The sequence below is a fragment of the Mesorhizobium sp. LNHC252B00 genome (genome assembly GCF_000502955.1).
Classification (GTDB): Bacteria; Pseudomonadota; Alphaproteobacteria; order Rhizobiales; family Rhizobiaceae; genus Mesorhizobium.
Window position 1 is genome coordinate 57,493 of the sequence record NZ_AYWO01000009.1, and the last position, 52,814, is coordinate 110,306.

70 protein-coding genes, 1 tRNA gene and 1 pseudogene (1 of these 72 running past the window's edge) are annotated in these 52,814 nt (G+C 60.8%); 34 read left to right on the plus strand and 38 right to left on the minus strand.

Translation table 11 applies throughout. The features are described from left to right. Positions 1-121: 121 nt before the first annotated feature. The 4 genes from X744_RS156230 to X744_RS156215 all read left to right on the plus strand — a co-directional run bounded on the left by X744_RS156230 (position 122) and on the right by X744_RS156215 (position 5,185). On the plus strand, positions 122-1,159 hold the full coding sequence (locus X744_RS156230; protein ID WP_023759405.1) for a substrate-binding domain-containing protein: 1,038 nt from the start codon (positions 122-124) through the stop codon (positions 1,157-1,159). Positions 1,160-1,314: 155 nt separating this feature from the next. After that, positions 1,315-2,571 (plus strand): hypothetical protein, encoded by a 1,257-nt coding sequence (locus X744_RS156225; RefSeq protein ID WP_023759406.1) that lies wholly within the window; start codon positions 1,315-1,317, stop codon positions 2,569-2,571. Positions 2,572-2,642: 71 nt separating this feature from the next. Further along, positions 2,643-4,172, plus strand: coding sequence for a sugar ABC transporter ATP-binding protein (locus X744_RS156220; protein ID WP_023759407.1), 1,530 nt, complete (start codon positions 2,643-2,645; stop codon positions 4,170-4,172). Further along, complete coding sequence (locus tag X744_RS156215) at positions 4,169-5,185, plus strand: ABC transporter permease (RefSeq protein WP_023759408.1); 1,017 nt, start codon at positions 4,169-4,171, stop codon at positions 5,183-5,185. Before X744_RS156220 ends, X744_RS156215 begins: the two co-directional genes overlap by 4 nt. A gap of 62 nt (positions 5,186-5,247) precedes the next feature. Here X744_RS156215 and X744_RS156210 read toward each other — a convergent pair whose 3' ends face one another. Continuing rightward, positions 5,248-6,291, minus strand: a complete 1,044-nt coding sequence (locus tag X744_RS156210) for a substrate-binding domain-containing protein (protein ID WP_023759409.1) — start codon at positions 6,289-6,291, stop codon at positions 5,248-5,250. Between the two features lie 149 nt (positions 6,292-6,440). Here X744_RS156210 and X744_RS1000000173690 point away from each other — a divergent pair, with 149 nt between their 5' ends. The 5 genes from X744_RS1000000173690 to X744_RS156190 all read left to right on the plus strand — a co-directional run bounded on the left by X744_RS1000000173690 (position 6,441) and on the right by X744_RS156190 (position 10,067). Continuing rightward, positions 6,441-6,593, plus strand: a complete 153-nt coding sequence (locus X744_RS1000000173690; RefSeq protein WP_156938546.1) for a hypothetical protein — start codon at positions 6,441-6,443, stop codon at positions 6,591-6,593. A gap of 269 nt (positions 6,594-6,862) precedes the next feature. After that, complete coding sequence (locus X744_RS156205; protein WP_023759410.1) at positions 6,863-7,495, plus strand: PAS domain-containing protein; 633 nt, start codon at positions 6,863-6,865, stop codon at positions 7,493-7,495. A 182-nt stretch (positions 7,496-7,677) separates the two neighbouring features. Next, complete coding sequence (locus tag X744_RS156200) at positions 7,678-8,295, plus strand: PilZ domain-containing protein (RefSeq protein WP_023759411.1); 618 nt, start codon at positions 7,678-7,680, stop codon at positions 8,293-8,295. Positions 8,296-8,576: 281 nt separating this feature from the next. Next, complete coding sequence (locus X744_RS156195; protein ID WP_023759412.1) at positions 8,577-9,185, plus strand: transglutaminase-like cysteine peptidase; 609 nt, start codon at positions 8,577-8,579, stop codon at positions 9,183-9,185. 321 nt (positions 9,186-9,506) lie between these two features. Next, positions 9,507-10,067: an ankyrin repeat domain-containing protein gene (locus tag X744_RS156190; protein ID WP_023759413.1), complete on the plus strand. Its 561-nt coding sequence runs from the start codon at positions 9,507-9,509 to the stop codon at positions 10,065-10,067. 36 nt (positions 10,068-10,103) lie between these two features. Here X744_RS156190 and X744_RS156185 read toward each other — a convergent pair whose 3' ends face one another. After that, complete coding sequence (locus X744_RS156185; protein ID WP_023759414.1) at positions 10,104-10,631, minus strand: gamma carbonic anhydrase family protein; 528 nt, start codon at positions 10,629-10,631, stop codon at positions 10,104-10,106. A gap of 20 nt (positions 10,632-10,651) precedes the next feature. Beyond that, positions 10,652-10,993 carry a hypothetical protein gene (locus X744_RS156180; protein ID WP_023759415.1) on the minus strand — a complete coding sequence of 114 codons (342 nt, stop codon included), beginning with the start codon at positions 10,991-10,993 and terminating at the stop codon, positions 10,652-10,654. Positions 10,994-11,108: 115 nt separating this feature from the next. Here X744_RS156180 and X744_RS156175 point away from each other — a divergent pair, with 115 nt between their 5' ends. After that, positions 11,109-11,834: a hypothetical protein gene (locus tag X744_RS156175; RefSeq protein ID WP_023759416.1), complete on the plus strand. Its 726-nt coding sequence runs from the start codon at positions 11,109-11,111 to the stop codon at positions 11,832-11,834. Positions 11,835-11,906: 72 nt separating this feature from the next. Here the strand turns inward: X744_RS156175 and X744_RS156170 are convergent, their stop codons facing one another. Beyond that, complete coding sequence (locus tag X744_RS156170; protein ID WP_006200852.1) at positions 11,907-12,110, minus strand: DUF3126 family protein; 204 nt, start codon at positions 12,108-12,110, stop codon at positions 11,907-11,909. A gap of 150 nt (positions 12,111-12,260) precedes the next feature. Beyond that, positions 12,261-13,109, minus strand: a complete 849-nt coding sequence (gene cysE / locus X744_RS156165) for a serine O-acetyltransferase (RefSeq protein WP_023759417.1) — start codon at positions 13,107-13,109, stop codon at positions 12,261-12,263. A gap of 134 nt (positions 13,110-13,243) precedes the next feature. On the opposite strand from cysE, the gene X744_RS156160 reads away from it, so the two are divergent. Continuing rightward, positions 13,244-13,846, plus strand: coding sequence for a hypothetical protein (locus tag X744_RS156160; RefSeq protein WP_023759418.1), 603 nt, complete (start codon positions 13,244-13,246; stop codon positions 13,844-13,846). A 33-nt stretch (positions 13,847-13,879) separates the two neighbouring features. Here X744_RS156160 and X744_RS156155 read toward each other — a convergent pair whose 3' ends face one another. From X744_RS156155 to X744_RS0136860, 3 genes are read right to left on the minus strand one after another with little or no spacing between them, the layout of a single operon-like run. Continuing rightward, a complete protein-coding gene (locus X744_RS156155) occupies positions 13,880-14,647 on the minus strand; it encodes an alpha/beta hydrolase (protein ID WP_023759419.1) in 768 nt (255 codons plus the stop codon). A gap of 20 nt (positions 14,648-14,667) precedes the next feature. Continuing rightward, positions 14,668-15,231: a DUF192 domain-containing protein gene (locus X744_RS156150; RefSeq protein ID WP_023759420.1), complete on the minus strand. Its 564-nt coding sequence runs from the start codon at positions 15,229-15,231 to the stop codon at positions 14,668-14,670. A 25-nt stretch (positions 15,232-15,256) separates the two neighbouring features. Beyond that, positions 15,257-15,832 (minus strand): cold-shock protein, encoded by a 576-nt coding sequence (locus X744_RS0136860; protein WP_198032227.1) that lies wholly within the window; start codon positions 15,830-15,832, stop codon positions 15,257-15,259. A gap of 241 nt (positions 15,833-16,073) precedes the next feature. On the opposite strand from X744_RS0136860, the gene gloA reads away from it, so the two are divergent. Together gloA and X744_RS156140 are read left to right on the plus strand one after the other, a co-directional pair. Further along, positions 16,074-16,514, plus strand: coding sequence for a lactoylglutathione lyase (gene gloA, locus X744_RS156145; RefSeq protein ID WP_023759421.1), 441 nt, complete (start codon positions 16,074-16,076; stop codon positions 16,512-16,514). Positions 16,515-16,645: 131 nt separating this feature from the next. After that, positions 16,646-16,939 carry a DUF2218 domain-containing protein gene (locus X744_RS156140; protein ID WP_023759422.1) on the plus strand — a complete coding sequence of 98 codons (294 nt, stop codon included), beginning with the start codon at positions 16,646-16,648 and terminating at the stop codon, positions 16,937-16,939. Between the two features lie 58 nt (positions 16,940-16,997). Here the strand turns inward: X744_RS156140 and X744_RS156135 are convergent, their stop codons facing one another. Further along, complete coding sequence (locus tag X744_RS156135; RefSeq protein WP_023759423.1) at positions 16,998-17,558, minus strand: DUF1697 domain-containing protein; 561 nt, start codon at positions 17,556-17,558, stop codon at positions 16,998-17,000. After that, positions 17,555-18,811: a threonine ammonia-lyase IlvA gene (gene ilvA / locus X744_RS156130; protein ID WP_023759424.1), complete on the minus strand. Its 1,257-nt coding sequence runs from the start codon at positions 18,809-18,811 to the stop codon at positions 17,555-17,557. The genes X744_RS156135 and ilvA overlap by 4 nt, the downstream gene beginning before the upstream one ends. 450 nt (positions 18,812-19,261) lie before the next feature. On the opposite strand from ilvA, the gene X744_RS156125 reads away from it, so the two are divergent. Both X744_RS156125 and X744_RS156120 read left to right on the plus strand, forming a co-directional pair. After that, positions 19,262-20,335 (plus strand): alpha/beta hydrolase, encoded by a 1,074-nt coding sequence (locus X744_RS156125; protein WP_023759425.1) that lies wholly within the window; start codon positions 19,262-19,264, stop codon positions 20,333-20,335. 143 nt (positions 20,336-20,478) lie between these two features. Next, entirely contained in the window at positions 20,479-21,642 is a 1,164-nt protein-coding gene (locus tag X744_RS156120) for an alpha/beta hydrolase (RefSeq protein ID WP_023759426.1), read from the plus strand. A 155-nt stretch (positions 21,643-21,797) separates the two neighbouring features. Here the strand turns inward: X744_RS156120 and X744_RS0136865 are convergent. Then, positions 21,798-23,066, minus strand: a pseudogene (locus X744_RS0136865) (adenine deaminase C-terminal domain-containing protein); the annotation flags it as partial. Further along, positions 23,042-23,737: an amidohydrolase family protein gene (locus X744_RS1000000176000; protein WP_031260235.1), complete on the minus strand. Its 696-nt coding sequence runs from the start codon at positions 23,735-23,737 to the stop codon at positions 23,042-23,044. The gene X744_RS1000000176000 and the pseudogene X744_RS0136865, both read right to left, overlap by 25 nt. Before the next feature lie 196 nt (positions 23,738-23,933). On the opposite strand from X744_RS1000000176000, the gene X744_RS156115 reads away from it, so the two are divergent. Then, positions 23,934-24,599, plus strand: a complete 666-nt coding sequence (locus X744_RS156115) for an outer membrane protein (protein ID WP_023759427.1) — start codon at positions 23,934-23,936, stop codon at positions 24,597-24,599. 101 nt (positions 24,600-24,700) lie between these two features. Next, positions 24,701-24,786: transfer RNA gene (locus X744_RS156110), tRNA-Leu, on the plus strand. A 108-nt stretch (positions 24,787-24,894) separates the two neighbouring features. Here X744_RS156110 and X744_RS156105 read toward each other — a convergent pair. The 4 genes from X744_RS156105 to X744_RS156090 all read right to left on the minus strand — a co-directional run bounded on the left by X744_RS156105 (position 24,895) and on the right by X744_RS156090 (position 27,134). Next, on the minus strand, positions 24,895-26,022 hold the full coding sequence (locus X744_RS156105) for a HEPN domain-containing protein (protein ID WP_023759428.1): 1,128 nt from the start codon (positions 26,020-26,022) through the stop codon (positions 24,895-24,897). A gap of 130 nt (positions 26,023-26,152) precedes the next feature. Next, positions 26,153-26,446 carry a hypothetical protein gene (locus X744_RS156100; protein ID WP_023759429.1) on the minus strand — a complete coding sequence of 98 codons (294 nt, stop codon included), beginning with the start codon at positions 26,444-26,446 and terminating at the stop codon, positions 26,153-26,155. After that, positions 26,443-26,709, minus strand: a complete 267-nt coding sequence (locus X744_RS156095; RefSeq protein WP_023759430.1) for a hypothetical protein — start codon at positions 26,707-26,709, stop codon at positions 26,443-26,445. Before X744_RS156095 ends, X744_RS156100 begins: the two co-directional genes overlap by 4 nt. Then, a complete protein-coding gene (locus X744_RS156090; RefSeq protein WP_023759431.1) occupies positions 26,706-27,134 on the minus strand; it encodes a hypothetical protein in 429 nt (142 codons plus the stop codon). Before X744_RS156090 ends, X744_RS156095 begins: the two co-directional genes overlap by 4 nt. Before the next feature lie 140 nt (positions 27,135-27,274). On the opposite strand from X744_RS156090, the gene X744_RS156085 reads away from it, so the two are divergent. From X744_RS156085 to X744_RS1000000173695, 3 genes are all read left to right on the plus strand, one after another. Beyond that, positions 27,275-27,511 (plus strand): helix-turn-helix transcriptional regulator, encoded by a 237-nt coding sequence (locus X744_RS156085; RefSeq protein ID WP_023759432.1) that lies wholly within the window; start codon positions 27,275-27,277, stop codon positions 27,509-27,511. Beyond that, positions 27,508-28,125, plus strand: coding sequence for a hypothetical protein (locus X744_RS156080; RefSeq protein WP_023759433.1), 618 nt, complete (start codon positions 27,508-27,510; stop codon positions 28,123-28,125). The genes X744_RS156085 and X744_RS156080 overlap by 4 nt, the downstream gene beginning before the upstream one ends. 87 nt (positions 28,126-28,212) lie before the next feature. After that, positions 28,213-28,386 carry a hypothetical protein gene (locus X744_RS1000000173695; protein ID WP_023759434.1) on the plus strand — a complete coding sequence of 58 codons (174 nt, stop codon included), beginning with the start codon at positions 28,213-28,215 and terminating at the stop codon, positions 28,384-28,386. 143 nt (positions 28,387-28,529) lie between these two features. Here X744_RS1000000173695 and X744_RS156075 read toward each other — a convergent pair whose 3' ends face one another. Both X744_RS156075 and X744_RS01000000169670 read right to left on the minus strand, forming a co-directional pair. Further along, complete coding sequence (locus X744_RS156075) at positions 28,530-28,823, minus strand: hypothetical protein (RefSeq protein WP_023759435.1); 294 nt, start codon at positions 28,821-28,823, stop codon at positions 28,530-28,532. A gap of 182 nt (positions 28,824-29,005) precedes the next feature. After that, positions 29,006-29,794 carry an RNA ligase family protein gene (locus tag X744_RS01000000169670; RefSeq protein ID WP_050589528.1) on the minus strand — a complete coding sequence of 263 codons (789 nt, stop codon included), beginning with the start codon at positions 29,792-29,794 and terminating at the stop codon, positions 29,006-29,008. An 82-nt stretch (positions 29,795-29,876) separates the two neighbouring features. Between X744_RS01000000169670 and X744_RS156070 the strand changes: the two genes are divergently transcribed. Beyond that, positions 29,877-30,104: a hypothetical protein gene (locus tag X744_RS156070; protein ID WP_032907475.1), complete on the plus strand. Its 228-nt coding sequence runs from the start codon at positions 29,877-29,879 to the stop codon at positions 30,102-30,104. 1,040 nt (positions 30,105-31,144) lie between these two features. Beyond that, complete coding sequence (locus X744_RS1000000170990; protein WP_023759439.1) at positions 31,145-31,474, plus strand: hypothetical protein; 330 nt, start codon at positions 31,145-31,147, stop codon at positions 31,472-31,474. Positions 31,475-31,771: 297 nt separating this feature from the next. On the opposite strand, the gene X744_RS156060 is transcribed toward X744_RS1000000170990, so the two are convergent. The 16 genes from X744_RS156060 to X744_RS156005 form a co-directional block, all read right to left on the minus strand. After that, on the minus strand, positions 31,772-32,509 hold the full coding sequence (locus tag X744_RS156060) for a LamG domain-containing protein (RefSeq protein WP_023759441.1): 738 nt from the start codon (positions 32,507-32,509) through the stop codon (positions 31,772-31,774). After that, positions 32,509-33,465, minus strand: a complete 957-nt coding sequence (locus X744_RS156055; RefSeq protein WP_023759442.1) for a hypothetical protein — start codon at positions 33,463-33,465, stop codon at positions 32,509-32,511. Before X744_RS156055 ends, X744_RS156060 begins: the two co-directional genes overlap by 1 nt. Next, positions 33,455-33,655, minus strand: coding sequence for a hypothetical protein (locus tag X744_RS156050; RefSeq protein ID WP_023759443.1), 201 nt, complete (start codon positions 33,653-33,655; stop codon positions 33,455-33,457). The genes X744_RS156055 and X744_RS156050 overlap by 11 nt, the downstream gene beginning before the upstream one ends. Before the next feature lie 3 nt (positions 33,656-33,658). Next, the gene (locus tag X744_RS156045) at positions 33,659-33,919 is read right to left on the minus strand and encodes a hypothetical protein (RefSeq protein WP_023759444.1); all 261 of its coding nucleotides are present in this window, start codon (positions 33,917-33,919) and stop codon (positions 33,659-33,661) included. A 253-nt stretch (positions 33,920-34,172) separates the two neighbouring features. Then, positions 34,173-34,517 carry a P27 family phage terminase small subunit gene (locus X744_RS1000000172030; RefSeq protein WP_023759446.1) on the minus strand — a complete coding sequence of 115 codons (345 nt, stop codon included), beginning with the start codon at positions 34,515-34,517 and terminating at the stop codon, positions 34,173-34,175. Positions 34,518-34,717: 200 nt separating this feature from the next. Continuing rightward, entirely contained in the window at positions 34,718-34,969 is a 252-nt protein-coding gene (locus X744_RS156035; RefSeq protein ID WP_023759447.1) for a hypothetical protein, read from the minus strand. Beyond that, on the minus strand, positions 34,966-35,901 hold the full coding sequence (locus tag X744_RS1000000170995; RefSeq protein ID WP_023759448.1) for a hypothetical protein: 936 nt from the start codon (positions 35,899-35,901) through the stop codon (positions 34,966-34,968). The genes X744_RS156035 and X744_RS1000000170995 overlap by 4 nt, the downstream gene beginning before the upstream one ends. A 5-nt stretch (positions 35,902-35,906) precedes the next feature. Beyond that, the gene (locus tag X744_RS156030; protein WP_023759449.1) at positions 35,907-36,152 is read right to left on the minus strand and encodes a hypothetical protein; all 246 of its coding nucleotides are present in this window, start codon (positions 36,150-36,152) and stop codon (positions 35,907-35,909) included. A 25-nt stretch (positions 36,153-36,177) separates the two neighbouring features. Continuing rightward, positions 36,178-36,696 (minus strand): hypothetical protein, encoded by a 519-nt coding sequence (locus tag X744_RS156025; RefSeq protein WP_023759450.1) that lies wholly within the window; start codon positions 36,694-36,696, stop codon positions 36,178-36,180. Positions 36,697-36,755: 59 nt separating this feature from the next. After that, a complete protein-coding gene (locus X744_RS156020) occupies positions 36,756-37,100 on the minus strand; it encodes a hypothetical protein (protein WP_023759451.1) in 345 nt (114 codons plus the stop codon). Next, positions 37,090-37,872 (minus strand): helix-turn-helix domain-containing protein, encoded by a 783-nt coding sequence (locus X744_RS156015; RefSeq protein ID WP_023759452.1) that lies wholly within the window; start codon positions 37,870-37,872, stop codon positions 37,090-37,092. Before X744_RS156015 ends, X744_RS156020 begins: the two co-directional genes overlap by 11 nt. Next, complete coding sequence (locus X744_RS1000000174475; protein WP_032907480.1) at positions 37,872-38,228, minus strand: hypothetical protein; 357 nt, start codon at positions 38,226-38,228, stop codon at positions 37,872-37,874. The genes X744_RS156015 and X744_RS1000000174475 overlap by 1 nt, the downstream gene beginning before the upstream one ends. Continuing rightward, positions 38,228-38,416 (minus strand): hypothetical protein, encoded by a 189-nt coding sequence (locus X744_RS16735; protein WP_023759454.1) that lies wholly within the window; start codon positions 38,414-38,416, stop codon positions 38,228-38,230. Before X744_RS16735 ends, X744_RS1000000174475 begins: the two co-directional genes overlap by 1 nt. 1 nt (position 38,417) lies before the next feature. Next, positions 38,418-38,714 carry a hypothetical protein gene (locus X744_RS0136900; protein WP_031260242.1) on the minus strand — a complete coding sequence of 99 codons (297 nt, stop codon included), beginning with the start codon at positions 38,712-38,714 and terminating at the stop codon, positions 38,418-38,420. A gap of 110 nt (positions 38,715-38,824) precedes the next feature. Next, entirely contained in the window at positions 38,825-39,286 is a 462-nt protein-coding gene (locus X744_RS156010) for a hypothetical protein (RefSeq protein ID WP_023759456.1), read from the minus strand. Continuing rightward, positions 39,286-40,473 (minus strand): site-specific integrase, encoded by a 1,188-nt coding sequence (locus tag X744_RS156005; protein WP_031260244.1) that lies wholly within the window; start codon positions 40,471-40,473, stop codon positions 39,286-39,288. Before X744_RS156005 ends, X744_RS156010 begins: the two co-directional genes overlap by 1 nt. Before the next feature lie 444 nt (positions 40,474-40,917). Here X744_RS156005 and X744_RS156000 point away from each other — a divergent pair, with 444 nt between their 5' ends. Continuing rightward, entirely contained in the window at positions 40,918-41,112 is a 195-nt protein-coding gene (locus X744_RS156000; protein WP_050589529.1) for a hypothetical protein, read from the plus strand. Between the two features lie 421 nt (positions 41,113-41,533). Continuing rightward, positions 41,534-41,836, plus strand: a complete 303-nt coding sequence (locus X744_RS1000000172035) for a helix-turn-helix transcriptional regulator (RefSeq protein WP_084025427.1) — start codon at positions 41,534-41,536, stop codon at positions 41,834-41,836. Positions 41,837-42,376: 540 nt separating this feature from the next. On the opposite strand, the gene X744_RS1000000175130 is transcribed toward X744_RS1000000172035, so the two are convergent. Next, positions 42,377-42,634: a PilZ domain-containing protein gene (locus X744_RS1000000175130; RefSeq protein ID WP_031260248.1), complete on the minus strand. Its 258-nt coding sequence runs from the start codon at positions 42,632-42,634 to the stop codon at positions 42,377-42,379. A gap of 228 nt (positions 42,635-42,862) precedes the next feature. Beyond that, entirely contained in the window at positions 42,863-43,441 is a 579-nt protein-coding gene (locus X744_RS155995) for an NUDIX domain-containing protein (protein ID WP_023759461.1), read from the minus strand. Between the two features lie 158 nt (positions 43,442-43,599). Here X744_RS155995 and X744_RS155990 point away from each other — a divergent pair, with 158 nt between their 5' ends. The 4 genes from X744_RS155990 to X744_RS155975 all read left to right on the plus strand — a co-directional run bounded on the left by X744_RS155990 (position 43,600) and on the right by X744_RS155975 (position 45,846). Then, positions 43,600-44,703, plus strand: a complete 1,104-nt coding sequence (locus X744_RS155990; RefSeq protein WP_023759462.1) for an NADH:flavin oxidoreductase/NADH oxidase — start codon at positions 43,600-43,602, stop codon at positions 44,701-44,703. 124 nt (positions 44,704-44,827) lie between these two features. Beyond that, on the plus strand, positions 44,828-45,145 hold the full coding sequence (locus X744_RS155985; protein ID WP_023759463.1) for an SH3 domain-containing protein: 318 nt from the start codon (positions 44,828-44,830) through the stop codon (positions 45,143-45,145). Positions 45,146-45,298: 153 nt separating this feature from the next. Next, positions 45,299-45,577 carry a DUF982 domain-containing protein gene (locus tag X744_RS155980; RefSeq protein ID WP_032907483.1) on the plus strand — a complete coding sequence of 93 codons (279 nt, stop codon included), beginning with the start codon at positions 45,299-45,301 and terminating at the stop codon, positions 45,575-45,577. 29 nt (positions 45,578-45,606) lie between these two features. Next, on the plus strand, positions 45,607-45,846 hold the full coding sequence (locus X744_RS155975) for a DUF2188 domain-containing protein (protein ID WP_023759465.1): 240 nt from the start codon (positions 45,607-45,609) through the stop codon (positions 45,844-45,846). Between the two features lie 92 nt (positions 45,847-45,938). Here X744_RS155975 and X744_RS155970 read toward each other — a convergent pair whose 3' ends face one another. Beyond that, on the minus strand, positions 45,939-46,220 hold the full coding sequence (locus tag X744_RS155970) for a hypothetical protein (protein WP_023759466.1): 282 nt from the start codon (positions 46,218-46,220) through the stop codon (positions 45,939-45,941). A 52-nt stretch (positions 46,221-46,272) separates the two neighbouring features. Next, a complete protein-coding gene (locus X744_RS155965; RefSeq protein WP_023759467.1) occupies positions 46,273-47,286 on the minus strand; it encodes an alpha/beta fold hydrolase in 1,014 nt (337 codons plus the stop codon). Positions 47,287-47,527: 241 nt separating this feature from the next. Between X744_RS155965 and X744_RS155960 the strand changes: the two genes are divergently transcribed. The 6 genes from X744_RS155960 to X744_RS155935 form a co-directional block, all read left to right on the plus strand. Beyond that, positions 47,528-48,268: a competence/damage-inducible protein A gene (locus tag X744_RS155960; protein ID WP_023759468.1), complete on the plus strand. Its 741-nt coding sequence runs from the start codon at positions 47,528-47,530 to the stop codon at positions 48,266-48,268. 80 nt (positions 48,269-48,348) lie between these two features. Then, positions 48,349-49,182 carry a universal stress protein gene (locus tag X744_RS155955; protein WP_023759469.1) on the plus strand — a complete coding sequence of 278 codons (834 nt, stop codon included), beginning with the start codon at positions 48,349-48,351 and terminating at the stop codon, positions 49,180-49,182. A gap of 243 nt (positions 49,183-49,425) precedes the next feature. Next, positions 49,426-49,926: a xanthine phosphoribosyltransferase gene (gpt, locus tag X744_RS155950; RefSeq protein ID WP_023759470.1), complete on the plus strand. Its 501-nt coding sequence runs from the start codon at positions 49,426-49,428 to the stop codon at positions 49,924-49,926. Positions 49,927-50,137: 211 nt separating this feature from the next. Continuing rightward, complete coding sequence (locus X744_RS155945; RefSeq protein ID WP_023759471.1) at positions 50,138-50,626, plus strand: NUDIX hydrolase; 489 nt, start codon at positions 50,138-50,140, stop codon at positions 50,624-50,626. Positions 50,627-50,719: 93 nt separating this feature from the next. Then, positions 50,720-51,031, plus strand: coding sequence for a PilZ domain-containing protein (locus X744_RS155940; protein ID WP_023759472.1), 312 nt, complete (start codon positions 50,720-50,722; stop codon positions 51,029-51,031). A gap of 665 nt (positions 51,032-51,696) precedes the next feature. Further along, a protein-coding gene (locus X744_RS155935; RefSeq protein WP_023759473.1) for a vitamin B12-dependent ribonucleotide reductase crosses the window boundary here: on the plus strand, positions 51,697-52,814 show its start. Its footprint extends 2,659 nt past the window's final position; 1,118 of the gene's 3,777 nt are visible here — the first part of the coding sequence; it begins with the start codon at positions 51,697-51,699; the stop codon falls past the right edge of the window.

The window sequence follows — 52,814 nt, forward strand, 5'->3', positions numbered from 1 at the left end:
GCTAAAAGACCGAAAGGAAGCGAAGCGGAAATGCTCCGGGATGCGAAAAACTCGCAACGAGCGTTCTCGGAAGCGATGATCCCCCTCCCTAGAATGCCGCCAATTCCAAAGGGGTCCCCACATGATCAAGCATCTTCTTTCCCTGGCCGTCGCTGGCATCGCCAGTCTCGTCACCGCCGCTTCGGCGCAGGGCATATCCGGCGCACCAGCTCCCTTCGACAAGGGCGGCGTCAAGATTGCCGTCGTCAGCTTCCTCGGCTCCGGCGACTGGCTCCAGGCATTCGAGGCCGGCGTGAAGCGCCAGGCCGACGCGCTTGGCATCGAGGCCAACATCTCGCAGGCGCGCAACGACATCAACACCGAGCGGCAGTTGATCCAGCAGGCGATCAACCTCGGCGTGCAAGGCATCATCATCAACAACGGCCAGCCCGAAGCCATCAAGGACGTCGCACAGGCGGCGCTTGACGCCGGCATTCCGGTGGTGGCCTACGACACCAATCTCGACAATCCAAAGATCCCGCAGGTCGAACAGTCCGACGCCGATATGGCGCGCCTCGTGCTCGACCAGGCGGTCAAGGACCAGGGCCAGAAATTCGATGGCGGCGTCCTCTATGTCGCCGGCTTCGCGCCGCTCGATCGCCGCTATGCGGTCTGGAAGGATTTCGGCAAAAAGTACCTAGGCATCAAGGAAGTCGCCACCTGGGGCGTGGTCAACGACACCGTCGCCGCTTCGGTCGCGGACCAGACCAAGGCTGTGCTCACCGCCAACCCGACGCTTTCGGTTGTCTTCGCTCCATGGGACGAATTCGCTCGTGGCGTGAAGCTCGCCATCGACGAGCTTGGCGTCGCCGATAAGGTGAAGATCTATGGCGTCGACATCTCGACCTCGGACATCCAGGCCATTCTCGAACCGAACAGCCCTTGGGTGGCGACGGCCGCAACCAATCCGGCCGTGGTCGGCGAGGCTTCGGTGCGTGCGCTTGCCCAGCTGATCGCCGGACAGAATCCCGGCCATTCCGTGCTGATCCAGCCGACGCTCGTCACCAGGAAGGATCTCGTCGACAACAACATCAAGACGATCGAGGACCTGCAGGCGAAGTTCCCGGCCTTCAAGGACAGCGACGCGGCAAAAGCACCCTGGATACCTGCGTCCAATTGAAATCCGGCATCTTCCTTCAGACAATCAGCAATCGGAACAATCATCCCCGGCCTGACCGGGGATGATCACACTGGAATGCCCGACGACGACCGCATCTGTGCCTCCACCCGCTCCGGCAGGCAGGAGGCACCGGCCCGACCTTGCGAAAGACGATCATGAGTTCTGTCCCTGCCCCCGACTATTTCAGCAACATGCGCCTGATCGGCCATTCCGATCAGGGTGGGCGACCGGACGGATTGCAGGTGATGGTGCATCGGGGCTTCGCCTATGTCGCGCATCCCTGGTCGCAGGGTTTTTCCATCATCGATGTGCGCGATCCCAAGAATCCGGGCGGGACCGTGTTCGTGCCGGCGCCACCGAATACCTGGACGATCCATCTACAGACGCATGAAGACCTATTGCTGGTCGTCCATGCGCGCGATCTGTTCGCCGATGCTGCTTTCGCGTTCGATGAGAAGGTCTACTACACCAAGTCGATCGGCGAGACGATCGGCACCGCGTCCGGTTCGGGCTCGGCGCGGGCCTGGTCGGCCGGCATGGCCATCTACGATATCTCGAAGCCAAAGCAGCCTCGCCAGATTGGCTTCTTCCCGGTCGATGGCATCGGTATTCATCGCATCTGGTATGTCGGTGGGCGCTACGCCTATGTGTCGGCGCTTCTCGACGGCTACAGCGACTACATTCTGCTCACTGTCGACCTTCAAGACCCGACACGGCCCGTCGAGGCCGGTCGCTGGTGGATACCCGGCATGCATCTCGCCGGCGGCGAGACACCGGGCTGGCCCGACGGCCGACGCTACGCGTTGCATCATGCGGTCGTCGAAGGCGACACCGCCTATGCCTGCTGGCGCGACGGCGGGCTGACCGTGCTCGATGTCGCGGACCCTGCCCTGCCGAAGCTGATCACCCACAAAAACTGGTCGCCGCCCTATGGAGGCGGCACGCATTCGGCGCTGCCGCTGGTCAAGCGCGGTCTGCTCGTCGTCGCCGACGAGGCCGTGCTCGACCATGAGGAGGACGGGCGCAAGCATACCTGGATCTTCGACATGCGCGATCCGGCGAACCCTATTTCGATCTCGACGCTGCCGACCCCGGATGAAACCGACTACACCGCCAAGGGCGGACATTTCGGCCCGCACAATCTGCATGAGAACCGGCCGGGCAGCTTCGTGTCCGACACGCTGATCTTTGCAACCTACCAGAATGCAGGGGTGCGCGTTTTCGACATCTCCGACCCCTATCGGCCGAAGGAGACAGGAGCGCTGGTACCGCCAGCGCCCAGCCGCATGGTCGACAAGCGTCCGAACCGGCCACGAGTGATCCAGTCGACCGACGTGTTCGTCGACGCCAATGGCATCATCTATTCGCCCGATTACAATGCCGGGCTGGCAATCATGGAATATGGCGGTTGACAGACGCGACCGTGCCCGTTGGCTTGCCTGCCTTTCTCAGTTCTCACCCAATCCATAACCGGCTGAACCACTTGTCCCTCACCGCCGCCCCCATTGCCGTCGCTGTCGCCGGGATCGAGAAATCTTTTGGGCCGACGCGCGCGCTCGCCGGAGCCGATCTTGCCGTCGCGGCCGGGGAGGTGGTGGCGCTGATGGGCGCCAATGGCGCCGGCAAGTCGACGCTGGTGAAAATCCTTTCGGGCTCACATGTGCCCGACGCGGGAACGATCACGCTTGGCGGCAGGTTCGTCGCCTTCGCCTCGCCCAGCGCCGCCAAGGCTGCCGGCATCGCGACCGTCCATCAGGCGACGGACCAGGCCGGCGCCGCTGGATTGACGGTCGCCGAGAATCTTCTGCTCGATGAACTTTGCCAGCCCGGCGGGCGCTTCTTCGTCTCGGCCACGTCTATCCGCAGGCGTGCGCGCGCCATCGCGGCGCTGATCGATCTCGACCTGCCGCTCGACCGCGACTTCGTCGATCTGCGGCCGGCGGAACGGCAATTGGTCGCCATCGCCCGCGCCGTAGCGGCCAAGGCCTCGGTCCTCATTCTCGATGAGCCGACATCCAGCCTTTCGGCCAAGGAAGCGGACCGGCTCTTCGCCATCATCCGGCGGCTGCGGACCGGCGGCATGGCAATCCTCTACATCTCGCACAGGCTTGGCGACCTTGCCGCCATCGCCGATCGCGCCGTCATCATGCGCGGCGGTCGCATCGTCGGCGCTTTTGCCAAGCCGATCGATTTCCCTGCCGCCGTTGCGGCCATGATCGGCCGAACATTGGAAGCCGCCACCCATGACGGCAAGACGTCGACGGCCCCGATCGTCGCCTCCATCAAGGGCGCGCGGCTGATTCCCGGTGCACGGCCTTTCGATCTCGACCTGCGCTCCGGCGAGGTCGTCGCGCTGACCGGCACGCTCGGCTCGGGCAAAAGCCGGCTGCTGCGCGCGCTTTTCGGCCTGGAAACGCTGGCGCAGGGCAGCTTCGTGCTCGATGGAAAACCGTGGCTTTCGAACGGACCGGGGCGATCGATCGAAAACGGCGTTTTCATGGTCGCCGAAGATCGCTGGGCATCGTCGCTTTTGCCAGCCGAGATTCCGGGCGCCTCGATTGCCGGCACGATCGCCCTGCCGCATCTGCGGCGCTGGTTTCCCAGCGGTCTGCTGCGGGCCGCGCGCGAGCGCAGGGTCGCCTCCGAGGCGATCGCCCGGCTCGGCATCAAGGCGCGCGGACCCGACGACACACTCGATGAGCTTTCCGGCGGCAACCAGCAGAAGGTCGTGCTCGCCCGCTGGCAAGCGGCACCTTGCCGGCTGCTGTTGCTCGACGAGCCTTTCCAGGGCGTCGACGTCGGCGCGCGTGCCGACCTGATCGCCGCGATCCGCAACAGCCAGAGCGATTCCGCCACGCTGATCGCGACAAGCGACACCGAAGAGGCGCTGGAGGTTGCCGACCGCATCCTCGTCATGCGCGATCATTCACTTCACGAGGCCGGTGACGGCCATGGCTCGCTGACAGACCAGATCGGCAAGGTCGAGAGCGAAAAGGCCGGAGATCATCGATGACGAACCTGACGACCGAGCAACCAGCCGCCCCGCGCACATCGTTCTTCCGGGAGACGCGCCGCTACGCGCTCTTCGTGCTGCTGGCACTGATGGTGATCGGCTTCTGGTATGCCCAGCCCGCCTTCATCCGCTCGGCCAACCTGTTCTCGATCCTGCAGGCGGTTTCTGTCGTGGCGATCCTCGGCGTCGGGGTTTCTATCACAATGTCGGCCGACGGCTTCGATCTCTCGGTAGGCAGTATCGCCGCCTCGTCAGTGATGGCGGCGAGCTACGCCATGGTCGTCTGGCAGCTGGACGCGGCTGAGACCATGGTGCTGGTCCTGCTGATGGGCGCCTTCATAGGCCTCTTGAACGGGCTGCTGATCGTGCGTGTCGGCGTCCCCGATCTTCTCGCCACGCTGGCGACCATGTTCCTGCTCGCCGGCCTGCAGCTGATCCCGACAGGCGGCCGCTCGATCACCGCCGGGATGGTGCTTCCCGACGGCTCATCGGTCACTGGCGCTTACGATCCAGCCTTCCTGATCCTCGGCCGGTCGCGGCTCTTCGACACGATCCCCTTGTCTGTCGTGGTCATGGCGGTCGTCGCCGTCCTCGCCTGGTTTCTGATGGAGCGTACGCGCTGGGGCCGCGTCTTCTATGCGATCGGCGGCAACGAAACGGCCGCGCATCTATCCGGCGCGCCGACCAAGGCATACCGGCTCTGGGCCTATATCCTGTCCGGCACTCTTGCTTCGCTGGGAGGTCTGATCGTCGCTTCGCGTGTCGGCCGCGGCGATGTCTCAGCCGGCAACTCGCTCCTGCTCGATGCGGTGGCGGCCTCGCTGATCGGATATGCCGTGTTCGACAAGCGTCGCCCGCATGTGATCGGCACTGTGGCCGGCGCAATCTTCGTCGGCGTCCTCCTGAACGGCCTCACCATGCTGAACGCGCCCTATTACACGCAAGATTTCGTCAAGGGCGTCGTGCTGGTTGGCGCTCTGGCGCTGACGTTCGGCCTGGGAAAGAAACGATAGTTCACGCCGGCACAGGCGTTATCTCCCCTCCTTCGCGGCGAAACGAGGGAGGGGAGAAAAGGTCAGTTGGTGGGGATCCAGCTTGCGGTCGCTGCGTCGCTCTGACCAAAAGCGGGCAACTTGGCATCGAGATCCTCGATCGTCTTGATGCCGTTCTTGCGCAGCTCCTCCTGTGTCAGCAGGACCGGCTTGACGACGATGTTGTGGCCGGGATCCTCTCCCGCGATCAGCTTTGCCGCCGCCCGCACCGAAACGGCGCCTACGACGGCCGGGTTGGTGGCCGCGGTGGCGACCCATGGACTGCCTTCCGCGGTGATCTCGGTGATATCGGCGGTCGACACATCGGCCGAATAGATCTTCACCTTGTTCGAGATGCCGAGCTCATCGGTGGCGAGTTTCACGCCGCGCGCGAACTCGTCATAGGGGGCAAAGACGACGCTGATGTCGGTATTGGCCTGGAACGCCGCCTTGGTCTGGTCGGCGGTCGACACCGCGGTCGTATCATTGACCGTTCCCCAGCGGGCTTTCTCGACGATCCCGGGATTGGCCTTCTTGGTCTCCTCCCAGATTTCATTGCGACGGTCGAGCGGCGCGAAACCGGCGACGTAGACATAACCCGCCTGGAATGAGGTGCCGTTGTCCTTGAGGGCCTGGCCGAGGGACGCCTTGGCCAACTCGTGATCGGATTGTTCGACTTGCGGGATTTTCGGATTGCCGAGATCGACGTCGAAAGCCACAACCTTGATGCCGGCGTCGAGGGCCTTCTGCGCGACATCCTTTAAAGCTTCCGGCTGGCCATGGTCGATGATGATCGCCTGGACGCCGAGATTGATCGCCTGTTCGATCTGGTCACGTTGTGCCGCCGCATCCTGCCGGCCGGAAAAGACCGTGAGATCGATGTCGAGCGCTTTCGCCTGTTTCGTCGCACCGGCCTGGTAGGCCTGAAAGAAATCGCCGGCGGAGATGAAGGTGACGAGTGCCACCTTCACGCCGCCCTTGTCGAAGGGCGCCGGCGCTCCGGCCAACCCGGCGGCCTGTGCCGCCCCGGCCGGAATGGCACAGGCGAGCAGGCTGGCGGTGATCAGTCCAAGAACGGAAGTCTTCATGAAGGTCCCCAGAAAATAACGCCGACAAGGCGCGTCTCCGACCGCGGGATCGCCGCCGTCGCGCCTCAAGGAGCGAATGCGCAAGAGTACAGCGGCAATCGAGCCGTTCGGAACGCAGATTTTTCTCTTTCGAAGCGCGTGATTGGCAAATGTTGCCGTTGCTTGTCGCAGGCTTGGGCGATGCCGCGTTGTCGATCATCGGGATTGTTGGCGGTATCGCGGCGAGCGGAAATCCCAGCCCGCTATTAACCGCGAATCGCTGGGCGCGAATCAAAAAAGAAGCCGTTCAAGGTTTCCCTTGAACGGCTGGTCGAGCCCCCTGCTCCCCTAAAACTCTGACTGAAGTGCTGCCGATCGTCGCGAAACGACCGCTTCTGGAGTGGTTTTTGTGTGCCACGGGGCTTGCTTCGACGCAACGTAAACCACTTGTTAACCTTAACGGCCCCGACCCGTGAACAAGTGTTAACGACGCTGGCACGCTTCCTGCTCCGCAACGCATGTAGGTCATCGGAGGGCGCCCTTCTGTTCACCGATGGGACATCAGACGACAGATTGCGCGGAGCAGCATAATATGAACCAGAATGGATCGATCACGCTGTTCCACTATTGGAATCGCCTGCGTGACGGACGCCCTGCCCCGAAGCGTTCGGAGGTCGAGCCGGCCGATATCAAGTCGCTGCTGGCCGACACCTTTATCCTGGAACGGGACACGCGCGGGCAAGCCGTGTTCCGGCTGGCCGGCACCAGGCTTTGCGCCTGCTATGGCCGCGAACTCAAGGGGTTTTCCTTTCCATCGCTGTGGCGCGAGAAGGATCAGCGGCTCGTCTCGCGGCTGATCCATGGCGTCTTCGAGCAGAAGTCGGTCGTGCTCATCACCTATGAGGGCTTCAGCCGCAATGGGCGCTCCAACAAGTTCGAGCTGCTCGCTTTGCCGCTTGACGGCGGCGTCGAAAATCCGCGCTGCCTGGGCGTCGTCAGTGCCGTGGAGAAGCCCTTCTGGCTGGGCGCCGACCCGATCACCGACGCGTTGATCGATTCGATCCGCGTCATCGACCCGGAGAAGGAGCTCCTGAACAACCGTCCGGCGATCGATGTTCCCTCGCTCGTTCCCGACGATCTCGGGGCACCCGAGACGATCTCGGCGCTCGGCCGGGCGCGCCGCATCCGTCATCTTGTCGTCTTCGATGGCGGGCGCGAGGAATAATCCGCAGTTTCGCGTCTCGGTAACGTCGCCCAAAAGTGCGCAGCGGTCTTGGAACAACGACATACATACAAAGGGAAGAGCCTAAAAGCGCCCGCTTTTCCCCTTTGTTAACCTGCTTTGTTGTACTTCTTTGATGAAGTTCTCGCATCGACGCGTGGGACGCAAACAGGGTGAAGGCAGTCATGAGGTCAGCGGCGATCGACTATGCGCCGTCCCAAGCTGAAAGGCGTAACTTCCAGCGCGTCCGCGTCAAGATTTACGGGCGCTTCATGCTGGAAGACCGCACCGAGCACCCCTGCCAGGTCGTCGACATGTCGCCGGGCAATGTAGCATTTCGCACCGACCGCATCGGCATGCCCGGCGAAAAAGTCATCGCCTACATCGATCATATCGGCCGCATCGAAGGTGTCGTCACGCGCACCTTGCAGGACGGTTTCGCAATGACCGTCATCGCGTCGGATCGCAAGAAGGACAAGCTTGCCGCGCAATTGACCTGGCTTGCCAACAAGCATGAACTCGACCTGCCGGAAGACCGTCGCCACGAGCGCGTCGCGCCGCGCAATCCGACCAGCGTTCTGCAGCTCACCGATGGCCGCCAGTACCAGTGCCGTATCATCGACCTGTCGCTTTCCGGCGCTGCGGTCGAGATCGACGTCAAGCCGGCAATCGGCATCCAGGTCATGCTGGGCACCATGCGCGGGCAGGTCGTCCGCCATTTCGAGGATGGCGTCGCCATCGAATTCGCCGTCATCCAGCGTCCCGAAACGCTCGATTCCGAATTCAACGCGCCGCGCGCCTGACAAGGCCAGCAACGCTTCATGAAGCCGGCCCTTTGCGGCCGGTTTTTGCGTTCGCGACATCGCCGATTGAGATGCTTCAGACAAGCTCGAGGCCGTTGCCCTGCAAGGCCCGCGTGACATCGAGCCCGAGGATCAGCTTAGAAAGCCCAAATGATTTAATACTCAAATGATTCAAATTTTATGTTTATTCTACTGGCGTTTTACTCAATATCTACTTCGTGCTTTTGCCTCAAATAAATCCACATGTGGCAATGTCTCCTTCGAACGGGGAGACTACAACAATGAAGAAAACGAGGCGCAAGCTGTTGCTGGTGGCAATAGCGATGCAGCTTTCCGCCTGGGGATCAGCATATGCCGCGGGACCGGCCTATATGCACACCGGCGGACGTACCACGCAGCCTGTCGGCCATTATGAGTTCTGCCAGCGCATAGCTGGCGAATGCAGCGAAAGGACCCCCAAGGGCGCGCCGGTCGAGCTGACCCGCAAACTGTGGGCGACGATCGTCAACATCAACAATTCCGTCAACACCCGCATCAAGCCGCGCACCGATATGGAGAACTACGGTGTCGAGGAATACTGGGCCTATCCGGATAATGGCTATGGCGATTGCGAGGATTACGCGCTCGAAAAGCGTCGTGAATTGATGGATGCGGGCGTGCCCGCCGGCAATCTGCTGATGACCGTCGCGCGCCAGCCGAATGGCGACGGTCACGCGGTACTGACCGTGCGCACCAGCCTGGGGGAATTCATCCTCGACAATCTGGAGACCAAGGTCCTGTCCTGGACGGACACCGACTACACCTATCTCAAGCGCCAGTCCGACCAGAATTCGGGCGTTTGGGTGACGATCAACGACGGCCGCTCCGACGCGGTCGCGAGCGTCCGCTAGATATCACAGATCAGGCGCTCCGCATGAGTGCGAAGCGCTTAAGGAGAAACCCGGTCGAGTCCCCACCCTCCCCGTCCCCAACGACCGGGTGAAAGGAGCCGGCCCCGTCCCCGGGCCGGCTCCGCCATTTCTGGCGATGAAATGGCATCCGCTTGAGTGTCGTCACTTGTCAAAATGATATTATGTCAGACCACCCATCGGAAGGTCGCGGCTGCTACGGACATCGGACAAAGCCAGCCCCTTGCCCCTGCGATCCAGCTTTCAAATGGCTTTTGATCGCTGCAGTATGGGCGATCAAATTGCCACCTCTGGATCACCGCGATGTTGGAAATCCCGGAAGATCGCTGCGAGCGCCATCGCCTGTACAAGGCCATCGACGATGCCTTCAAGGCGGGCGATTTCGATGGTCTCGGCATGGCTATGGGTGGCTCGCCCCGCTGGTTCGACGAGCGCATGCCGTTTGAGCTCGGGCTCGGGCATCCGCTGGAATTTGCAATCTATTGGAGCCCCGTCGGTTTCATCTCGACCTTGCTGGATGCTGGCTCGGATCCAAATTATCAGGATCACGGCGGGTTTCCGTCCCTCATCGCGGCGCTGTCCACCGACCGGGCCGACAGGCTGGACATCGTGCGGGTATTGATCGAGGCCGGTGCCGACCCCAACATGCGGGGTGTGAACGACTGGACGCCGCTTCACTATTCGGTGGCCATCCGCAGCGTCGATGCGATCCGCCTGCTTTTGGCGGCGGGCGCCGACCCGACGCTCGAGACCCGCATCGATCACTACAGGACAGCCATCGAGGAGGCCGACATTGCCTGCTTTGACGCCGGTGCGTCCTTGCTGCGCGATGCGATAGCCGGGCCTGGCTCCAACCGCCGGTGAGTTAGGCCGCGATGAAAGATATAGGCCAAACTGGCCTCAGGCATTCTTCAAGCCCGCCTTGAAGCGCTTGCCATTGGCAACGTAGTGCGCCGCCGAGCCGCGCAACTTCGCCACGGCCGCGTCGTCCAGCACCCTGATTGCCTTGGCAGGCGAGCCGACGATCAGCGAATTGTCCGGGAATTCCTTGCCTTCGGTGACCAGCGCACCCGCACCGACCAACGAATTCCTGCCGATTTTCGCGCCGTTCAGCACGATGGCGCCCATACCGATCAGACTGTTGTCGCCGATCGTGCAGCCATGCAGCAAGGCGCGATGGCCGATCGTGCAGCCCTCCCCGATCGTCAGCGGAAAGCCGGGATCGGTGTGCATGACCGTATGTTCCTGCACATTGGTGTCGGCGCCGATGACGATGCGCTCATTGTCGCCGCGAATGACGGCGCCGAACCAGAAGCCGGCATTGCGGCCGACCCGAACGTCGCCGATCAGCGTCGCATCGGGCGCGATCCAGTTGGTCTGCACATCCGCGAAACTGGGCCCCGTTCCATCGATCGCGTAGAGCGGCATGTCTTGGTCTCCGAATCGTCTCAGCCTGGCAAGTCGGACCCTAGGAGACGGATCGTCCAAGAGGCAATGGCAAGCACGACCACGCCCAGCGCCAAGGACCAGGCTATTGCCGTGCAGCCGCAGGACATCAGCGCCATCATCGAAATGCGGCGCTCGCGCCGGGCATCGATGGCATCGTTGACGAGCATGAAAGGGCCGGCACACGCGGTGGCGAGCAGCGAGCGCAAGATATGGGACGGCGACACATAGGGTTCGGTGAAGGCGACCTTGCGGCCCGAAACCAGTTCCATGGCCGATCCGGCCATCCCGCAGGCGGTCAACCCGACGACAAAAGCGAAGAGCGTGAGTTCCAGCGGTCCCATCTTAACTTCCCATTTACCATGAAATTGCACAGTCGTTCCATGAAGGCTGCAAAAGCCATGCCGTGCGACGTGTACCGCCCAGGGACACAGAGGCGGCTGGGATCCGAGAACCGAGATGAAACAGGCAGCGCTCGCCAACGAACTCACCGTGGTCGATTCCAGGCTGATGAAGCGGGTGCTCTACGCGTTCGCGGCGCTGGCCCTGCTGTCGGCAGCGATCAGCCTCGGCGGCAAATGGTTCGGCCATTCGATCGCCATGGCCGGATACACCGACGACGCAACAATCCACCAGGTGGTGATCGGCAACAATGTCATCGCCGTGCCGGCCAACGCCATCCGTTTCGCCCAGGCCAGGCGCGACGGTATCGCCTCGCGGCTCGATCTCTATCTGCGCTACCCCCAGATGGACGGCTACAGCGAGGCCGCGCGCGACGATTTCAACCACACCGGGGCAGCCAAGAACATCGTCTTCCTGTCTTTCGAACAGCGGATGATGTCGCGTGACATGAGTGGCCGCTTCGCGCCGATCTACAGCGCGTTGATCACCAAACCCGGCATTGCGGGGCCTGGCGGCACGACGGTGTACGGTTTCAACGAGAAATCAGGCTATTTGAACGAGGTGCTGGTTGTCGCCGAGCGCCCCGGCAAGGACCCGTTCGTGGCACGTTGCCTGAGCGGGCCGAGTGCCGACGAATCGCTGGCGCCGTGCGAGCGCGACATCCAGGTCGGCGACGAACTCAGCCTCACCTATCGCTTCCCAAGGGAGTTTCTGGGTGATTGGCAGACGCTTGACGCGGCAATCGCCACAGAAGCCGGGCGTGTCCTGAAAACAGGACATTAGAATAGAAAGCGTCGGGAGATCCGGCTGGCCGGCCGCATTCGAGGCGCAGCCGGCCAAGCGCAAGGTGCTGGCTCAGGCCAGATCGATGTCGAGGATTGCCATCGAAAAATTGTAGTCGCCGTCGTCTTCATCCTTGAAGACGATGCCGAGGAATTCGTCACCGACATAGACCTCGGCTGAATCTTCCTTGCGCGGCCGTGCCTTGACCTCGAGCTTGGGGTTCTGGAAGACGCGCTTGAAATAGGCGTCCAGCTTTCTGATTTCGTCCGGCTTCAACAGTCTTCTCCGATCATCGGGCTTGCTCGTTCGAGCGCGCTTCTGACACGTCGACAATGGCGATGTAAAGGCAAGCGGCCCGATAAGGCGAGACAACCGCCACTCATGCCCACGGCCGGAATCCGGCAGCGGGCGGCGGCCTTGTGAAAATCAGATGTCGAAGCTGACGACCTGATCCATCGTCTGCGACGGCAGAAGCTGGTCCATCTGGCGCGACGGCTGATCGCAGCCGGTCTCGCCAACGACGCGAGCCGGTACGCCGGCAACCGTCTTGTTGTGCGGCACTGGCGACAGCACCACCGAGCCTGCCGCAATCTTCGAGCAATGGCCGATTTCGATGTTGCCGAGGATCTTGGCACCGGCGCCGATCAGCACGCCGTAGCGGATCTTGGGATGACGGTCGCCGCCGGCCTTGCCGGTACCGCCCAGTGTTACGCCATGCAAGATCGACACATCGTCCTCGATGACCGCGGTCTCGCCGACCACAAGGCCGGTGGCGTGGTCGATGAAGATGCCCTTGCCGATGCGCGCGGCCGGGTTGATGTCGGTCTGGAAGACCGAGGACGAGCGGCTCTGCAGATAGAGGGCGAAATCCTTGCGGCCCTGGCTCCACAGCCAATGCGCCAGGCGGTGTGTCTGGATGGCGTGAAAACCCTTGAAATAGAGCACCGGCATGATGAAGCGGTCGCAGGCCGGATCGCGGTCGTAATAGGCCTGGATGTCGACGCGCACGGTCGTCGGCCAGTCCTTGTCGTCGGCCAGCATGGATTTGAAGGTCTGGCGGATGAGATCGGAGCCGATGTCCTGGTGCGCCAGCCGTTCGGCCAGGCGATGGATGACCGCTTCCTCCAGGCTGTCCTGGTTGAGGATGGTCGAATAGAGGAACGCGGCGAGCAGCGGGTCGCGGTTGACAGCCTCCATCGCTTCGTCGCGGATCGAGCGCCAGATCGGATCGACCGGCTTCAATCCGCTGTGTCGGGAAATGCTGATGCTGTTCATCGCCGTCTCGTCCTGCGCCCTGCCGGGCTTGCCTGTTGTCCGGCCGCACATATAAGCCAGATCATAGCACGATTGAACTCAATTTTCCTCAGTGCATTGTCAAATGGATTTGGTTCGCGGGAATTCAAGCAGCCATGGAAAACGAACCCTTGATCGATGACGCTCTGAAGAGCGAGCTTTCAGCGCTCTACCGGGGACCAGGCCGCCATTACCACAACCTTGCCCATATCGAAGCGATGTTGGCGCTTGCAGGTGACTATCGGGCGGCGCTCGGCGACCCCGGAGCCGTCGAAGCGGCGATCTGGTTCCACGATGCCATCTATGACAGCAAGGCCAAGGACAACGAGGCGCAAAGTGCTGCCCTAGCCGAGAAGAAGCTGGCGGGCCGCGCGGACCCTTCCCGCCTCAACCGCATCTCGGCGATGATCGTCGCCACCGCCACACACCAGGTGCCGCCGTTTGACGACGCGACGAGCACACGCGACGCAAGTCTTTTCCTCGATATGGATCTGTCGATCCTGGGTGCCGCGCCGGACGCCTTCGACGCCTATGAGCGCGCCGTACGACGCGAGTACGCCTGGGTGGAGGGGCCGATGTGGCGGGCCGGGCGCAGTGCCGTGCTGAAGAATTTCTTCGCCCGCCCACACATTTTCCACACGGAGGAATTCCGGCAACGCTTTGAACGGCAGGCCCGCGAAAACATGGCGCGGTCGCTGGCGGCTCTCACCACAGGCTGAGGGCAGTCACGTCCCGCTCCCCTCGCCGTCCGCTCAGAGCGGATTTTCGGCATAGAACTCCACCACACGCTGCTTGAAGGTCTTGTCCCCGACTGCCAGCATGTGGTCACGGCCCACAATGTGAAAGGCCCCGGCGTTCGGCATCAACGCCGCGAGTTCATCGGGCGAGCCGCCAATGTCGTCGGTCGTGCCGACAGCGACCAGCGTCGGCTGGGCGATGCGGGCAATATCCTGCTCGCTCAGCAGTTCGCGCGATTTGGCAATGCAGGCGGCCAACGCACGGCGATCGCTGCGGGTCTGGTCGGCGAAGGCGCGAAACGAACGGCCGCGCGGATGGCTTGTCGCGGCCGGATCATCGGCAAGCAGGGCCGCGGCGATCGGATCCCAATCGCCGACGCCATCGATCATGCCGATGCCAAGACCTCCGAAAACCAGCGTCGCCACCTTGTCCGGATCCGACAGCGCCAGGAACGCCGCGATGCGCGCGCCCATCGAATAGCCCATGATATGGGCGCGCTCGATGCCGAGGTGGTCGAGCAAGGCGGCGGCATCCGAAGCCATCTTCGCCGGCGTATAGTCGGCCTCCTCATAGCTCTTCGAAGACGAACCATGGCCGCGGTTGTCGAAGGCGATGGCGCGGTAACCGGCATCGTTCAGCGTCTTGAACCAGCCGGGCGACACCCAATTGACATAGTGGCTCGAAGCGAAGCCGTGGATCATGAGGACCGGATCGCCCTCGCCCGACGCCGGCTGGCGGTCGAGGAAGGCAATGTCGAAGCCGTCATGGGTGAAAAGCTGCATCGGCGATCCCGCCTGTCCACTCAACCGCCGCCGCCATTGGGCGCATCGCCATTGTCGGCGGGCGGCATGCCGGGGCCGGACGCTGTGCCCACGGCCGGATGGCGCACCAGGTCGCCATATTCGATGCCGTTGCTGGCGGCCGTGCCGGCCTTGAGTTCGAGCACGAAACGTACCGGGACACCTGGCGAAATAACGGCGTCGGATTGCGGCTCACCGCGCTTGATCGCCCGGATCTTGCCGTCCTGGCCGACAAAGATCAGATCGAGCGGCATCGGCGTGTTCCGCATCCAGAAATTGACCTGCTGTGGCATCTCGAAGACGAACAGCATGCCGTGATCGTCGGGCATGTCCTGGCGATACATCAAACCGGCTTCGCGCTCTGGATCGGTGTCGGCGATTTCGATGGAAAAGGAGCGATCGCCGCCTTTCGTCACCACGACCAGTGGCGTCGGGTCGACCGCAAGGATCATCGCCCGACTGTCCGCCGCGGTCGGCCGTTCGGAATAGAAGAAGGCGCCTGCGGCGACGATGACGGCAATCACGGCGCACACCACGCCCGCCGCCAGCCAGTTCCTGTGAGCCATTCGAAATCCTCAGCCGGAAATCGTCCTAGTGCGAGACCGGCAAGGTCCCCATATCGGGGTGAATTTCGGCGGCCATAAGGCCTTTGTCGCCGCGTCCGAAACGAACCAGAACGACTTGGCCTGGCCGAAGCTCGGTGATGCCGTAGCGGCGCAAGGTCTCCATGTGGACGAAGATGTCCTCGGTGCCCTCGCCGCGGGTCAGAAAACCAAAACCCTTGGTGCGGTTGAACCACTTCACCAAAGCGCGTTCGAGACCGCTTTCCGGCGTCACCGCGACATGGGTGCGCTGCTCCTGCATCTCGGCCGGGTGAACCGCTGTGGTGAGATCCATGGAGAGAACCCGGAAGGCCTGCAATCCGCGGTCGCCATGCTTGACGAGGCAGACCACGCGCGCGCCCTCCAGGGCCGTCTGAAAGCCGTCCTTTCGAAGACACGTCACATGGAGGAGGATGTCGCCCGAAATGCCGTCATCCGGGAGGATGAAACCATAACCCTTGGCCACATCGAACCACTTGATCACGCCGGCAATTTCGAGCAGGTCGGCGGCGTCACCGCCTTCGTCACGCTGCAAGGCATCGCCTAGAGGTTCGTCCCGCCCCATGAAAGAGGCCTTTTCCCCCATAAGAATGCCCCCTCTTTTAAAGAACACCGCAACTGATTCTTGGGGACCAGATTAACACTGCCGCTTCCGGTGTGTGCAAGACCTGCCGTGCCTTTTTTCACGGTTCAATGGGGTGAATACCGGATTTGTTCTTTGCCGGCATTGCGCGATGCCGCATGATTGCCCTTTGACGGGGTCGACCCTATGTTGCACCGCAATGCAATTCCCACGAGGAATCCTCATGCGCTATCTGCACACCATGGTCCGCGTCGCCGACGTCGATGCCTCGCTTGACTTCTACTGCAACAAGCTCGGCCTCAAGGAGGTGCGCCGCTACGAAAACGAGCAAGGCCGCTTCACGCTGATCTTCCTCGCCGCGTCGGAAGACGAGCAAAGCGGCATCGCCGACAAGGCGCCGCTAATCGAACTGACCTACAATTGGGATCCGGAAGACTACAAGGGCGGGCGAAATTTCGGCCACCTCGCCTATGAGGTCGACGACATCTACGCCACCTGCCAGCATTTGATGGACAACGGCGTCATCATCAATCGGCCGCCGCGCGACGGCAATATGGCCTTCGTCAAGTCGCCGGACGGCATTTCGATCGAACTGCTGCAAAAGGGACCGGCGAAGCCCAAAGCCGAGCCTTGGGCCTCGATGCCGAACACCGGCACCTGGTAGCGATCACGCCATCTTGAGTGGGGCGGCCATGCGGACAAGCCGGCCGCCTTTGCCGTTCTGATCGAAGGCACCTATCTACCTGCTTATCGCGCCTGCCCGCCGAGGCCGGCGCTTACCAGGAGAATTCATTCATGCCGACCAGCCGTGCCGATATTGCCACCGAGCATGCCAGCCGCTACCTGCAGCAATTGTGCAAGCACTGGGCGCACAAATTCCCGGTCGAGTTCGATCCCGCCCATGGCACCATCGATCTCTCAATGGGCCGCACGGTTCTGGACGCAGACGCGACCGCGCTGCATATCACGGTTTCAACTGACGAAGCCGGATCGATCGAAGGGCTGGAAAGCGTCGTCGCCGATCACATCAAGCGCTTTGCTTTCCGCGAAGAGTTGACCTTCGACTGGAAACCCGCGCCGGCGGCATAAGCGCTTATTCGAGCACGACTTCTGGCGAAAACCGGTACCCACTTTTCGGGATCATGCTTCACTTCCCATCGGCCTGAGCGGCCATCGCCAGCAGCGCCTGCACCGAGCGCCAATTGCGCGCCGTGCCTGGCACTTTCAGGGTGCGCGGGATCAGCCCGGCAAACACCGATTTGCCCAGTCCATCCGGCGCATGCAGGTAGAGCACATCGCCCTTGACCTCGAAGCGTTCGGGCCCTGTGCACTTTTCGGCCAGCCGCGCCACCTCATCAGCGGTCGGCTCGCGTTCCAGCACATAGGCATGGAGCCTCGTGTGGTCCGCAGCCACGTCCGGATAGGGATTTTCGTTCACCAGCCGCTCGAACCATGAGAGATCGCGCACCATGATGCGGGAATGGAAACCCCATTTCTTCTCGAAGGCTGCTTCGAGCTGTTTTGCCAGCGTGACCGCGTTGCCCTTCTTCGCCTTGAACACGGCATTGCCGCTCTGCACATAGGTGGCGACATCGGAAAAGCCGAGATCCTCGAAGAATGATCGCAACTCCGCCATGTTGACGATGCGGTTGCCGCCGACATTGATGCCGGAAAACAGCGCGACGAAGGTTTTTCCGACACCGCTCATATGATGAACCCGGCCAAGGTCTCGTTGTCGGTGATGTCCTGGTACTGGACGCCTTCTGCCTCGAAATTCGCCTTGAGCAGGTCGAAATTGCGGCGGTCCTTGGTTTCGATGCCGATCAGCACCGAACCGAAATTGCGCGCCGATTTCTTCAGATATTCGAAACGGGCGATGTCGTCGTCCGGACCGAGCAGTTCGAGGAAGTCGCGCAGCGCGCCTGGCCGCTGGGGGAAGCGGATGATGAAGTATTTCTTCAGGCCCTCGAAGCGCAGTGCCCGCTCCTTGACGTCGGGCAGCCGCTCGAAATCGAAATTGCCGCCCGAGACCACGGCGACAATGGTCTTGCCCCTGATTTCCTTTCTGGAGAAATCCTTCAGCGCATCGATCGCCAGGGCACCGGCCGGCTCCAGCACGACGCCCTCGACGTTGAGCATCTCGATCATGGTGGCGCAGAGCCGGTTTTCCGGGATCAGCCGCACGGTGTCGGCAGGAAAATCCTTGAGATGCCGTAACGGCTCGCGGCCGATCTCGGCCACTGCCGCGCCATCGACGAAATTGTCGACCTTGGCGAGCTTGAGCCGTTTTCCCGCAGCGAGGCTCTCTCGCAGGCTCGGTGCGCCGGCTGGTTCACAGAAGACGAAGCGCGCTTCCCGGCCCTGATCGGCGAAAAAGTGAGTGACGCCGGCGGCGAGCCCGCCACCGCCGACCGGCAGCATGACGATGTCGGGCATGCGGGCGCCGGGCATCTGGTCCGCGATCTCATAGGCGACGGTCGCCTGGCCCTCGATGATGTCCTTGTGGTCGAAGGGCGGCACCATATGGGCGCCGGAACTTTCGGTGAATTCGAAGGCGGCGCGATAGCAATCGTCGAAAAAGTCGCCAACCAGCCTGATCTCGACGAAATCGCCGCCGAACAGCCTGGTCTTGTCGATCTTCTGCTGCGGTGTCGTCACGGGCATGAACACCACGCCCTTCTTGCCGAAATGGCGACAGACGAAAGCAAAGCCCTGCGCATGGTTGCCGGCGGACGCGCACACGAACAGTTCGGCCTCGTTGCCCGCCGCCAGCGTTTTGCGGAAGAAATTAAAGGCGCCGCGGATCTTGTAGGAACGCACGGGCGACAGATCCTCGCGCTTCAACAGCACCCGCGCGCCGGTCTTTTTCGACAAATAGTCGTTTTCCTGCAGCGGCGTTTCCGGGAAGATCTGACGGATCGCGGCAGCAGCGCCAGCAACGCGGGAAGAGAAACTGTTCATTGGAAACCTCTTCGCGGCGCATGTCGTCGGCAGACCTCGTCACCGATTGGGCTGCGCACCGTCAGTTGTTGGCGTTATGCTACGATGCAGCACGAACCCGCCTATTGCATATCCGGCCTTGCGACGCCATCGTCCCGCCATTCATGTCTTCTCGCAACGGGCATTCGCAAAAGCTTTGCAAGCTCTTGAAGGCGTTTTTTGATGCATTGGTGGCGGTCGGCCTGAAATCCTGTCCCTGCCAAAACCGGCGCGTCGACGGTAGATGCGGCTCATTGTGCGCACCAGGGAGGCGTTCCTCGCGTCATTTTGGCTTTCGCGCAACACTGCGGCGGCTGTAGCCGGGCGCTGATCACATTTCGATGGGACACGACTTAGTTCCGCCGCACTCTCCCTGTCCGGGAGGTGTCGCGGGGGTAGACAGGCCTTTCGGCCGGAGTTGGAATTTCAAGCGTGCCTTTGAAGAAGATCTTTACCGTTGTCCTTGCCTTGTTCGTCACCGGCTGCGCCGGCTCGCAAACACAGGAACTGCTGGGTAGCGCCATGGTGTCCGCCCCGGTGACGGAGATCGCCGGCAACCACAGCATCTTTATCGCCACGACGCGCAAGAAATCCGACGATCCCAATAAGGTTTTCGACGGCGAGCGCTCGGCGACGCTTAACTACGCGCGCGTCAACGTCACCGTTCCGGGGATCCACGAGACCGGCCAGATCGAGCGGCGCTCGCGCGGCAAGTCGGACGACCCGGCCAAATATTTCATGGCCTCCGAGGTCGTCGGCTACGACACGCAGCCGAAATTCTCCAGCGCCCTCAACGCCGACATCGCGGCGCGCGGCGGCCGCGTCATGGTCTTCGTGCATGGCTACAACACCGGCTTCGACGCCGCCGTCTATCGCCTCACCCAGATTGTCCACGATTCCGGCTATCCCGGCACGCCCGTGCTGTTTTCCTGGGCATCGGGCGCCAGGACCACCGACTATGTCTACGACAAGGAAAGCGCCAGTGCTGCCCGCGACCAGCTGGAAGTGACGCTCAGGATGCTGCAGCAGTCGGGCGCCCGGCGCATCGACATAGTCGCCCACTCAATGGGAACCTGGGTGACCATGGAAACGCTGCGCCAGATGGCCATCAGCGGCGACCGCGATCTCGGTGGCAAGCTCGGCGACGTGGTGCTGGCCTCACCCGACATCGACGTCGACGTGTTCAAGAGCCAGATGCGGCGCTACGGCAAGCCCGACAAGCCGTTCATCCTGCTATTGTCCGACGACGATCGGGCCCTGAGGCTCTCAGGCCTGATCGCCGGTTCGCGGCCGCGCGTCGGCGACTACAAGGATGCCGCCGATCTTGCCTCCTACGGCGTGACCGTCGTCGACCTCTCCACGGTCAAGGGAAGCGACAGCTTCAACCATACGAAATTCGCCGACAATCCAACGCTGGTGAAGATGATCGGCCAGCGCCTGCGCGAGGATGACGGCTTTGCCAGCGACCGTGACGTGACCGACCGCATCGGCCTGCTCGGCCAATAGATGGGGTCCCGCGGTTTCGCCGTGCCTGTTCAGTATTGCGGACGTATGGACTCACTTTGAACTGGACCGCGCCGGTGTCTGGCTCTATCGGAGTAGCCAGCGACGTCACGCGTTTGACGTCCCCCCCTTACGGGAGCTGGCGCGTGACCGTGCGTTCGAAGAGTTGCCTCGTCGTTGCTATCGCGCTCGCCGTGACCGGCTGCGCCGGCCAGAACACGCATGACCTGCTCAACAGGACCGCTGTCTCGGTGCCCGCTTCCGACATCGCGGCGACGCATGAGATCTTCGTTGCAACGACCCGGCAGAAGGCAATCAAGGATCCGCGACAGGTGTACGACGGCGATCGCTCGCTGACCACCAGCTTTGCCCGTGTCGACGTCACCGTTCCGAAAAGCCATCAGGTCGGCGCCATAGAGCGGGCCAAAGGATCGGCAAATAGCGCTCCGGCCAAGGACTTCACCGCCAGGGACGTAACCTTCTACGAAGGCGCGCCGCAATTCGCCAAGGCGGTCGGCGCAGACATCGCCATGCGCGGAGACCGTGTGCTGGTTTTCGTGCATGGCTTCAACAATGGCTTCGATGACGGCATCTATCGGCTGACGCAGATCGCCCACGACACGAAATATCCAGGTACGCCGGTGCTGTTCTCATGGGCGTCGAGCGGCAAGACCACCGGTTACATCTACGACAAGGAAAGCGCCAACGCGGCGCGCGACGACCTCGAGGCGACGCTCAGGATGCTAGCCAAGACTAAGGTCAAGAGCATCGACATCATCGCGCATTCGATGGGAACCTGGGTGACCATGGAGGCGCTGCGCCAGCTCGCCATCACCGGCGACCGCGATCTCGGCGGCAAGCTCGGCTACGTCATCCTGGCCTCGCCCGACATCGATGTCGATGTGTTCAAGAAGCAGATGATCCGCTACGGCAAACCCGATAAGCCGTTCGCCATTCTGCTCTCCGCGGATGACCGGGCTCTCAAGCTTTCCTCCCTGATCTCGGGCGACAAGCCACGTGTCGGCGACTACGGCAATGCGGCCGACCTTGCCAGCTATGGCGTGTCGGTGGTCGATCTTTCCCAGGCCAAGGGCGGCGACCGGCTCAACCACGCCAAATTCGCCGACAACCCGATGCTGGTGCAACTGCTCGGCGACCGGCTGCGGGCGCCAGCTGGCCTGGCCTCGGACGAACCCGGCCCGACACAGCTCAACAATCTCGGTCAAGGCCTCGGCAAGGCCGTCGGCTCGGTCGCCGAGATCGTCATCACCACGCCGTTCAAGGTGCTGACCATAGCCACCGGCGGGTGAGCGAGCCATCAGCCAGGATTGGTCGAGATTCAGGTCAGGCCGAGCCGAAAATGGTGGTGTCCGAGAACCGGAGCGGAGCGTACTTAAGTACGTGAGCACCGGAAGCGCAGGAAACCGGCGTTTGCAGGCCGGCATCACCTGAATATCGACCAATCCTAGACGAACAGGTCGACCTTCTGGAAAGTCGTCACATCGATCAGGCCGACATCGGAAATCCTGAGCTCGGGAATGACGACCAGCGCCAGCAGCGAGTGCTGCATATAGGCGTTGTTTAGCGAACAGCCCATCTTGCGCATCGCCTCGGTGAGCTTGTCCGCCTTGGCCGCGACGATTTCCGCCCGCTCGTCCGACATCAGCCCGGCGATCGGCATTTCGACCAGCGCCAGTTCCTTGCCCTTGGAGAACAGCACGACGCCGCCGCCGACCTCGCCCAGACGGTTCACGGCCAGCGCCATGTCCTGCTTGTTGGTGCCGACGCAGATAATGTGGTGGGCGTCATGCGCCACGCTGGACGCCATGGCGCAGTCGGCCATGTAACCGAACCCGGAGACGAAGGCGTTGGTAACGCCGCCCGTGCCTCTGTGGCGCTCGACAAGCGCGATCTGGCAGACATCGTTGCGGCGATCCATGGCGACCAGCCCGTCCTCGACCGGCAGATCGGCCTCCAGTGCCCGCGTCGGCGCCTGGTTCTCGATGACGCCGATGACGCGCACCCGCACCTCGTTGGCGCCCTTGGGAGCCACGATGTCGAAGTCGCCGCCCTTCAGCTTCTTGCCGAGCTTGACGGTATTCTTCGCCGTCTTCGGGTAATCATAGGCCGGAATATCGATTTCGAGCTTGCCGCCCTTGGCCAGCCTGACTCCGCGTGAATAGACCTCGTCTATGGTCATTGCGGCGAGATCCGAGACGATCAGCAGATCGGCCAGCCGACCCGGTGCAATCGAGCCGATCTCACGTTCCAGTTTGAAATGCCGGGCGGTGTTGAGCGTCGCCATCTGGATCGCCGTCACCGGCTTCAACCCCTGTTGGATGGCGTGGCGCACCACGCGGTCCATGTGGCCTTCATGAACCAGCGTGCCGGAATGGCTGTCGTCGGTGCACAGGATGAAGTTGCGCGGGTCGATCCCGCTCTCCGTCACCGCCTTGATCTGCGAGGCCACGTCGTACCAGGCCGAACCCAGCCGCAGCATCGCCTTCATGCCCTGGCGAACACGCGCAATGGCATCCTCGGCGCGCGTGCCCTCGTGGTCGTCTTCCGGGCCGCCTGCGACATAGCCATGGAACGGCAGACCGAGATCGCGCGAGGCATAGTGGCCACCGACCGTCTTGCCTGCCTTGACCGTCGCGGCGATCTCGCCCGACATGACCGGATCATTGGCGGCGACGCCGGGAAAATTCATCACCTCGCCAAGTCCGATGATGTTGNATAGTGGCCACCGACCGTCTTGCCTGCCTTGACCGTCGCGGCGATCTCGCCCGACATGACCGGATCATTGGCGGCGACGCCGGGGAAATTCATCACCTCTCCCAGTCCGATGATGTTTTCCCAAGTCATCGCTTCCGCCACATCGGCGACCGTCAGTTCGGCGCCCGCATGTTCCAGCCCCGGCGCCGAAGGCACGCAGGACGGCATCTGCACATGCACGTTGATCGGCATGGCGACGGCCTCGTCATGCATCAGCCGCACGCCTGGCAGCCCCAGTACATTGGCGATCTCGTGCGGATCGATGAACATCGACGTGGTGCCATGCGGAATGACAGCCCGGCAGAACTCGGTCACCGTCACCATGCCACTCTCGACATGCATGTGCGCGTCGCAGAGGCCGGGCACCAGATAACGCCCGCCTGCGTCGACCACCTTGGTGACGCCCTGGCCGATGGCGTGGCTTGCATCAGGCCCGCAAAAGGCGAAGCGCCCGCCGGCAATGGCGATGTCGGTGCCGGCGATGATCTCGCCCGAATGGACGTTCACCCAGCGGCCGTTGCGGATAACGAGATCGGCGGGTTTGCGCCCCATGGCGACATCGACCAGATGCGTCGCCATCTCGGTCCAGGGTTTGGGTTTCGTCGCATGCCCCGACGGCTTCTTTGTCATGAAAGACTCCTGTTTGCCCGACTGTGCCAAGCCGATGTGGTTTTGGCCAGCGCTGAACGGTCTTTGCTCCTGTCGATCAACGGATTACGCCGTCTTCACCACATATTGGTCGCAGTCGGAATGGAATTCCGTTTTGTGGCAAATCAGGTTACCCTTTCCGCAAGGACATTTCTGGATCGCCATTTCGGGGAGTTCGATGCGTCGCCTGATGGTCGCAAGTGCCGTTTTTCTTGTCGCTTCGGCCGTGCCGGCTTTTGCAGCCGACCAGATGGTCGACGTGCCGATGACAGCGCCCGGCTTCGACTGGACGGGCTACTACGCCGGTCTGCAGGGCGGCTATGGCTGGGGCCGATCCGATATATCAACGACGGAAGGCGCGCCGTTTTCCATCACCCCCGATATTGATGGCGGCTTCGTCGGCGGCCATGTCGCCGGCCTGTGGCAGTTCGACCAAGCGGTGCTCGGCGCCGAGGCAGAGCTCAACTATTCGTCGATCGAAGGCACGACGGAATCGGGCCTGGGAAGCCCATTCGGGACCGACATCAAATGGTTCGGGTCGGTCAACGCCAAGGCCGGCTACGCCATGGATCGCCTGCTGGTCTACGGCATTGGCGGCGTCGCCTTTGCCGGCATCGAGACATCGCAAGTCGCGGGTCCGGCGTTCGCCAGCACGCGCACAAATGTCGGTTGGACCGTTGGTGCCGGCGTCGACTACGCACTGACCGACAAGTTCGTCGTCGGCGCGCAGTATCGCTACTATGATTTCGGCTCCGAGCACTACGACGTGGCGGAACCCTTCAACGATCGCGATCAGAACGTGAAGCTCAACACGGTCGGGATCAATTTGAGCTACAAGTTCTGAACCAGCCCACTGTTATCACCAAGCCGCCCGGGCCGTACGTCCGGCCAAGGCCAAAGACACGACTTGACGGCCTGTGTCTGGCGTCTGAAAAGGGCTGGCCTGCGGACGTGGCGGAATTGGTAGACGCAAGGGACTTAAAATCCCTCGATCTCTGATCGTACGGGTTCGATTCCCGTCGTCCGCACCAGATTGAAATATAACAACAATCTGAGTTCTATCGGCTTACTGGATACCCAGATGAAATCCCGCTCGGGTAGCCGTAGGGGTAGCCCCGCTGGAAAAAGTTGGCCTACGCTTACGCTGGCCCGCCCAAATCGATTGCGGCAAAATCGGGTGTCCGACCCATATCAATCTCGATCCGCAGTAGGCGTTCAGCAAGCTTCTGAGTTTGACCTATCGTGTCGAGCTGATGCTGGTGGGGACCAACGACCGCGCCGTGAACTACTTTGCTCCTTATCGAGTAAAAGCTGCTCACGACCTTCGCTAGGTCTTTACGCTCATCATAGGTTGATCCCAATAGCATTGCGGCTCTGGTCTTCAGTCGATGGGAGATTTCGGAGCCGCTTTCCGGCGGAAGCAGGAGTGACTCAAGTGCGACAGAGATATCTATGACCCTTTGGCTGTGATCCCGGCGACTTCGCGCTGATCGCAAACGATGGGCGGCTATTTGACAGCGACGAGCCAAGTCTCCACTCAACGCGAGAAATTTCTCAGCATATGCCACAGCCTCCTTGGTTACCTTGCCCACCGGCGGTTGACCGGCCTGGTCAGCTCCCCAAGCCCGACCGAACACTGCGGCTTCCAATTCGGGATCAGTAAATTCGTGCCAGAAATAGCCGGCGTTCGGGAAGATTTCGCCCGAAGCGGACAATCCAAGGAGCACTTGGTCGATCGATGATCGCATAGGCCTTTCCGCAACCGCGCCAGCGGCCGCGTCCAAGGCTTCCTCGTAGACAGCCACCATCGGGCGATGAAAGTGAAACGTCATGTTTTTGGCTGAAATGTTGTAGTTCTCCGCGAGCGCGCAAACGTTGGGCGAAGGATGTAATTCGGTAAGACGCGTTACGATCACTCCGTTTGAGAACTTGATGGGTTCAGGGCTGTCGGCCCCGACGATCTCGACAACCAGCCGAACGTTCGCCTTGCCGGCGGCGGCTATCGAATGCACCCTCTCCAACCATTCTGCGGTTTGCGCCGGACCACGTTCGGCCAGCACGAATAGACTGACCATCGCCAAGTTGGGCGAAGCGCCACCCGTGACAATCTGCTTGGATCCAAAACCGATCGATTTACCGGCGCCGAAAGCATGGGCGATAGCCTTTTGTATCGCCTGGACCTCTTCTGACAAGCTGAGGCTCCTGGTCCCCGCTTTTACATGCGTTGCATATTCCTCATGCGCCTTAAGGGCATCCAGCAAACTCATGATCCGAAGAACCCCTCACGTTTTGTAGAACGGAACTCTCCGCCCGGTGATGGCAAGCAGGTTGGATAGCAAAATGCAAGGCCCGCCACCGTGAGGCAGCGGGCCGAACAAGTGTCCCAAGGGCAATTGGTTAGTGTCGCCTCTTCGGTGCCTCGTGAAATCCAACAACCATGCTGGTGGCCGTGTCGTTCGGCATTGCTTCCGCGCAGCCCCGAACGATGGCAGCGGCAAGTTGCAGCATGTCAGCCCTGCTTCCGACCAGCCTGGATACAACGAGGTGTTCCTGCCCGCCGTCGAAGATCGAACGCTGCGCAACAAATAATGTCAGCCTCAGATTATCGCCCATGAATTGGAGAGGGGTGGCGCCTGTTATAAAAGTGTCCGGAACAATCGCCGGCTCAACCATCGGGATGGCGTCGGTCATGACGCAGCTCCTTCGAGGGCTTCGAAATAGGCTTTCCTCACCTTCGTCGACATCTTCACCGCCTCGTATGCGACAAAAAGCAGGCGGGTGCCTTCTGGATCGGTGACAACGTAATTGCTCCCTTCGGGCGGAGCCATCGCAAAACAGTTCTCCAACAGATCTGCAAGCACATCGAGCATGTTATCGGCGTCACAGATCAGCGTCTCCAGATCGCGGAACGTGGTCTTTTCCTTGGTGGCATCGCCCAGCATGTGGGCGGTCATGACACGCGCTCCTGATCGAGGAAGGCCAGCGCAGCCTTTAGCGTGTTCTCTGCACTGGAAGCGATGATGCAATCGGACTCAAGCGTGTAGCGGATCGCTTCCGCCACGCCGCGAAGGCTCGTCGCCGGAGGACAGTTATTCCAGAGCCTGTCGTGTGCCGGCCCATAGGTGGACATGACGTGATCGTCCTCGTTTTCCATGGTGATGTCGTCGCTTGGGATAGCAGCGAACTGTGCCATGCCGGTGCGGTAGTCGGCGATCGCTTCGGCGAGAGGATCAGCCTGACCCTTGTTTACGCCGGCATGCGCCCTCGGCGTTGCAGCAAGCGCAGCGGCAGACAGCCCGCCCAACAGGGCCAGGCGGCGGTTAAAGTTGGCAGCAGGCAAAGCTTCGCCCTCCGCTAAAGCGGCGATATTCTTCAACATGGAAATTGCCCCCCTTGGGCTCGCGACCTGATTGCCGCAGGGGCAACGTGGGGTAACTGTTCATAACTTGTCAATGGATTTTCCATAGTTCTAGGCAAAATGCTTGGGATAATGTATATCAGAGGGGCATGACAAAACTGATGACACCGACACAATGCCGCGCAGCACGCGCTCTTATATCTTGGACACAGCAGCAACTCGCCGACACGGCCAGGGTTGGTGTTGCCACCCTCCAGAATTTCGAGACAGGAAGCTCCACGCCACGCCATGCCACCGTTGAGGTGTTGCAGCGTGCCCTCGGCGTTGCCGGCGTCGTTTTCCTTGACGACGGGGAGATGGTTGATGGCGGTGCTGGCGTGAGGCTCGCTAAGCCATGACGCTTCGCGTCGAAGATGCCGGAGATGTCGAGCGGGAATTCCGCGCGGCAATCCTGACAGAACGGCGCAACGCGATCGTGGCTGGTAAGACCTTTGCGGCGGCCTGCATAAGTGGCGATGTGGCGGGCTTCTGTGCGGCGGTCGATCAGATCAATGAAACAGTCGACGGCTGGCGCCACGCTGCCATCGGTGTTTCACGCCTGCACGGTGTCGCTCCAGGCATCCGGGAAGCATTCTTGTCGGTCTGGATTGAATCGAAGATGTTGCCGCTGATGGTTGGCGACAGGAAGGCCATGGCCGGTGCGCTGCGCGTCCTGATGCTTTCCGCTCATCAAGGCGAACCAATTCACCTATATCGCGGCGCCAGCGCCAGGGAACGCCGATCCGCGACCTACGGCTTTTCATGGAGCACAGATCTCGCCACGGCGCGCACCTTTGGCGAACATTGGCAGCGCAGCGTCGGCGGAGGCGTACTGCTTGAAACATTCGCACCAGCAAGGGCCGTTCTGCTCGTTCGGGAGATCGAAGGCTACTATGATGAGGGCGAAGTCGTCGTCGATCCGTATCAGCTTGGTCCTGTCAAGCTCGTCGAGCGTCTGCCGCCCATTCGCTAAATCGTCAAGCGCGCGCCCTTGCCAGGGCGAAAGCTTGTGTTTGTCCTGTCCCGGCGCGATGCTGCTTAAAAAGGGAGGGGTAAAAATATGGGCGTTCTGATCATACTTCTGGGTTTATTGGAGATGCTGGCGGGCTTTGCAACACTTGGTGTGGCCAAGACCGTAATTCACGAGATCCTTTCTGTTTGTGCGTTCGGCTTCGGTTCGGTCACGCTCGCTCTTGGGGTGATAATCAGACAGCTAGGCTACCGAGCGCTGTGACGGCAGGCGTTGAGTTGGCGTCCGACAGTGACGTCACGTCCAGACTCAGCTATATCTTCCGTGCAGCGGAAACCTAATTCGGTCCGCCTGTGGCCGGCGCCAATTCAGGCAATCTCCCTCTCCACGAGTGGCGCCGGCCATCTTCAGCCCCGCTCGAAAGTCGGCCTCGAAGCGCGCCTAGACCGTGCCTCGTCTTGGCCTTGATAGTCAGGCACGAAGGTGAAGAACACCGGCCGGCGATCGCGGCTCGCCGCCTTGCAATCCGCGCAAACGAATAGCCCGACGAGATCCTGATGCATGGAACCGTGATCAGGCCCGAGTCGATCGATCAGCGCCGCAATGTCGAGCCTGGTCGACTTGCAGCACATCGGATGCCCGCAATTGACGTAGACGTTTTCGCGGGCGGCCAAGGTGTCAACAAGGGTCTTGAGAGACATTGGCGATCTCCGTTGAATGGGTCGCCGCAACGGAAGGATTATATTCCTCTACCCAGCGAACCGCCAAGACCGTCTAGGCACGTTTTAGGACTCTTCCCTAAAATCCTGTACCGACGCATGGCGAAGCTTGTGCTCGCCGCGAAGGGTCTTCACGCGCGCCGTGATGCCGGGCTTGACCCATTCTACATCCGGAGTGACCTCCGCCGTGGGTAGCCAACCGGCGGCCCGGCCTTGGCCCTGTGCACACGTTTCCACAGCCGGTCCTTGATTGCGTTGGTCGTGGCGATCACAGCCTTGCCAACATACTTCCCGTCCCGTGCAAACAGCCCCTCGGTCCACTTGCCGGCCTGTCGCTTCACGCCAATCAGATCAAACTCGGCGATGTCCCAGCATTTGATTTTCAACCAGGCCTCGCCCTTGGCGCCGCTGCGGTAGGAGCTTTCCCGTCGCTTCGATACCATACCTTCGAGGCCCATTTTCTCGGCCGCGCCGAAGAACTCTGCACCGCCGCCCTCGACATGCTGACTGTACTGAATGATACCTTGTGCCGGCTTGATCAGGTCCCACAGGATCGCCTTGCGCTCAATCAATGGCCGCTGGCGCAGATCCTCACCGTCCTTGTGCAGGATGTCGAAGGCAACGAAGGCAAGCAGCTCGGCGTTCCAGACCATCCGGGAATGCATGGCATGGAAGTTCGGCCGGCCGTCCGGATCGGGCGCAATCATCTCGCCGTCGAGGATGAAGGATTTCGCCTTGAGCTTCTCGGCAGCGGCGACAATCGGCCAGTAGCGCTTGGACCAATCGATACCGGTGCGGGTGAAGGCCCGAGCACCAGCCCAGTCGAGAATGACCTGGGTGCGAAAGCCGTCATACTTGATCTCGTTGAGCCAGTCGTCGCTGACCGGCGGCGTCTCGACCAGGATCGGCTCCTGCGGCTTGATGAACTTCAGCCGGTCTGCGGCGTTACGCATGCATTCGAGCTCCACCCGCCATTACAAGCTGCGCGGGGCTGATTTGGTTGCATTTTAGCAAAATTGAATGTGAGAAAAATTGATGAAGATCGAAGCCGACGAATGCCGCGCAGCGCTGACACTGATCCGGCGCACAATCGAGGAACACTGCCCGCCCGGCGTGCTGCCGAGCGAAGAGATGGTCAACGGGCTCTATGGTCCGGAACTGATCCATGAGGCGGAAGCCATTGCCGCCGCCATCGTCGCAACAATCGACCAGATGCAATTGCGCGTGATGATGAAACCGCCTTCCCCCAGTGTTAAATCGTAGGCCCCACAGCACAGGGAAGCTCGCCAGCGCGCGTTCTTGCCGGCCGCCGTCCTACACCGCCGAAGCGCCTCGCGTGTCCAAGCGCCCGCGTGATCGACCTCTCTGCAAAAACAGCTCGGCCGTGATTTCGTCTCTGTCCCCACTATGCCTGGCGATCAGATCCAGCGCTTCCTGGCGGCCCAAGTTGCCGAGCTTCATGAGGTACGGAACCTCAAACGTTCTCTTTTTGAGGCGCCATTCTGGCACGCGGGGTGTTGCTGCTTTTCGTACTGTTGTTCCATCTTGACGCATCATTCGACTGCTCCTTCCGATACGGTGGTGCAGTCGCAAATTCCGTGCCTCGTCCCGCGTTTGCCTAGCAGGCGCGCTCTGGCTTGGGAGAACGTGGCAGGCAAGCGACATCGGGAGGTACCGCTGGTGAGCTTTCGCTAATAGCTGGTGCGATGACGCCATATCGCGGGGATTCACAGCCTCCGGGTTTCAATGTATGTTGCTCGGCATGGAAGCGACATTCGATGATATCGCCACCGCCCTCAGAGAGCCCCGCCAGGACGTATGGCGCCCCGTCCGCGCCATCGCCCTCGATATGGCCGGCAAGCTGTTCCTAGGCCTCGCTCAGGGCTAGGCGTCGGGCTTGGGATAGCGATCGCCGGCTAAGAGCCTCTCGCCTTAAGTTTGGCCTTGGCTTCTTTCCGCTGCTTGGCGATGTTCATTTTATGGCCACGGTCCTTGTTGCAGCCTAGGCACGCGGCAGCGAGGTTAGATCGCTTGTTCGTTCCGCGGTGCATCTTGGGTGTTTTGTGCTCCAATGTGGCTACCCTTTTCCCGTTCGTTCTGAACGGTTTTCCGCAGTAGCAACATTTCCCGCCTTGGAGCTCCACCAGTTCGCTGCGAACCTTCGCTGCATTTTTCATGGGGGTTGGGTTCCTCCTCTTTTCGGAAAAAGAAACACAACTTAGATCTCACGGTCAAGCCTTGCATTAGCAGCCGCTTGACGAAGCCGCCGGCTGCGGCGCATTCTCTCTTTGGGAGAGAGGGCAATGGGCGATCCTGGTCCGTGGGGGAAAATACAGCCCCGTAAGCATCGAATTCCGTTTGGCTGGATGCTCGTCGCTGCCTTCGGTGGCGTCGCGGCCGGCAACTATTTCTGGTGGAACTCATCCAATCTGATGAACGTAGTAAGCGCATTCGGCTCGACCATCGGCTGCGACATCAAGGGCAATATCTCGATCAACTCCGGCCAGCGCATCTACCATATGCCGGGTCAGGAATTTTACTCACGAACTATTATCCGGCCAGAGTTCGGCGAGCGCTGGTTTTGCTCGGAAGCCGAGGCGCAAGCCGCCGGTTGGCGTCGAGCGAAGTGGTAGCTTTAACTACTTATTCGTCAGTCCCGATTAGCATCCGCTCATGGAAACTCTTTTCGACGATTTAGCCCAAGCTCTGAAGGCACCCCTAAAGACGAGCTCTCGGCCGCTCGTAGGTCTCGCGATCATCGCCATCATTGGGGTATGCATTGGTCTCGGCCCCGCGCTCAACAATGCCGCAGCGCACCGTCCTCAGCCGATCAAGGTTCGATATCGCCCGGACCCAATCGCCGACATGTATCCTCGAGAGATCTGAGCGCCGGGCCATCACGGCTCCTGAATCTGATCGCACCGCCGACTTCAAGAGCGCGGGTAGGCCGCAGTCGGCACCGTGAACCCGCCGTCCGACGCATACCGAGCGACACCCTTGGTGATCCGAACCTCGTCGATCCAGCCATTCCAGCCGACAAGCCCACTCTGCGCTTCACCGATTTTGAATGGGTCAGATGTGTTGTTCGATGTCCCGGTGGCACCCGTTTTTGACGCCTGCATCACGCCATCAACATATATCCGCATCTTATCCGAGGCGTCGCGTTCGAAGCAGACGTGATGCCAGGTGTTCGCGGCGATGACGGCGGAGGCTGTGATTAGGTGCGCCGGAGTTCCCGATGCAGCCGTTGAGAACTCCGCTACAATAGAGGCCCCGCTGCGATAGAAGCGCCAACCCTGGTTGATCGTATTGGCGTAATGGCTGACAATGGTCGAAGTCGAGGAGGCGATGGTTGGCGTACGTATCCACGCCTCGACCGTGAATTGCCCGCTGAACTGCCAATCCGCACTATCTGGTGCCGTGATGCGATCGCCAGACCCGTCGAATAGACCCGAAGCGCTGCCAAACTTGAATTGTGCCGTATCAACCTGGGCATTGCCGACAGTCGTGAGGGTGCGAGAATAGCTGCTCTCGTCGGTAAACGATGTCGAGGCATCAGCGCCTTCAAAGCCACACAGCAGCAGGACGCTCGCAAAGTTCGGATCGGAACCTCCCCCGCCGCCACCGCCAAAGCTATTGCCAAAAAACTGTCCGGTCGAAAGCAGCATTAGATAGCCGTCCCCTTGAGCGTGGCCGCGATATTGGCGATCGAAGACTCCGCAGGTGAATTGGCCGGGGCATAGAACTCAAGCCGATGGCCTGAAGAGACTGTCTTGGCCGTGCCACTGGATGTCGTGAAGGTGAAAGCGCCACCCGTCGAAATCGAGACGGTCCCGATCGAGGCGCCATTGTCTTGGACATCGACTGCAAAGGTTGCCGCAGGATTGGTGCCGACATGGCCGACAGATCCGGCGAAGTTCGCAGCCAAGGCGACGTCGCGCACGACGATCAGCTTGCCGATCAATTGCCCGGCCGTCGGCGTACCGCCAAAACTCAATGGCAGATCGTACGGGAGGTCAGACCAGGCCGGGTCTGCCGCCCCAAGTGTTTTGAGAAATTGCCCGCTAGAGCCGGGGGCAAGCTGTCGCCAGCTCGGCGGAGAATCGCCGTCGTAATAGAGGATCATTCCAGCGGTCGCGCCCGTAAAGGCATCTATCGAGATGACTGTCCCTGAGCCGGAGATCGTGACATCGCCATAGTCGCCGTCCGCCAGAGCGCCGCCGCTAGTCGCCACCGATGCACCGTATAGACCCGGAGACGAGCCATTGGTGTAGCCGATGAAGAATGACCCAGGGGCAACCGTCTTTGTCAGCGCCGTCTCGGGCGATGCTCCATCCGTGCTTTTCAAGGTCACCGAATAGGTGGCGTCCGAATTGTGGAAGACGAATGGCCGCTTGACTGCTGGCAGGATCAGGGTCCGAGCCGCTGCGAGCGCGGCACTGGGCTTGAACGTATAGGCCGTACGATATTGGGTTGATGTTAGAGTGACATTGCCTGCCGAGAAGTCGATGGCAAGTTGATCAGACAGCGCATTGCCCAACGCGGCATCGCCGTCATTGCTGGTTTGCCACTGGCCATCGGTCTGGCCATCGGCGATGGCCGGGAGGTTCAGGTCATGCGCCATTGCCGGCCGCTCCCTTCAAAAGTTTTCCGGCAAGGCCGATCGATAGCTTGCAAATCTCGTCGTCGGTAAATCCGAGCTGCTTACAGCGAGACATAAAAGTCAGAAATTCCATGGTGGCTGGGAAGAACCGGCTGGGCTTCCGGCAACCGTCATCGTACATGCTCGCGTCGTTGAAGATGCTGTGATCCATGGCTCAGGTCCTCGATGATTTTTCCAGATCGCGTTGCAGTTCGACCGCTTGCTGATACGACTGCGCGAACAGAGTCCGGTCTGTCTCAGATGGCGGATTGGCCGGATTGCAGCCGAGCGGGGTATCTGGCAGCGGCGACATTTCCCAGGGACGTAGACCCAATGCCTGATGCAGCGCGCGGAAATCGCGTGCGCGGTAGGCATCGATTGCCGCTTCTGTCATCTTGAACGCTCGGGATTTGTCTTTGCGACGCTTAACAGGCATCCTTATGGGCTCCCAAATTGGTCGAGCGCCCATGATGTTTCGCGCGTGTCTTTTGGCGTCCATGTGGCCAGAAAGGCATGCCCCAGCCGCTTCCATGCCGCCGGAGCAGCGGCTTTAACTTCAGCGTCCGAGAAGAGCCCAAACAGCTCCAGATCATGGAAGAAATCGAACTCGCATTCGAACGCGGTCGACCATGCGGCAATCTCTGCCGACGAGTCGGTTCTGCGTTTCGCAAGGCGTCTCTTGACTGGCATCAGGCGCCCCTTCTGTTGGAACGCAAGGCAGGAGGCCGTGCGCGGCTGGGTGGCGCGTCAACATCGAGGTCTAGTTCTCGCACCAGGCGCGCAAAGCCTGTCCTGGCATCTTTCTCGATGCCCACTGCTGGGTGAGCACGGACGTTTTTGCGGTCGTCTGTGGTCGTGATCCCTTCCTTGTCGATCACGGCTCGGGCCTGCTGCGAACGGTCCCACGCTTCGGCCGCGAGCTGTAGAAGGCGAAGGTGATGTGGCTCCAGTTCGTAGTCCGTGACAACACCACGCCACCAGGTCTTGGCCTGGTCGGACAGGTGTTCAGGTGGGTTTGGTCCGCGTCTTTTCATGGCTCAATCATTGGTGTGGGAGAACGGGGGCACCGCTCGGCAATGTTGTGGGATGGGCAGCGGTATGCGGTTGAAAGCATCTGAGGTCTGAAATACCCCCCCCCCCGGTTATGGTCACTCCCAGGTCAAGCGTGTGTGGCGGCTCCATCGCTTCTTGATTGCCCTGATTGTCGTTGATGGCGGTGCGGCCGGTGAACATCTCACTGCACCTTCAGGGATGGCGCGGATGGGTCGCTGGCCCAGCGGATGATCTCGGCCAACGTGTCAGCCTTCCACTCTGCCAGGACGGCCTTGCGCAATGTGAGGAAGTCGGCCACCTCGTCTTCAGTGGGGACGCCATGGTCGGAGAGGAACAGTTCGTCGCGCTCTAGTTGCACTACAATACAGCGATCGATCGCAGCGGCGATTTGCTCCGGCGTCGGGCCGTCGATGTCGATGTCGAACTCGGTCATGCTGCTCGGTCCTTTCGTCCTGCCTTCACCGCAAGCTGCCAGCACAGGCCGCTTTCGCCTGGCCGTGATCCGGTCGATTCGACCTTTGCGCACCACATCGACCCGCCATGAGTCACGAAGCTGCCAACCGGATAACGGGTGTCTTTCGTCCAAACGCCGGCATAGCGAATGCCGCCTCCCTGAACTTGGGCCAGCGTCTTTTCCACCCGTTCGAGCCGGGCATGGATGTCGATCTCTTCTGCTTGGCCTTCGACCTTTTCGAATTCTTCGATCCGGCCTTTGTCGTCGTGTTTGAGAATTTTCGTTACGCTCCGTTTCAATGGCTCGGCATTGACACGCTCGGAGCTAGGCGGCTTGGTTTCCAGCGCCTGAAGCCGGGCTTCCAGAGCCGCGCATCTGTGGGAGAGCCAAGTAAACGTTGCTTCGCCTTGCGCCGAGATGGTTGCCACCAGGTCCATGTGCGCACGCTGGTCAGGGTGGCAACCGACATCCTTCAAGGTTAGGTTTTTCTTGTATATCGCATGGTCAATGAAGCCCTGGAGGGCATCGGCGAAAACGCGGTGATTTTCAGGAGTTCTGACCATGGCGGGATAGGTCGGCTCTGGCGTGGGTTCGATCTCCCAAGCCCGGCGCTGCACTGGTATTGGCGCTGATGCAGCAGTCGTCGCCGCCTTTTGCTTAGGCTCCGCCAGCTCACCGAGTTCGATGTCGAAGCGTTCTTTATTCAGCTTATCGACGTGGCCGCGAAGCACCTTTGTCTCTGCCTTAAGACGAGCTTGAAGGTCGGTGTTCTGGTCGAGCGCGTGCTTTGCGGTGTCGGCAGCAAATATCTCCTGCTTCTCGGCAATGTGTTTGCCAAGGCGTTGGATCTCACCGTCGATCCGCTGTAGGTCGATCGCCTTCTGGTCGAATATGACGGGGCGCTTCGGCATCGAGTTCAGCCCTGCCTAACGTAATGGCCCATGTCGCGGGTGATGTAGCCCGCTGGGCTCTTCCTGCCGGCATAAGACAAAGGCTGGGATTTGGCGGGGACGGTCGGCACGCGGCGCCAGAACTTTTCCGACAAAGGACCTATCGGCCTAAGGCCACGGGTGAGGTCGAACTTTGCCTCGAAGATCTGGCCGGCATACTTGCAGCGTTCGTTTTCGCGGTAGCTGATCAGTCGGTTCCACTGGTCGATCATGATGATATCTCACTCTCTTTTTTCGTCATGCTGCCCTATCGAGCGCCTTGCGGAGGTGGTCGAGCCGTTCCAGCAACAGCGGCGTGAAGCCCGGCAGGCGGTCGATGCGGTTAAGATCAATGCCGGCGAGCAATGCCTTGCGCTTGAACTCTGGACCGAGTTTCAGCAGTTGCTCCAGATCAGCGATGGTTTGGCTGACAGCTTGGCGATATGCTTTCAATTGAGGTGAAACAGCCGGGCCGATGGTCGCCTGGAACGCCTGCATCGCATCGTCGCGAAGCGTCTTGGCAGCCTCCTCGGCTTCGAACAGCGGGGCCAATCCGGCGCCGATCTCTTCCACCTCCGCCTGAGTGATGGTGATAGGTTCGCCCAGCCTTTGCGCAGCCAATTGCTGGCCTGCCTCGACATGACGATGCTGTTCCGCCTGCCTGGCGACCGTGGCCTGCTGGAGTGCCACATTTGCTTCTGCGATCGCCGCCGGTCTTTCGGGGATCACAAGATCAAACGCGGCTGTGGTCGATGGTTTCGTTAGGCGGGCAAGCATGCGGCGCTCCGTGGTTTCTGTCACAGTGAAATCTACGCGCCGGCATCCGGCTTGACCCGTCACGCATGACTAAAATCTTTCCGCTTGATGGCAGCCATCATCTCCCGCTCCCGCAGAACGGGCTCAGCAGATGAGCGAACGATGGAGACAAGCTCCTGCGTAACGATCAGAGCCAGCGCCCCCTCGCATATGTTTCGGCTGGCGAGCTTGGCGCTTTCGATGTCCGGGTACTTGGCCAGGATCGCAGCAGCCACGAGGTCCGGATTGAGGCTGAGACCAAAAACCGATTCTTTGGCCTTCTCTCGCGAACGCCTGCGATCTTGTGCAGCGCGCCACAGCGAGCGCTGCCGGTTCGCTTCATCGTCAGAAAGATGTTGGATTGAACGTGCGGCGCTACGCGGCATCGAGCTGGCCCCCGATCTCATCGAGCAGTCGACGCGCTCGACCGAAGTTTGGATCGTTGTTGTTCAGCGTGGCACGCTCGCCAACAAGTCCGTCCAGCCATTCGAGCCAGTAGCGCAGCCTTGAACTGTCGGCGCCGTTCTTCATCGAGCGCTCGGCCATCGCCAGCATGGCGCCGACGCTTACCGTATGCACCGCGTTCCTTGCCCCTTTTTCGAAGGGCGCTTGCGTCGATGACGCCGTTTCTACGGGATATCTTAAAATCGGTTCCCGGGATCTATTATAGGTTTCACCTAATATATTTACCTCAGGAAGTACTTGATCCTGTTCACTATTCTCAAAATCGCCGCTACCTATCGAGGCAATTTCGGTAACGGCGCCGCTACCTGTTGGCGTGTCGTGGGTAACGATATCGCTACCTATGGCGTCATCATTGGTAGCGGGACCGCTACCTATACCGCCCTTCAGATAGATCGCATCGAACTCGGTATAGACGATCGAATAGACCCTAAGCCGACGGTTTAGCGGGTGCTGTTTGGCAGTGATGTAGCCCCGGCCGGCGAGCACGCTCAGCGACCGCGACAAGGCTTTGAGATGGCAACCGACGAGGGTTGCCAGGCGGGGATGGCTGGCATAGCAGCCGACACCATTGGCGCCGAAACGGTCGTGAGCGGCAAGCGCGATCAACACCCGGAAATCTTCGCGGTTGAGTGTCTTGTCGCCGATCGCACGCGTCGGCACAGGCGAGTAGGTTTGCTTGGGAGCGGCGGCCATTATGAGCGGCCTCCCGGCTTCACCTTCAACGCGCGGCGGTGGACAAGCTTGTGATGCTTGCGGCACAGCCAATCCACATCGGCAGGCTTCCGATAGTTGGCATGGTGCCCGTCCGTTTTCGGTTCGCCGCAGATCCGGCACGGCTCCCGCTTCACCAAGCCCCGGCGAATGGCGGCATCGAGGGCGGAATGGCACCAGACAGCCCATTGGTTGGCGGCCTTCCACCTTCCCTGCGGCGTGTCTTGTGCTTGCCGTTTAAGGGCAGGTTTGCTATGTTCCGAAGCGTAGGTTGATGACGTTTCGAAGCCGGTGAGCGTGGTTGCACACGCCGCCGGCTTTTCGCTTTTCTGATCCATCAGCCAGCCCTCGCCTTGATGAGGTCGGCTTCACGGATGGCCTGGATTGCCTCCAAAGCGGTCAAACCGAACCGCTCTTTCGTTTCGACAATTGCGGGACGGGGGCGGCTCTGCTTCGGCGTGGTGGCGAGCCATAGAGCAGCCTCGCCAATCAATGCAGTGTTCTCGTGATCGATGCCGCTGGTCATTTTATGCGGCCCTCCGTACGGACACGTATTTCGAGGCCAGGAAGGCGCAGAGATCAGGCCGGCTGTAGCGCACCGCCTTTGCTGACAACCGCATGAAGTTCGGGCCGCTGCCGCGATGGCGAGCCTTTTTTACCGAAAGAACGGAAATGCCGAAGATCGCGGCCAGGTCGTCGGAATCGAATACCGCCGGCAATTCATCGTCGGTGGCGAGGCGTTGATATAGGGCTAGGCCGGAAAGTCCTTGGGAAGTCCAGTAAGCAATACGGGCAGAGAATGCCCTTGCTGCCGTGTTGTCCATTTTGCGTCACCTTTCGTGTTGAAGAGGTGACCACGCAATTTGCACACGACGACCTGACACGCCACAATATAGAAGTCCGCGAAAGTCAGAGGTTTCGCGGAGTAAACGAGCTATTTCAGCGACTGATATTCCTCAATGCCCGCCTCTCGAAGGGTCAGGCAGGTCTCTTTGTTAAGCGCGAAAAATGAGGGGTCGGCCTTTTGCCGTTTCCTTGCGCGTTGGAGTGCCTCGTCGCACAGGGTCTTACCCACGCCGAACTTGTCTTTCGCAGCCGCGACCACGGCGTCGTACTTCTCGCCGTAGAAATCGTGATTGCGCTCCATGAACTCCTGAAGGGCGCGATTCTTTTTTCGTTTCGGTCGCTCGCCTTTCAGCCGCTTTATGATCAGCTTCTCCGTTCCCGTTCGACGGCAGAGAACGTCAGGGTCTATCAGATCGGCAAGTTCATCAAGGAAGCGCTGGTCAAGGTTCCCCCGCCGGAGGATGCCTGCGATCTTTCGAAGCGAATCCTCGCCTTCAAAGCGGAGGCCCATTATAACGCCGACGTCCTTAAACAATTGCGTCTCGTCCATCAGCGGATTTCCTTCACTTCCGCTGATGGCCTTTGCAGAACGTTCATCGCGTCGGCGGCTCGTTGCGCACCGCGTCGACCCAGGCTCTCAGCGCGCGCGACATAGCGGCCTGTCATAGCCAGCGTTTTCCAGCCGAATGCCTCCCGCAGTTCGTGCGCCTCGGCGCCGGACAGCGCGGCCCAGGTGGCGGCTGTGTGGCGCAGCGCGTGAGGCGTGATGACCTTGATCTCTGCCGCCTCGCAAACGCCGGTCAGGACTTCGCGGAGGCGCTTGTAGGAAACCGGCTGCGTTCCCTTCCGCCCTGAAAAGACATAGCCGATGCGGTGCGCTTGCTGATCGATGACGGTTGCTGCATCGGTCGCGAGCGCCCTGGCAGATGCCCCTGTCTTGGTGTCCGGCAGTCGAACAACGAGGCGCGGCAAATCAACCATGTCCCACGTCATCAACCGACCTTCCGAGACGCGCCAGCCCGAAACGGTAAGAAACCGGATTAGATCGGCATGGGGACCGGATACGCCGGCAAGGGCCTTGACGAACTTGGGAAGGTCCATTTCGTCCAGCCATTCTTCGCGCGGCGTCTCCTTGTTCTTCCGAACGCCAATGCAAGGATTGTCCTTGCGCCATCCAAGTTCCATGGCGCGGCCCATCATGACCGACATAACCGCCAGCGATCGATTTGCGTCGGTCGGATTGCTGTGCTTCTTGGCATGGAATGAGCGCACCATTTCGGCGGTGATGTCGGCGACGCGCCTTCCCTTGAACGTCGGCAAGAGGTTGCGGCGGACGCGCCCCCTATAATCCTTCCGCGTCTCCGGCTTCTTTTTCTCGATATGCGTTGCCTCAAAATCTTTTAGGAGATCTTCGAAAAGCGGTTGCGCCTTCTTCGCTGCCCGAGCCGCTGCCGGGTCGTCGCCCCGATCGATCGCCTGGAGCATGCTCTGAGCCTCGGCGCGCGCCTTCTCGGCCGGATAGGTCGCGTGGTCGCCAATGATGATCTTGCGTCGCTTTCGGGTGCCGTCACGGCCTGGCAACTCCTGGAACACAAGGAAGGTCTTCGAAGGTTTGCCGTCGGCCTTGCGGCGGAGCCTGAGAGCGAAGCCGGCAAGCTTGCTGTCTCGAATAATCAGCTCGTCGCGGTCGCGCGGCAACGTGGCGCTTGCGACGTAATTGTCAGAAAGTGTGGGCATTGCGGTCCCTCGCCGTGGGTAGCCGTGCGGGTAGCCGCAAGGTGTCTACCAATCGGACCGTATCGGAACAAAGAGGGACTGTAAACCCTCGGTCTTTCCTTAATCCACAAGGCTTTCAGCGTCTTTGGATACCCATGCGTAGACCGCTAGAAAGAGACTTAAAATCCCTCGATCTCTGATCGTACGGGTTCGATTCCCGTCGTCCGCACCAGATTGAATTCCAACGACTATCGCATTCTGAGGTGGTGGATGCCCAAGGAAATCATTGGTGGGAAGCCGAGCGGTGCGCAACATTTGACTTTGAGCGGGAATCGGAGCTTGCCTTGAACCTGACCTGGCCCTGCCACGAAACTACACCGATTCAAGAGCTCTTGAATCTGCCGGCGCCGAGGTCACCGCCGAGAACGGCGGCGGCGCTGACTTGAGGCTGCGGAAGGATCGGGTATGATTGCCACGATGTTTCGATGGGGCGCGATCCTTGGCGTCATCGGCTTTATCGGCGGGTTCGTGGGGCCGATTGTCTTCACGCCCGAAGCAAACCAGGGCCCGCTGCTCGGCATCTTCATCACAGGTCCGCTGGGCTTCGTGCTCGGCCTGATTGTCGGGCTGGTGCTTTCACTTCAGCCGAGGCGTTACTGAAATCGTCAAGCACTTCAGTGCGATCGAATCCGCATGCAGCGTGCCTCGTCCTGGCGTTGATAATCAGGCACGCAGGTGAGAACACCGGCCGGCGGTCGCGGCCCGACTCGCAAATAGCGATTCAATTAATTAGCGCGTGCTTAATCAGATCCGGAGGATTTTAACGAATCGTTGACCGCGCTGTCCCAGAATAGGACGGCGCGGTCAAACCCAACCGGACTGCGCAGGCGGCTCCGGCACTGAGCGCCCGCCGGACTGTCGGAGCCGCCACCTTACACTACAATATACCAGCAATGGTTGAATCAACCGTTACCGCACGTTCATTCGAGTGCGCGCCGCACCGAGGGGGCCGCCCTGCTTTCGGCGGCGCTTTGCTCTGGGACCGTTGCTTCGCGGGACAGGACTTAAGTCGCAGCTGAAAATGTTGTCGGAACCTTCCGCCCATTCCGCTGTTCTTGCAGCAGGTTTTTCGGGACGGAGGCGTCGCTTGCAAAACGTTACGGCAGAGCAGTCGCGAGCAGCACGAGCGCTCTTGAACTGGTCGCGCGCTCGACTTGGCGCGAAGTCCGATGTCAGCGAAGACACCATCCGCGAGTTTGAGAATGGCAACAGAATTCCCCGCAACGGCAACCTTACTCGCATTCGCCGAGCATTGGAGGCCGCCGGTGTTGTCTTCACCTCTGGATCGCCGTCGCTAAACTACCCCTCTGGTGATGCGGTTTAGCATAGGCTGCTCAAGGAAATGGAGACGCCGTTGGCAGGTGCTCCTCGACCACAACAATTGAATTGAAAATTCGGTCAAGGAACGCGGCCTAGCGATTTGCGCGATCCTTCGCCATGACGTTGAAAAGTACAAAGCATGCCATCAGCGATACGAAAGCGCCTATGAGGTCGTCGCCGGCCAGCCCCGAATTGTAGACCAAAGCAAACGCCAATACGGACATTTTCCCTACCCGGGTTTCAAAGCCTCGATTGAGATTCAACTTTCACGCAGCGCTAATGTTCCACTGCAGCGGCCCTATCGCTGGAATGAAGACGACTGTGCCGAGCACAATGCGTTTGGCCGTTGCATGAAAAGTCATGTCCAAGCCCTAAGGTTGCAGCCGGCGTTCTATGTCCGCAACCAGAAGCTGCATTACTTCAAATCAAAATCATCGGCAGACTGACAAAACCGAATGAACGCGCGCCAGATGGCCGCGCGCAGGTGAAATTGAGAATCCCAGCTTCCGTTGCTTTTCTGCGGATGGGCCTGCGGCATTCCAACTCAATATATTTGAATGCCAAGGCGCTCACGCCTTCGCCACCTCACCACAGCTCGATAGCTGGCGTCATCTTCAGGCACTTGAAGGGTAAAACGGTCGGGAATTGTGATGCTGGGGTCAACCCGCAATTCCGCACCGTGAGCGTGTTGATTCCGAACGCAGCAATCGATCTTCGCATCGTCCGTGATGATGGTCGCATCCTTCAGGACAATCCCACGTGTGTGAGAGCGTCGCTCCATCGGCGGATCGGTTGGGGTCATCGCGTTTTCTTCCCGTAAATCAGCGGTGAACGGTCGATGAACTTCAACGCATGACTCGCAAAACCATGATTCAATCAGCTATCACTAAAATGGTTGCCAAAACGCAAAGCCGACGCCCTTCTCGGTTTGTCTGCTCGAGAAGACCTCCGGTGGCCGTCAGTTGGTCTGCTTTGGTGACGCTGTGGTCCAGCGCCCGATGCCTGTAGGGCGCCGGATCGCCGCCAAGGGTCAGGCGGGGATCGGGTTCAGCTTCAAGTGCTGAATCAGAATAATGGTCTTGGCGTCGATGATGCGGCCGTCGGCAATGCCGGCCAGCGCCTCGTCGAGCGGCATTTCCAGAACCTCGATGTCCTCGCCTTCGTCCGCCGCACCGCCGCCTGCCGAGATGCGGTCAGCGGGCGAATAACGGGCGATAAAGAACCAGAGCCGTTCGGTGACGCTGCCCGGGCTCATATAGGGCGAAAACAGCCGCTCCACATTCTGCAGCCGGTAGCCGAGTTCCTCCTCCGCTTCCTTGCGGATACAGGTTTCCGGATCGTTTTCGTCGAGCAGCCCGGCACAGGCCTCGATCAGCGGCTCGCGGTGACCGGTGACGTAGGCGGGATAACGGAACTGGCGCACCAGGAGCACGGTCGAGCGCGAGGGATCGTAAGGCAGGATCACCGCGCCGTCGCCGCGATCATAAGTCTGGCGCACCTGCGTCTCCCACTCCCCGTCACGCCGGCGGTAGTCGAAGACGGTCTTCTTCAGAACGGCCCAGTCGTCGGAGAGAATTTCCTCCGAACGGATGCGAACGCGATCTTCCATCATGATCTCCATGCTTTTTTCGGGTCGAGGCCTAGCCGCGAACAAGCGTTTCGGCAATGCCCTCAGTGATTGGTCCAGAACCCGTTTCACCGCCTCGTGTCTGGCGTAGACGCGAACGGTTGCCTAAATAGCTGCTACCCCTCCCCGGAGCGCTTTTCATGACAATATCGCTTTTCCAGCCGATCACCCTCGACGGCCTTACCTTTCCCAATCGTATCGCTGTCGCGCCGATGTGCCAGTATTCGGCCGAAGACGGCTCGGCCGGCGACTGGCATCTCTACCATTGGATGAACCTTGCCATGTCCGGTGCCAGCATGGTCACCGTCGAGATGACCGATGTCGAGCGGCGCGGACGCATCACGCATGGCTGCCTCGGCCTCTATTCCGAAGACAATGAGGCAGCTGCCCGCCGGGCGCTCGACGCGGCAAGACGCGTCGCCGCTCCCGGCACGAAGTTCGGCTCCCAGCTTGCCCATGCCGGCCGCAAAGCCTCGAATCGCAAACCGTGGGAGGGCGGCGGACCGCTGCAACCTGATGAAGACCCCTGGCAGACAGTCTCGGCCTCGGCCATCGCTTACGACACCGGCTGGAACGTGCCACGGGCGCTGGAGGACGAAGAGATCCTGCAGCTCATCGAACGCTTCGCAGACGCGGCAAGGCGCGCCGAACGCGCGGGCTTCGACTTCCTCGAACTGCATGCCGCGCATGGCTATCTGATCTTCCAGTTCCTGTCGCCATTGTCCAACCAACGCACCGATCGCTGGGGTGGCTCGCTTGAGAACCGCATGCGTCTTGTCGTCGAAATCGCCAAGGCGGTGCGGAACGCGACGCCAAAACTGATGCTGGGCGCGCGGCTTTCGGTGAAGGATTGGGTCGATGGCGGCTTCGACGTGGAGGATGCGATCGAAGTGGCGAAAGCACTCAAGGACGCTGGCGTCGCCTATCTCTGCTGCTCGAGTGGCGGCAATTCTCCGTTGCAGAAATTGCCCACCGGTCCCGGCTACCAGGTGCATCTGGCAGAGGCTGTGCGCAAGGCCGCCGGCATTCCCACCCGTGCAGTTGGCCTGATCGACGATCCGAAGCAGGCCGAAGCGATCGTTGCCGAAGGCCGCGCCGACATGGTGGCGCTGGCGCGCGCCTTCCTGGCCGATCCGCGCTGGGGGTGGCGTGCGGCGGCAACGTTCAGCGAGACAATCCACCCGGCGCCCCAGCTTGCGCGCTCAGTGACCACGATGCAGCACTGGATGAAGGCGGCGGGCTGACCGGCCCGTTTTGCCGACGCCAACCTGCACTCTACCCTGGACTGTTCGCCCCGCTTCAATTCTCGCCGCAAACTGTTACGGTCGGTGAGGCTGCGGCGGGCGCGGTCGGGCTTGGGAGGAAATCATGTCGTTGAGGGCATTCTTGCCGGTTGCAGCGCTGACCGTTGTGGCCGGACTTTGGATCGGCACATCGGCGCCGGCCGGCGGACAATATTGCGAGGGCACTGTGCACGGCCTTTCCGGTCGCTACAATCTGGCGACCGGCAGCGGCTTTCTCGCCGTGCGGACGCGGCCGAACTCGTCGTCGCGGATGGTCGGGCAGCTGTTCAATGGCGATCATACCGAGATCTTCGACCGACGCGGCAACTGGTATCAGGTCGAAATCGGCGGCCGGACCGGCTGGGCAAACGCACGCTGGCTGCGCAACGACTGTGGCTACTGAGACGCCGGTGCATGTCACCCAAAAGTGGATCCGGTTTTGGGATAGCGACATGCATCAAACGAAGACCTAAGGCGCGTCGCAAATGCGACGCGTTTTTTGGGCGCAGTCTGAAGGCCATTGTTGCAACCAAATTGACTGCTTTGCGTTGCGGCCATCATGGACGACAAACCTTTTGAAGTGCCGGTCGTCGTCGAACTTGGCCACGTCGGCAAATATCGCCATATCCGCAGCGCCAAGGAGGCGGCGGAATGCTTGATGACCGTGTGGCCGCTCAATCGCGGGCCGCGCCATCGTGATGCCCTCGACACTTGCCTCAAAGTGCTGGAAGGTTATCGTTCGACAGCGGATGCGCGCCGGGCGCTGATCGAAGCTGCCAAGGAATCGGAAGTTCTGGTGCCCGACGACAAACTGCCCGACGACCGGCTGCATTGAGCGGTCGGACCTTTCAACTGGAGGCTTTCATGGCGAAACTGACTTACAAGATCGTCGAGCATGACGGCGGCTGGGCCTACAAGGTTGGAGCGACCTTCTCGGAGACGTTTCCCACCCATCAGGACGCATTGCGCGCCGCCGAAATCGCTTCGGCCGAGCAACGGATCGCCGGAGCCACGGACGGCATCCAGTACGAGGATGCCGATGGCGAATGGCATGAGGAACTGGCCGACGGTCGGGATCGGCCGCAGACAGAGGTTTCCGATTAAGTCTACAGTCAATTTTTGGCTGCATTGAGCGGGACGCCAGCCGCAGACGTCCGGAGAGGAAACGTCCCGCAGCCAGCAGCCGCTACGTGGCCCTATTTGCCGCAGTACTGATCGTTGACGTTCTGCCTGGAATTAGCGTCTGGACCGGGCGTGTGATCGGCACATGGGCCAATCCCGCCGGTGTTGCCCAAAGTGTTCAACCCGGACCTATCTGCATTGATGCTGCCGGTGGTGTTGGTATCGACAGCCGTCCGATCTTGATTGCCGAACAACCACCAGCGATGGTTGGAATAGTTGCTGTCCGACGACTGCGCCATCGCCGATGTGGCGAGACCGATGGTCAGGACGGATGCTGCGAGAAGTTTTGTGTACATCGCTTTTACTCCTATCTTGGTCGCCTTGGAGCGACAGGATAAAAGCCAGCAGTCAGCCGAACGGTTGCTTGAAATTGTCGTGAAGCCGATTTGATGTCGGATCGGAGAACGCACGGGTCGCAAGGCGTTTGATGAAGGCAATGACCCGGTCCGGCTCGACGAATTGAGGCATGTGGCCGAGGCCGTCGATCGTTTCAAAATCAAGTCTTTCGATCCTGCTCCGCAATGGCTCGCCATGGGTACGGACATCGATGACACGGTCGGCTGTTCCGAAAAGAATGCCGGCCGGCATGACGATCTCGCCATAACACCGCTCGATGCGACCGAGATCTTGCTCGACCGCGACGACATCGGAGGACGTGGCGTAGAAATGGCCTGGCCTCAGCCCGAGCCAGCCACCTGCGTCGACCATGTAGTCAGCAGGAAACACCTGCGGCGCGAAGATGAATTCCATTGTCGGCCGCGCATATCGCAGACTTGTCGGTATCGCCATGGTGTAAGCCATGATCCAGCGCCGCAGGCGTGAGGGGATATAGAGCAAGCCGGACCTTTCGCGCATGCCGGCTTCCGGATGAGTCAATGGCGCCAAAAGCGCGATGCCGGAAATCGCCTCGGGGTGCTCCACGGCCAAGGTCAGCGCGACGGCGCCGCCCAGCGAGTGGCCGACCACCAGCGGCCTTTCCAACCCCAGGGCTTCAATGAAGCGTCGCACGATCTCGGCCTGTTCGGGCAGCCGACCCGTGGCGCCGCTCGCGCGCCCCGAATAGCCCGACCCCGGCCGATCGAGCGCGATCAACCGGTAGCCCGGGCCGAACCGCCCGAACAGAGTGTACCGGAAATGATGGAGTTGAGCGCCAAGCCCGTGCACAAAGACGATCGGCCGCCCCTCACCCTGGTCGACATAATGGATGCGGTTGCCGTCGATCTCGATGAATTTTCCGACCGGCGGCACCAGCCTTTCGGCTTTGGCCGCGATCCACAGCGTCGCGACCACCAAACTGGCGACCCCCAGGATCGCTATCAGGAGCAGCGTGCCCAAAAGCCATGACAGAACCGGCAAGATCATCGTTCACCCGCACCTGAGCCCGCATGAGCTTACCTGCCTCCGATCCAGGTGCAACCTTCCCCTCGAACCGCGAGCGCGAAGGCCGCACACTTCGACGGTCGACTTCTGTGGCGCGGCACCCTGTCGGGCATGCAATGGATATATCTCGGTTTATGGGTGCAGATTGTTCACTGTCCGGGGCGGCATTGCGGCCGCCGCCGAGCCGCGCTATCTCAGGCTACCCGTCATGCCGGAGCCTTCCATGCCTGAAATCGTAACCGCCGCCATGCTCGTCATCGGCGATGAGATTCTGTCTGGCCGAACCAAGGACAAGAACATCGGCCATCTCGCCGATATCATGACGGCGATCGGTATCGACCTGAAGGAGGTGCGCATCGTCCCGGACGAGGAAGACGAAATCATTGCTGCGGTGAATGCCGTGCGCGCCCGTTACACTTACGTGTTCACCACCGGTGGCATCGGCCCGACGCATGACGACATCACGGCCGATTCCGTCTCCAAGGCTTTTGGCGTGCCTTGCGAATACGATGCCAAGGCCTATGCACTGCTGGCGGCAAGCTACGCCGCGCGCGGCATCGAATATACGGAGGCCCGCAAACGCATGGCACGCATGCCACGCGGTGCCGATCTCATCGACAACCCGGTGTCCGTTGCACCCGGCTTCCGTATCGGCAACGTCCATGTCATGGCCGGTGTGCCGTCGATCTTCCAGGCCATGCTCGACAATGTCGTGCCGACGCTAAAGGCGGGTACGAAAATGCTGTCGGCAACCGTGCCCTGCCCATTCGGCGAAGGCCTCATCGGCGGGCCGCTTGGCGATATCCAGAAAGCGCATCCGGACACGATCATCGGCTCCTACCCGAAATATGGCGACGGCAAGTTCTGGACCGAACTGGTCGTGCGTGCCCGCAGCCAGTCGGCCCTGGATGCCGCGCGTGCCGACGTCGAGGCAATGGTCACCGGGTTCAGCAATTCCGGTTGATCTGTCCAGACCGGAACCAAGCACGTCGCTGCAACGTTTCCTCGGCACGAGTTCGGTAGCTCGCAGATTGAGGGATTATCATGCGCTTCAAAACCATCGTCGCCATACTGCAGAACGAGCAGGACGCGGAGCGCGTGCTCGACTGCGCCATTCCGCTCGCCACCCGGTTCCAGAGCCATCTGATCGGTATCCACGCCGAAACGCTTCCCGTGCCTTACACTTCGGCCACGGGCTTTCCGGACACGGAATTCCTGCAGGTTTCGGCCGACATGAACCGGGAGCGCGCTAAAAAACTGGAAGCGACTTTCCTCAAGCGTATCGAGGATTCCGGCCTATCCTTCGAGTGGCGAAGCCTTGAGAGCTTTTCGGGCGACAGCGCGCTGACCGGCATTTCGAGCGTGCGCGCCGCCGATCTGATCATTGCGGCGCAGCGCGAAACGGGCGGTGACCCGAGCGCGGATGTCGACACGCTGGTCTATGATGCCGGCCGCCCGGTGCTGGTGGTGCCGCATGGGGGGCCGCTGATCACCACCTTCAAACACGTACTGCTCGCCTGGAACGGCAGCAAGGAGGCGGCGCGCGCCGCCTTCGACGCGCTGCCCTTCATCATCGAAGCCGAGAAGACCGACATATTGGTCATCGACCCGCCTGAAACGCTCGACGACAGTCCGGAGGCCGCCGGCGCCGAAATCGCGTCGGCGCTGTCGCGCCACGGCGCCACCGTCAGTGTCTCGCTGCAACAGTCGGGCGGCAATTCGATCGACGACATCATCCAGACCAGGATCGCGGAGACCGGCGCCGATCTGCTGGTGCTCGGCGCCTACAGCCACTCCTGGCTGCGACAACTTCTGTTCGGCGGCGTGACCCGCAGTGTGCTGCGCACCGCGCCAGTGGCAGCCTTCCTGTCGCGTTGACGCATGTCGCGCAAAAATGGTCGCGGATTTTGAGACGATGACATGCAGACTTGAAGCGGATCGCATGAATCTGTTTTGATGCGACGCGTTTGAAGTCCACAGCGATCGCTCAGGCCTGCCCTGGCCAAGACCCCTGCTCTTGCCAAGACCGCCGCTCTTGCCAAGACGGGGGCTTTCCAGCTAATTCCGCGCGCATTCCCCTGTTTCTTGCGCGCGATCCCCGCGTGCTGCGGAGTGCGCGACATGTCCCTTCCCGAAAAAGCCTTTCCGGTCTCCTGGGACCAGTTCCATCGTGACGCCCGCGCGCTCGCCTGGCGGCTTGCCAGCGCCAACAAGGGCCAATGGAAAGCGATCGTCTGCATCACCCGAGGCGGGCTGGTTCCCGCTGCGATCATCTCACGCGAACTCGGCATCCGGGTCATCGAGACGGTCTGCGTCGCCTCCTACCATGACTATACCAGTCAGGGGCAGATGCAGGTCCTCAAAGAGATTACACCGACCTTGCTCACCGAAGATGGTGCCGGCGTGCTGATCATCGACGACCTGACCGACACCGGGAAGACGGCGGGCATCGTGCGCGCGATGATGCCGAAGGCGCATTTCGCCACCGTCTATGCCAAGCCGAAAGGCCGGCCGCTGGTCGACACATTCATCACCGAAGTCAGCCAGGACACCTGGATCTATTTTCCATGGGACATGGGCTTCACCTACCAGAAGCCGATCGCCGAGGACCACGCCGGCTGATTCGCAACAACCTGCCTATTACAGATCAGCAGCTTGCACCGGGCGCTATTTGCTTTCGCAAACGGGCCCGGCAGGCCAGATATTTTGTGAAATCGACATCTATCGACGGAACTCAGCCGGGCGAACGAAATTTTTTACTTTTATTGCCGACAATTAGCCGTAAGATTCGTGAGACGGCAAACGATTCCGGAGGCTGGGGCTAGCTTCTTCGATGTTGACGAGGCCAACGACGCATAATCATCTGGCCGAAAGGGTCCGACGGCTCTTCGGCACGGCCCCGTGCCGGCTGCAGGTTGCCGCCCTACCCTGGCGCGATACCGGAAACGGTGTCGAGATCATGCTGATCACCAGCCGCGACACCGGCCGCTGGGTATTGCCCAAGGGTTGGCCCGAGGCCAGGGAGCCGCTCTGCGAGGCGGCTGCGCGCGAGGCCGGCGAGGAAGCTGGACTGCGCGGGACTGTCTCCCATCTCGAAGCCGGCCGTTACTTCTACGCCAAGGTACTGGCTTCCGGCGAAGAAGTGCCGTGCGAGGTCCTGGTGTTCCCGCTGCACGTCGACAAGGTCGCCGACCGCTGGAAGGAAAAAAACTTCCGCACGCGCAAATGGGTCAGTTCCAGCGAAGCCGTGCGCATGATCAACGAGCCCGACCTTTGCCAGATCATCGCCTATTTCTGTGCCGACCCGCACAGCTTCCCCTGAAGGGACATTGAACGGCCGCGGCGCCGCGCCTCAACGTGAATGCTTTGCTAAGGAATCAAAGATACGATTCGGTAGCTCTGGTATTTTTCATCGATGGCGAACCCTGCGAGTCCAAATCCGAACCAGTCCGGCCAGCCCCAGCGCGAGCATCGTCCGCGCGTGCTCAAGGGCGGGTCGATCATCACCGGAATTTCGAATTCGGAAGTCGGTTGCACGCTGCGCAATCAGCACGAAAGCGGCGCCGAACTGAAGATACCGCTCGAAGCCCGCGTTCCCGATCGCTTCCTTCTCTATGTGCCGCTCGACGGCATTGCCTATCGATGCGAGGTTCGCTGGCGGCACAACGACCGCCTCGGAGTGCAGTTCACCGGCACCGAGCCAAAACCCCGGCTTCACTACGGCTGATCCTGCCTGGACCTGGTGTGGCAAGCTTGGGCCTCAGCTTAGATCCACTGGCGAGCCTTGCCGCATCCACGTTTCCCATTGGGCGGCAAATTGCGATCCCCGCGCCGGCTTTCTATCCCCGTTATCCACATGTGTGACACACAAGATGTTGGGGTCACAAAAGCTACGCAAACGAATCCTTGACGGCGCAAAACGAGTCGCCTTTTATAGGCCATGCGCTTCTGTTGAGAGTGCGACCGGAAAGTTCTGAGCCCGGTCTTTTTCCCGGATTATGTGCGTTTTTGCTCGCATTTCCGCCCGTTTACGAGGCCGGCGGAAGCGTTGGAATTGTGGGGCGGTTGGGGACAATTGGGACAATTGTCGGGCTTGAATAAATTGTCTGTTAACACTATATTTAGTGTTTGCAGGTAGGTTCGACGCTAGATAGTGTGAATTTTCCCTCAAGTGAGGGAATCGAAAAAAATCAGTTTTGAGGGACCCGTAGGGTTCGCCAGCGCGTTGGACAGTAACTTCGCAAGGAGTTTTGACCAGCAGGGTCGGCGGAGACCGCGAAATGGAGAGCCGGCCGTTTTCGAACGCCGGCAGACGGCGGACATGCGCGTTTCGCATTGGGGGCAGAAATCCCCTGACGAAAGCGCTATATGTAGACAAAAGGGACCGGACCAATGCGCATCGAGCGTCGTTTCACCAAGCCAGGACAATCTGCCTATGCGGAGATCGAATTCCGCAAGGCGCTTTCGGAGATCAAGAATCCGGATGGTTCGGTGGTGTTCCGCTTGGACAACATCGATGTGCCGGCGCAATTCTCCCAGGTTGCCGCCGACATCCTGGCGCAGAAGTATTTCCGCAAGGCAGGTGTCCCCGCGCGCCTGAAGAAGGTCGAGGAGAACGACGTCCCCTCCTTCCTGTGGCGCTCCGTCGCCGACGAGGCCGAACTTGCCAAGCTGCCGGAAGCCGAGCGCTACGGCTCCGAGATCGACGCCCGCCAGGTGTTCGACCGGCTGGCCGGTACATGGACCTATTGGGGCTGGAAGGGCGGCTACTTCAAGGCGTCGGAGGAAGACGCGCGCGCCTTCCGTGACGAGCTTGCCTATATGCTGGCGACGCAGCGCGTGGCGCCGAATTCACCGCAATGGTTCAACACCGGCCTGCACTGGGCTTATGGCATCGACGGCCCGAGCCAGGGCCACTTCTATGTCGACCCGTTCACCGGCAAGCTGACCAAGTCGAAATCCTCCTACGAGCATCCGCAGCCGCACGCCTGCTTCATCCAGGGCGTGCAGGACGACCTCGTCAACGAGGGCGGCATCATGGACCTCTGGGTGCGTGAAGCGCGTCTGTTCAAATATGGCTCCGGCACCGGCTCCAACTTCTCGCTGCTGCGTGGCGAAGGCGAAAAGCTGTCGGGCGGCGGCCGCTCGTCCGGCCTGATGAGCTTCCTCAAGATCGGCGACCGCGCGGCAGGCGCCATCAAGTCGGGCGGCACGACGCGCCGCGCCGCCAAAATGGTCATCGTCGACGCCGACCACCCCGATATCGAGGAATTCATCGACTGGAAGGTCAATGAAGAGCAGAAGGTCGCCTCGCTGGTGACCGGCTCCAAGATCGTCAAGAAGCATCTCGAAGCGATCATGAAGGCCTGCGTCAACTGCGAAGGCAATGGCAACGACTGCTTCGATCCGTCGATCAACTCCGCGCTGAAGCGCGAGATCAAGGCGGCCAAGAAGTCCGCCGTGCCGGAGAACTACATCTACCGCGTCATCCAGTTCGCCAAGCAGGGCTA

Coding starts and splice junctions, on each gene's coding strand:
- X744_RS155965 (WP_023759467.1), bottom strand. CDS start 47,286: ATGATCTTGCCGGTTCTGTCATGGCTTTTGGGCACGCTGCTCCTGATA.
- X744_RS155940 (WP_023759472.1), top strand. CDS start 50,720: ATGGCGAACCCTGCGAGTCCAAATCCGAACCAGTCCGGCCAGCCCCAG.
- X744_RS1000000173695 (WP_023759434.1), top strand. CDS start 28,213: ATGGGCGTTCTGATCATACTTCTGGGTTTATTGGAGATGCTGGCGGGC.
- X744_RS156200 (WP_023759411.1), top strand. CDS start 7,678: ATGAGGTCAGCGGCGATCGACTATGCGCCGTCCCAAGCTGAAAGGCGT.
- X744_RS156000 (WP_050589529.1), top strand. CDS start 40,918: ATGATTGCCACGATGTTTCGATGGGGCGCGATCCTTGGCGTCATCGGC.
- X744_RS156095 (WP_023759430.1), bottom strand. CDS start 26,709: ATGACCGCCCACATGCTGGGCGATGCCACCAAGGAAAAGACCACGTTC.
- X744_RS156070 (WP_032907475.1), top strand. CDS start 29,877: ATGAAGATCGAAGCCGACGAATGCCGCGCAGCGCTGACACTGATCCGG.
- gpt (WP_023759470.1), top strand. CDS start 49,426: ATGTCCCTTCCCGAAAAAGCCTTTCCGGTCTCCTGGGACCAGTTCCAT.
- X744_RS156115 (WP_023759427.1), top strand. CDS start 23,934: ATGCGTCGCCTGATGGTCGCAAGTGCCGTTTTTCTTGTCGCTTCGGCC.
- X744_RS156150 (WP_023759420.1), bottom strand. CDS start 15,231: ATGGCTCACAGGAACTGGCTGGCGGCGGGCGTGGTGTGCGCCGTGATT.
- X744_RS0136860 (WP_198032227.1), bottom strand. CDS start 15,832: ATGGGGCGGGACGAACCTCTAGGCGATGCCTTGCAGCGTGACGAAGGC.
- X744_RS1000000172030 (WP_023759446.1), bottom strand. CDS start 34,517: ATGAAAAGACGCGGACCAAACCCACCTGAACACCTGTCCGACCAGGCC.
- X744_RS156045 (WP_023759444.1), bottom strand. CDS start 33,919: ATGCCTGTTAAGCGTCGCAAAGACAAATCCCGAGCGTTCAAGATGACA.
- X744_RS156190 (WP_023759413.1), top strand. CDS start 9,507: ATGTTGGAAATCCCGGAAGATCGCTGCGAGCGCCATCGCCTGTACAAG.
- X744_RS156025 (WP_023759450.1), bottom strand. CDS start 36,696: ATGCTTGCCCGCCTAACGAAACCATCGACCACAGCCGCGTTTGATCTT.
- X744_RS156205 (WP_023759410.1), top strand. CDS start 6,863: ATGAACCAGAATGGATCGATCACGCTGTTCCACTATTGGAATCGCCTG.
- X744_RS156015 (WP_023759452.1), bottom strand. CDS start 37,872: ATGGCCGCCGCTCCCAAGCAAACCTACTCGCCTGTGCCGACGCGTGCG.
- gloA (WP_023759421.1), top strand. CDS start 16,074: ATGCGCTATCTGCACACCATGGTCCGCGTCGCCGACGTCGATGCCTCG.
- X744_RS156055 (WP_023759442.1), bottom strand. CDS start 33,465: ATGGCGCATGACCTGAACCTCCCGGCCATCGCCGATGGCCAGACCGAT.
- X744_RS156135 (WP_023759423.1), bottom strand. CDS start 17,558: ATGAGCGGTGTCGGAAAAACCTTCGTCGCGCTGTTTTCCGGCATCAAT.
- X744_RS155975 (WP_023759465.1), top strand. CDS start 45,607: ATGGCGAAACTGACTTACAAGATCGTCGAGCATGACGGCGGCTGGGCC.
- X744_RS156175 (WP_023759416.1), top strand. CDS start 11,109: ATGAAACAGGCAGCGCTCGCCAACGAACTCACCGTGGTCGATTCCAGG.
- X744_RS155995 (WP_023759461.1), bottom strand. CDS start 43,441: ATGGAAGATCGCGTTCGCATCCGTTCGGAGGAAATTCTCTCCGACGAC.
- X744_RS1000000174475 (WP_032907480.1), bottom strand. CDS start 38,228: ATGGATCAGAAAAGCGAAAAGCCGGCGGCGTGTGCAACCACGCTCACC.
- X744_RS156155 (WP_023759419.1), bottom strand. CDS start 14,647: ATGCAGCTTTTCACCCATGACGGCTTCGACATTGCCTTCCTCGACCGC.
- X744_RS156195 (WP_023759412.1), top strand. CDS start 8,577: ATGAAGAAAACGAGGCGCAAGCTGTTGCTGGTGGCAATAGCGATGCAG.
- cysE (WP_023759417.1), bottom strand. CDS start 13,109: ATGAACAGCATCAGCATTTCCCGACACAGCGGATTGAAGCCGGTCGAT.
- X744_RS155955 (WP_023759469.1), top strand. CDS start 48,349: ATGCGCTTCAAAACCATCGTCGCCATACTGCAGAACGAGCAGGACGCG.
- X744_RS156050 (WP_023759443.1), bottom strand. CDS start 33,655: ATGGATCACAGCATCTTCAACGACGCGAGCATGTACGATGACGGTTGC.
- X744_RS155945 (WP_023759471.1), top strand. CDS start 50,138: ATGTTGACGAGGCCAACGACGCATAATCATCTGGCCGAAAGGGTCCGA.
- X744_RS01000000169670 (WP_050589528.1), bottom strand. CDS start 29,794: ATGCGTAACGCCGCAGACCGGCTGAAGTTCATCAAGCCGCAGGAGCCG.
- ilvA (WP_023759424.1), bottom strand. CDS start 18,811: ATGAACAGTTTCTCTTCCCGCGTTGCTGGCGCTGCTGCCGCGATCCGT.
- X744_RS156160 (WP_023759418.1), top strand. CDS start 13,244: ATGGAAAACGAACCCTTGATCGATGACGCTCTGAAGAGCGAGCTTTCA.
- X744_RS156210 (WP_023759409.1), bottom strand. CDS start 6,291: ATGAAGACTTCCGTTCTTGGACTGATCACCGCCAGCCTGCTCGCCTGT.
- X744_RS156075 (WP_023759435.1), bottom strand. CDS start 28,823: ATGTCTCTCAAGACCCTTGTTGACACCTTGGCCGCCCGCGAAAACGTC.
- X744_RS0136900 (WP_031260242.1), bottom strand. CDS start 38,714: ATGGACAACACGGCAGCAAGGGCATTCTCTGCCCGTATTGCTTACTGG.
- X744_RS156230 (WP_023759405.1), top strand. CDS start 122: ATGATCAAGCATCTTCTTTCCCTGGCCGTCGCTGGCATCGCCAGTCTC.
- X744_RS156010 (WP_023759456.1), bottom strand. CDS start 39,286: ATGGACGAGACGCAATTGTTTAAGGACGTCGGCGTTATAATGGGCCTC.
- X744_RS156100 (WP_023759429.1), bottom strand. CDS start 26,446: ATGACCGACGCCATCCCGATGGTTGAGCCGGCGATTGTTCCGGACACT.
- X744_RS155970 (WP_023759466.1), bottom strand. CDS start 46,220: ATGTACACAAAACTTCTCGCAGCATCCGTCCTGACCATCGGTCTCGCC.
- X744_RS1000000170995 (WP_023759448.1), bottom strand. CDS start 35,901: ATGCCGAAGCGCCCCGTCATATTCGACCAGAAGGCGATCGACCTACAG.
- X744_RS1000000172035 (WP_084025427.1), top strand. CDS start 41,534: ATGTTGTCGGAACCTTCCGCCCATTCCGCTGTTCTTGCAGCAGGTTTT.
- X744_RS156090 (WP_023759431.1), bottom strand. CDS start 27,134: ATGTTGAAGAATATCGCCGCTTTAGCGGAGGGCGAAGCTTTGCCTGCT.
- X744_RS155960 (WP_023759468.1), top strand. CDS start 47,528: ATGCCTGAAATCGTAACCGCCGCCATGCTCGTCATCGGCGATGAGATT.
- X744_RS155985 (WP_023759463.1), top strand. CDS start 44,828: ATGTCGTTGAGGGCATTCTTGCCGGTTGCAGCGCTGACCGTTGTGGCC.
- X744_RS156140 (WP_023759422.1), top strand. CDS start 16,646: ATGCCGACCAGCCGTGCCGATATTGCCACCGAGCATGCCAGCCGCTAC.
- X744_RS156035 (WP_023759447.1), bottom strand. CDS start 34,969: ATGACCGAGTTCGACATCGACATCGACGGCCCGACGCCGGAGCAAATC.
- X744_RS156180 (WP_023759415.1), bottom strand. CDS start 10,993: ATGGGACCGCTGGAACTCACGCTCTTCGCTTTTGTCGTCGGGTTGACC.
- X744_RS156020 (WP_023759451.1), bottom strand. CDS start 37,100: ATGCCGCGTAGCGCCGCACGTTCAATCCAACATCTTTCTGACGATGAA.
- X744_RS156060 (WP_023759441.1), bottom strand. CDS start 32,509: ATGCTGCTTTCGACCGGACAGTTTTTTGGCAATAGCTTTGGCGGTGGC.
- X744_RS156105 (WP_023759428.1), bottom strand. CDS start 26,022: ATGAGTTTGCTGGATGCCCTTAAGGCGCATGAGGAATATGCAACGCAT.
- X744_RS1000000175130 (WP_031260248.1), bottom strand. CDS start 42,634: ATGACCCCAACCGATCCGCCGATGGAGCGACGCTCTCACACACGTGGG.
- X744_RS156085 (WP_023759432.1), top strand. CDS start 27,275: ATGACACCGACACAATGCCGCGCAGCACGCGCTCTTATATCTTGGACA.
- X744_RS156185 (WP_023759414.1), bottom strand. CDS start 10,631: ATGCCGCTCTACGCGATCGATGGAACGGGGCCCAGTTTCGCGGATGTG.
- X744_RS156005 (WP_031260244.1), bottom strand. CDS start 40,473: ATGCCCACACTTTCTGACAATTACGTCGCAAGCGCCACGTTGCCGCGC.
- X744_RS1000000170990 (WP_023759439.1), top strand. CDS start 31,145: ATGGGCGATCCTGGTCCGTGGGGGAAAATACAGCCCCGTAAGCATCGA.
- X744_RS155990 (WP_023759462.1), top strand. CDS start 43,600: ATGACAATATCGCTTTTCCAGCCGATCACCCTCGACGGCCTTACCTTT.
- X744_RS156080 (WP_023759433.1), top strand. CDS start 27,508: ATGACGCTTCGCGTCGAAGATGCCGGAGATGTCGAGCGGGAATTCCGC.
- X744_RS156030 (WP_023759449.1), bottom strand. CDS start 36,152: ATGATCGACCAGTGGAACCGACTGATCAGCTACCGCGAAAACGAACGC.
- X744_RS16735 (WP_023759454.1), bottom strand. CDS start 38,416: ATGACCAGCGGCATCGATCACGAGAACACTGCATTGATTGGCGAGGCT.
- X744_RS156215 (WP_023759408.1), top strand. CDS start 4,169: ATGACGAACCTGACGACCGAGCAACCAGCCGCCCCGCGCACATCGTTC.
- X744_RS1000000173690 (WP_156938546.1), top strand. CDS start 6,441: ATGTTGCCGTTGCTTGTCGCAGGCTTGGGCGATGCCGCGTTGTCGATC.
- X744_RS156225 (WP_023759406.1), top strand. CDS start 1,315: ATGAGTTCTGTCCCTGCCCCCGACTATTTCAGCAACATGCGCCTGATC.